We start from the raw sequence: 43,038 nt of genomic DNA on the forward strand, positions 1-43,038 counted from the left end.
AAAACCAAACATCATCCTCAATTACCATTAGAAAGATTGCCCGAGTTACAAGCTAAATTAGCTTCCGACACTGGTCATCCACTTACTCGGCTATGTGTTGAATTTGCCTTACATACTTTTGCTCGTTCAAGTGAAATCAGATTTGCAAGGTGGGAAGAGTTTGATTTTGAAAAAGCTATTTGGACCATTCCCCCAACTAGAGATTTTGTAGAAGGTTATAAATACTCTTATCGCGGTGCGAAAATGAAAACACCTCATTTAATTCCTCTATCAAACCAAGCACTAGCAATAATAAAAGAGGTCTACAAATACAGCGGACACACTCAAAATGTTTTTCCTAAAAACGGTGATCCGCATGGCTTTATGAGTGAATCAACTATCAATAAAACTCTACGCCGTCTCGGATATGATACAAATACAGAAATTTGTGGGCACGGCTTTAGAGGTATGGCCTGTGCAGCCCTAATTCAAAGTAAACTATTCCAGAAAGATGCTGTTGAAAAACAAATGAGTCATCAAGAGCGTAATAATGTACGACTTGCATATACCCATAAAGCAGAGTTCTTAGAAGAAAGAAAAACAATGCTCAATTGGTGGAGTAGTTATTTAGATGTGACTAAAGAAACAAGTATTAGTCCATATGATTATACAGCACAGATTTTAGGTGAAGAGATCATACAATTTAAGTATGCAAAATTGATGAAATAATCAATTTTAACAGTTTGCTAAGCCTAGCTCGACGGAGCGAAAGTCAGATACCCAATCTGATTGGCTTAGCTCCTATTTTGGGATGCCTTGGGAGGCAGAATGAAGAATTTCTATACTTTAGAAGAGGTGTTATCTGCCTCAGATGAGCCATTATCTCTCTTAGATATTATTGATTATTGCCGAAGAAGCATGCTGCATCCGTGTGTATATCTTGATGGTAATTTAGTCTGTATAGAAGAAACTCGCGAACACCATAGTGAGGATAAAAGAGATTATCCTGAACATGTAGTGGAGGCTAAATGGCACGTACCATTTCAAGGATATGTTTTTAGTCAGGATCTGATTGAGCAATTACGATCAAAAAACCAAACTTTTAATCTATTAAAAATTGATCAAATTATATCTCAATATTCTGAAATACCACTTAATGAACCAGAACTTAACCAATCTCTTCACGTATATGAGCGTAGGTATGATGATGACGTTAAGGATTTTTTTTGGATTAGGGATATGAAGGATGAGGAATACAAAGGAATTGAATATTCTAAAAAAGAGATAGTGTTTCATATTGAAGAGTTAAAAAGAATAAATTTTAATGATCCTGATAAAAGAAAGTTTGACGCCTTACGGCGTGAATACAATCATGAAGAATATAAACATCTACTATTCTCAAAACCATCATTCTCAATTCATGAAGCAGCTTCAATTGTTTCTATGAATAATCCACTATTCGTAGAAGTTTATCGAGATCAACCGAATTTCGTTAAATACTTTCAGCATTATTTACATTCTTATAATTTAATTAGCTCATGGTCTGAAGATGGCATTTTAGGTGAATCAGAAATGATCCCTGCTGAATTATTAAAAGAGACTCTTAAGAAAAATAAAATTCTTATCCAGAGTTTTAATGCGCATCTAATAATAATGGAAGAAGGTAATCTCACTGTCGAGCACAAAAGAATTAATGAGCAAAATGAAGAAATAGAAAGACTGAGAGAAACTATTAAAAACTTAAATACACAAATTGAGCAATTACAGTCGGAACAATCATTAGAGCCAGTAAAGTCATATAACCTACTAGATTTAATTCTAGACAGCACTGACAATGAAAGATACGCGCCTGATCTAGCTTATGCTATTCAATTATGGGAATCAGTTTATGTTACTAACCCCAAATCAGGCAAGCATAGTAATAAAGCAAATATTTGGATCAAAAATAATACACCCTATTCCGGCGATCGAGATGATACGTATACGCGCAGACTACGAGATATAACATCACCGTTAATTGGATGGCATGATGATAGAAAAAAATTATTAATCAATAATTAACTAAGCTATTGAATTTTAAAACCTTAAAACTACGTACGTAAAATTACGTCCGTAGTTTTTTGCATTTACGTGCTATGCGTCCGTACGATCAAAACTGTTTAGATACAACCAAGCGTTAGAAATATATGGTTGTAATTATGCTTCAAATAACTCCAATTCGAATTCAATTCAGTACTGTATGCCAATTACTTGATGTAACCCGTGAGTCTCTTCGACACACTATTCGTAAAGACCCCACGTTTCCAAAGCCAATGAAAATGGGGACCACAAAACAAGCTCCCGTTTTCTTTGACTATCAAGAGATTGTTGAGTGGCATAACAGCAAAAAAACTGTTGCTGCAGAAATGGAGGCTTAAACCATGAATGCTCCTATTGGTTTAATTTTACCTTCTCAACAAATGTTGAGTTCAGATATCGCTCTCATTACCAATATACGTTTAGACTCCGTCAAAAGAACAATTGAACGTTTAGCAGAACGCCGTGTTATTACTTTACCACCAACGGTGGAAAAGCCTACAGCTGGACGCACAAGCACCGAATATGTATTTTCTGGTGAACAAGGTAAGGTGGATTCGATAACAGTAGTAGCTCAACTCTGCCCAGAATTTACTGCTGCGATTGTGAAACGTTGGTATGAACTTGAACAGCAAACACCAGCATTTGATATCAACAATCCACAGCACCTTTTACAGGCTATTGAAGTTCAAGCCAAACAGAATCTACGGCTAACAGCAGAAAACAAAACCTTGTCACAAGCAATAGAAACTATCACTCATACTGAACACGGCGTAAAATTCCAGCAAGCATGTAAAATTCTGAATGTTAAGCAGCAAGTGTTAGCTGAATGGCTTAGAAAACACAACTGGGATCGCTATCTAAATAATGCTAGGGCTTCAACTTATTACAGTGAAAGTCGAGGGTACTGTGAAACCAAATATTCACTTAAAGAAGGTGTAAAATCCTCTGGCCAACCATATAGTTATACTCAAACCGAGTTTTTCATTCTGCCAAAAGGTATGCAAATTTTGGCTAAAAGGTTTGGAGAATCTTTATGACATATCCAACTATTTTTAGCCTTGCCCTTTTCAAATTAATTTTATTCATCTATATTAAGTCTGTCTGGTGCAAAATCACTAGATTAGCTTTGGTCGGCTATAATTACACAAGCGCATACAGTCCGCTTTGGGCTTTTTTTATGCGTAAAATCTCTATGCTTCTGCATTTCTATGGTGAAGCTGGAGAGGGACATCTTCGGATGTGCGGGTCTCTTGTGTACCTGTCGACCAACCCTTTTCAGCTTTGCCACCCTCATTTGGTCGTGACTGGTAAAGCTCCTAAACAAACACAAGGAGTGCATTCATCATGAACGCAAAAATTAATATTCAATTACCAGGACAATCAGTTCCTTTTTATAATGCTTCTAATTTATTAAATGCATATAAACTTGCATATGAAACGGCTAACCAACTTCGCACCCTACTCAATCAAATAAGTAAGTCTGCAATCTTCATTAAAACATATGCTGAAGAGAATAATTTAGATAATTCAATCTTCACAGAGATTGAAAATTTAATCGCAATTTCGCTTCAACTTTCCAACTCCCATACCGATATATATAACGCTGAGATTAAAAGACATCGTCAAGAACCATATGATCAGTACGATGCTGACGATTTAAATGGAGCTTATGCACTTGCTCATGAAAATACGACTTGGTTAGAAACGTTAATCTCTAAAATTAGAATAGAAGTTAATTTGGTTAAAGAAGCAGTAAAGGATGTTATTCACGGCGCTGTCTTTGCGACACTTGAGCATTTAATTAATATTGCTGAGTATTTAGCTGAAACCAATGTTAATGCTTTTTCTATTGAAAGTGAAAAGTATGAAGCTGAACGGGAGGCATCTAAAAATGGATAAATCCCAAGTTCCAGTTAATAAAGATTCAGTTCAGCCAACTACAGAGCCGAAACAAAATTCACAATCTTCTACATATGTAGAATCTGTCCGTATAACGCCAGATCGACTCATTAATGCCATGATCAATAATATTCGGCAAGGAGGATCTGATGAGCATTGATGCAACTCGGTGGTCATGGACAGCTTCTGTTAAAACTTCTGCTCAACGTCTGGTTCTGCTTTCACTAGCAGACCGGGCTGGTGAAGAACATACCGCATGGCCTAGCATCGATCGCCTAGCTGCTGACACAATGCTAGACAAAAAGACAGTACAAAAAGTTATATTAGAGCTCATAAAACTTGGGCTAGTTAGCGATACCGGCGAACGTGCGGGACCAACAAAAAGAGTCCGTATACTTAAATTAAACGGCGTAAAAGGCCGTGAAGAATATAACCAAAATCTGGATAATTCAGGTTCAAAAAATGATACTGAATCCAGAACAAATACACCCAAAAGTGGGAACATTAAACATTCCCAAAAACGGAATGATTCCGATAATGGAAATATCCCCGAAAACGGGATTTTGAATAATCCCCAAAACGGTACTTTGAATGTACCCAATTTTGGGATGCAGAACCAACCATTGAATCTACCAATAAATCTCTCTCAAGAGCATGACTGGATTCCTAATGTTGATCAGCTGATGACAAAGATAAAGATGGCAGGTCACGGCCAAAATATAGATTTGATCTTTGGCCTACCTAGTTTCGAATTTGAGCTGAGTGCATTCAACTCTTACTTTGAGAACAGTGGATTATCTGATAGCAAAAAGCTTCATAAGTTCACGGCTTGGATCGTAGATAAGTTTGAACGCTATAAAAAGCAAAATCCTGAATATGGCATTCATCCTTCTTTGGAAACTGGACAGCAAGCTATTACTGCTCGGCCATTTATCAATTTGCCGACTAAGCCTAAAAGCTTATTAGGAGATGCTCAATGAATACATCAATCCACAACTTACAAATTGAGCAAGCTGTTCTGGCAGCATTGATGACTGTAGCAAATTCATATAATCAGGTTGAAAGCTTGCTAACTGAAGAAGATTTTCATGCTACACGCCACAAAATAATTTTTAGCGCCATAGTTGATCTGGATTCAAAAAATTCGCCTTATGATGCCGTATTGGTAAACCAATGGCTAGAAATGCATGGATACTCAGAAGCTGCTGGTGGTGAGCAATACATCATGCAGCTTCTAGGTGATGCACCTTCAAGCTTTTATAACCTGATGTCGTATGCTGAGAAACTAAAAGATCTTACGACTTGCCGCAAAGTTGAAGCACAAGCCCATAAGGTCATTCAAAGTGCCCGTAGTTTGACCGTAAGTCGTGGTGATTTAGTTTTGAATGCACAGACAGCCTTTGCGGAAATAAGTACAGAACAAGGTAGTGAAAACCTTTTCCATATTCATGATGCCGCAAACAATACGTTTGTTGAGATGCACCGAAAAATGGAAGCTGCGATTGCTGGCAAAACACTAATTAATGGTATTCAGACTGGGATATATGACCTTGATAAAAAGCTTGGTGATGTTGAGCCCGGTTGCCTAATGGTAGTGGCTGCACGTCCAGCAATGGGTAAAACAACGATGCTTCAACTCATTGCAAATCATGTAGCAGTCATTCAGAAAAAGCCTACCCTTATCATGTCTGGTGAGATGCCAAAAGAACAAATTGCTATGCGTCTCTGCTGTGCCATTGCACCAGCAGATATTGGGATAGTACGCAACTCCCCTCACCTTTTGCCTAAAGACGAATTTACGGCGTATACCAATGCTGTTGTAATGCTTCAAAATGTACCGATGTATATCAATGATACGTCTCGCCCCTCGATAGCGAATATTAGGGAATCTATCCGTAAAGTAAAACATCAGTACGGCGCCGTTGGTGTGGTGCTGGTGGATTACCTTCAGATCATGAAGACTACAAAACAGTTTGCCCGAGAAGATTTAAAGATTGCATACTTCACTGGTGAACTTAAAGCCATGGCCAAAGAGTTTGATTGCGTCATAGTCCTATTATCTCAGCTCAACCGTGAACTAGAGAAGCGTCCAAACAAACGCCCAATGCTGTCGGATCTACGTGAATCCGGTGCAATTGAACAGGATGCAGACCAGATCGTTTTCTTATACCGAGATGAGATCTATAACAAGGAATCTCAATATCGAGGTATTGCTGAGGCCATAGTAGGGAAAAACCGCCACGGCGAACCGGGTACTGCGTACATGTATGCTCAATTGAAGTACTGCCAATTTACTAATTTAGATCATGACGCACTTAATCAAATCCAAGGAGCAACAATATGATGTTTGTAGATAACAGTTGTATAGACTCGACTGTATTTAAGAAATCACCTGCTGAAAGATTTAAAAATCTTAGAACCCAGAAAAAAGTAAAGGAGTTCTTCATCAAGCGCCGAGGCTATAAACGCCCAGATTTCAACCGCATGATTCTAGATTTAGGCCGCTTAGGATGGTCACATGAGAAAATAGCCTTTGTATTACCAATATCTGGTGCATCTACTGTAAGTGAATGGGCACGTGGTGGGGTTCCTAACTATGAAAATGGTGAAGCATTTATTGAACTTTGGAAGAGTGAAACCGGGATTGAAAGATTCCCACGTGAAGGCGAATGGCAGACTTATAAATACAAGCTTGGTCAGCAAAACTTTTTAGATGAGTTAGACGGCGTTATTGTTCCCTTAAGTGAGAAATAAAAAAATAAGAAATAGTGATTCAGTATTTTGGATTTGCTTAACAGCCATGCTTTTAGTTCTGTGGTTTAAAGTACCTATTGATAAGTTTATTGAGGATTGATTCATTGGTACATTCAAAGAAGCAAATGGTAATATATTGAATTCAATTATTTTGTTCATTAAATAGAATTATTATGTGGGATCATTTAGTAAGGTTTTCTACTTGGGCAGAAAATAACTCAGGGCAAATTCAGATTTTAATTGCTGTATTTGCCGTTTGGTTAGCGTACGCTGGTTATAAAAAAGTCTTAGAGCAAATTTCTATTTCTAGAGATCAAGAAAAAAATACTTTTAGTCAAAGAAATTTTGAATTGAAATTAGAATTTTTGAATTTATGCCTCGCTATTTCTGATAAAACCACTGTTAAATTAATGGCACAACATGAAATATTAAGGGCCTTGGAGAACTCTTTAAAAGTTTACACTTCAGAAGAAGACCAAGAGGAGTTGAAGGCAACAATAAAAATCTTGGAACAAAAGATTAATGAAACTGAAATGATATTAGAGCTTACTAATAAGTTATCGGAGCGAATTAACAAATCTCAGGAATTTGATTTTAATGAGCAAAGTAAACACATTCATTACATTTACGAGGCTTTAATAATTTCTGTTGATGATGCGAACCGTATGGAACTTTTGAAGTCTAAATTTTTAAAAGATGATTATGACTAATTGATCATATAGCAAACCTAAATACTACCAACTAACACTAGCCCTATTCACTACGAATAGAGCTTTTTAACGTGTAACATCTTCTAAATTTATCGTGTAACACCTCAAACAATTATCATGTAACACCCTTTAATTGTCCTTTTTTTATCGTGTAACAGTAGATTTTGTTATTTTTTGAACAATTTATTATGTATTACTTGGCAACAATTTTCATAGGTTGAAAATCATCAATCTGAACTTTTTTAGCCTTCAGTAAATCTTCTCTTTTACCATCTATAACTAAGATGGCGCGCTTAACTTGGATTGTCCAAGTACGATCTGCCTCACACATATCTTCAGACTCTATAAATACTTTACCAAATGCTTTACCAGAAAGGTTCTGAACATCATCATAAGTAATGATATTTACAGAGGTTCCTTTTATTTTCCCCGCTTTATCCTTTGCCACAAGATCCAGATAAAGCTTGTCATTGTTTCCAAGAAAATCATGAATCGTTATATCCACCACGGCGGAACAGATTCCTGAATTTACATAGCCGGTCTTGGCATGCTGCAAAGTAATTGGAGTCGCTAAAACTACTGAACTAATAAAAGATAATAGTGAACAGATTAATTTTTTTTTCATAATTGAAAAGTTACCTTGTATTAAAGCCATAAAGGAATCTAAGTTATATCAATCAATTTTGGATATAATTTTCTATTATTATCCAGCTTTTCTTCTTACCATCATAAATAGGCTGTAACTTTGCAACAGTTACGTAATGCCAAAAGCCATGACGTTCATTATGAATTGGTAGAACAATTACAAAGTCACCCTTTTTAAATTCAGCTTTTAAATTACCACATGGCGCACTTACTTCTTGGAATCCATCTTGAGTAATAATATTCACTTTTACATCCACTGCAGAACGCCCTAAATCTCCCATAACGGATTCTTGAAGTGTTCTTTGTATTGAAGCATTCTCAAGAACAAATCCGTGGATAGGTTGATTATGCTTGATTTGAGAGCTATATTTTCTACGAATAAATGCCGTTAAATCTTTTGGCGTATCAAAAATCAAAACTTGTTTGCTTTTGGCTTTGTGGAAAATAAATATAGTAACTATTAAAACTAAAAGCACTGCAGCTAATAAGATGTATAACATTTAAATCTCTTTTTTAATATCTATCTATAGTGACTCATATATCAACTATAGCTGAAAATAAAATATACAGAGACACCTTTTATTTTAATCAAATTACTGCACTACCCTCTCAAAGTCAGGTGCTCTAATATCATTTATGTCATCACCCCAGAAGCGCTCGCGGTCTTGTTGTCGTTCTGCTTTACGCAAAGCCTTCTCACGATAGCCCGGTGCAATTGTGTCTTGCATTTCATCAAATACCATACGGTTAATGGCTGCTTTTGTATACCATAAATTTTGTGCTGGTATTTTGCCTTTCACGAATTTGAAAGCTTCATTTCCGAAATTGGTGTCCTTGCCTTCATTGTATTGTGTTATGTTGCCAACAGTCAGGCTTAATAGTGACTCAAAATCACTTCCTAGTGGACCAGCTACAAATGAGTGTGCATCTCGTCCCGAAGTATCAGTACCAGCAACTAAAATATCGCCTAAGAATGATAACCCGCCACCCTGTACGGCAGACCTAATAAAGAAGTTACTTGCTTTTTTAGGGTTGTCACTATCCCACATGGTTTGGGGGTCATTACCGTTAAGCAACTCTTTTAATTGAACTACCAACCCGCCAAGTAATGTAGTCATCACAAATAATGGGATTGCATATGCTGCCTTACCTTTTAAGCCTTCTTGGGCCATTGTGCGGCTCCCATGACGCATTAAAAAGGCCACAGAGAAAGATTTAAACTGTACAATCCCTCTAAAGATCTCACCTGTAATCGTTCCTCTAGCACCTACATTTATTAGAGTCTTTTCACGAAGCCCTGCTTCAATTACTGCCATGCCCTGCTCATCTAGTAAATGTGCTTGAAGTTGTGAGGCAACTTGATCTTTCACCTGTTTTGGATCACCAAATGAAGTTAGTTTTTCATCTGGAATTTCATAGATAGAACGCGCTGACATGAGTTGATTGCCTTTGCGGTCCACGACTGGTTCAGCCAATTGGAAAACCTGCCATGCTCGCTCATCTAAGCCCGTATTTGAAAGTAATTCACGGTCTTGTACATCTAGGTCATTCCAAGCTTTAGAACGGCTTAAGCGGCCGTATTTCTCCATAAGGAGTTTAGTGAACCCAACTTTTGATGCTGCTGTAAGTGCATTTAGAAAAGATGCTCGCATAACCTGAGTCGCTATCCCACTAGAGATACGAGCCAGTTTTGCAGTCATGCCATGCGTGGAAGTCAATCCATCATCTGACCATCGAGCAATCGATCCCAACATTTCCTCAGTCGCTAATCCTAAACTATGCGCTAGTTCCCGATCTGCTTTATTGGCTGGGTTAAGTTGTCTAATCAACTCTCCAAAAGCCTTACGATATGAAAGACCATGCACATGAGCTGTTTTAGCAATGGTTGCCTGATCAGTAGTCGATGCGATGGTAGTTCCTCCAAGCATAGAGAAAATATTCATTGAGCGATATGAAGTACCTAAATTTGCAAGAACTTGCGACTGTGGCGAGTTACCACCACTGAACTCATCAAACATAGTTTCAATCCGCTTGCGACTACTTTTGGTTTTATTCTCATCAATTCCCTTTTCCCAATCTTTTTTTGCAGCAGCATCCATCAAAATTTTTAAAGCGGTTTTCGGGTTACTGCCAAGGTTTTCGACCAATGCAATATCTTTTGATAAGCCTTTGATATGAGCATTTACCAAGTCTACAAACTGCATGCTGCCATATTTATTCTGATATCTTAACCATGCATCAGCATCCTTAAAATGTAAGATTCGACTTTCAGAATGTCGGTTAGTTACTTTTGAAGTTCCAGCACCTGTTGCTTGTTTGCCAACCTCAATCTTGTTTGCACCATCACTAGATAACGTATCATATGCATATTCAAGCAATGAACGTATTTCTTGCTGTGAGTAGTAATCGCCGTTCTCATGCACAAACATTCTAGTATCTTGATCTGGAAGCACATCACTTACCCATTGCTCCTTCCCAGCCTTAGCAATTTTTTCTAGACCATGAGTCTGAGGCACAACCCAATTTTCTAGTCTTCCAATGTCACCACCGTTGCGGTTGAATCGCTCGCGCATGTCTTCAAAAACTTCACCCATCTTGTCACTGATCTTTTTTGCTAATGCATCACCAGTGTTTTCACCAAAACGCTCTCGGATGATATTTCTTACTAGCTTCGGATCTGTGTAAACCCCCAAGCCTCCTTTAATATTGGTATAGAATTCTGTTAAACGTCCTTCATAGATTGATGATATTGCACGAGCCAGAGAATCAACTGATGTGATACCTGACATATCACCATGCGCGGCAACCATACGATCAATTACTTCCATTGATGAGAGCTTAGGGTGATCAAGCTTAGTGAAATTTTGACTGTGTAAGAATGTTATTCGCAGCAATTTTATGTTTGCGTTTTAGTTGTTCTTGAATGTCAATTGCAACTTGCTTAGATGCTTCTGTGAGTTTTTCAGAGTCAGAAAGATTGCGCCATTTATCAATATCTTTGCGTGCCATGTTGCGCATGGCTTCATTGATGCGTGATTCAATTTTTATTGCTTCTTGAGCTGATAGTGATTGCTTGCCAAGCGCTTTAGCTACTGCCTGTTTGCATTGTTCTTTCATTTTCATATTCCTATTTTCTAAAACTTGGAACAACACCAACGTTATCCACCCAATATTATTAATTTAGAACGATATTCATATTCAAAAAATGGGTAAATTTTGAAACAAAAAAGGAGGTTTAAAGCCTCCTATTTACTCATTTATATAAAATCAAAAATTCATAGTGTTCAATGAATTCTCCTATTAACGGGATCTCCCTTACTTATACGTTCTAGAATTTGTTTGACAGAGTCCACTTTCTTTAAAATTAAATTTATTTCAAAACCAAACGAATGCTTGTTCAATAGACGCTTATATTTATTCTCAGGATCGAGATAATACCCCGTAATAATTAAAACATTCGATATATTGTTGATCCAAGCTAATGCTGTCCTTAAAGAGGAGTAATATATATCTTTTGGCTTCACCATAATTAATAGCAACTGATTTAATTCTTCAAGGTCATTTACTATAACTAATAACTGATGAATAAATTGCTTCTGAAAAAGCTGATTGGAATCTAGATAACGAATATCTTCCTGAAATTTTTTCAATTTTTCTGGAATACTTTTACATAGATCAATAGCTCGGTTAATACTGGTCCCTGTAATCGGTTCAAAAAACTTCTTTTTAGATCCCATATGTAATCCTCCTAAGCTATAAGGTAACGATTAATTCGAGGTATTTCTTTTTCTGTTTTATTAGTCAAATGCATCCAAAGTTCAACAAAGGCAGCGCCGTTGTCATATTTCATGACACTTCCACAGATCCATTCTCTGACTGAGGAAGCCCCTGATATTGGCAATACATATGCAATCTTTTCAAGTGTCCAACCCAGATTTTTCAAATCTATAATCATTCTGTTGAAGTCTGGAGCTAAATAGTTTGGCAATCTCTTATTAAAAAAAAGATTTTTAGGTGTTGAGAAGCAGCATAACTCAGCAAATATATTCATAGTTCAGCCCTATCAATTTATCTAATTAGGACTTGGATGAGGCTCATAAAAAATGGGTATATTTTCAATAAAACGCGCGCGTGCGCGAGGGAGACCGTAAAACACTATATTTTTAGTCTTTTACTCCACCTGGTAATCAATGCTTGCTTCAATCATCTTTACCAGTACGGCGTATCCAGACAGGTCAAATGATACTTTTTAAAAGCATTCCTAAAACGCTCTAATTTTTCGTATTAGTACCTTAAATCTTTTCATGTACCTTTGGTCATTTTTCTTATTAGAATTGCTCAGTGAGGAACTGGCTGCAAAATGGGGCTATAGATTTGGTCATTTTTAGAAATTCTTTAAAAAAATTATAAATCCATATCAAAATCTCAACTTAAAAATCAGTCTTATGGATCCTCAAAAAGTTAAATTTTGATTCTTAAAAGACTGATAGATTCCTTGATAGGTTCTTTGATAGGTTCTGCATCCCAAAATTGGGTTGATTCTACATCCCATTATTGGGAGCATTCAAAATACCAATAATGGGAATATTACCGTTTTTGGAATAATCCCATTATTGGGTTAGTTATGGGTTAGAAATTGGATTACTTAATAAAGTTAAAGATGCTCCTACTATCTGAAAACATATTAGAAAAGAACAAAACAGATTTGAAGAAATTTATTATATGAATCCTGAGCTTGACTATTAATATAGAAAGCTATTTTTTATAAATATACACGGTCAAAAGAAAAATTAAGAAGGAATATTAAAATAAGATTTTTTAGTAGTCATTAGTTAAATGATGTCTATAATAAAAAATTATATTTATATAATTCAGAGGGGACAACTATGGCCAATTTAACAGATATGGAAGAACTTCTACATAGAATCAAAAATGAGCAAATTAAAGACTACATGAGAGAAGCTCTGACATGCTATATGACAAAAGCATATCGAGGATGTATCGTTTTAAGTTTTATTGCTCTCTTTGATGACATCACATCCAAGTTAGAAAAATTAGCGGCTATCAATAAAGTTGCACGCAATATTTATGATGAAGTTAAAAGAAGAAAAGATGAGCAAGCTGTATATGAAAATTATCTAATTGATCAACTGACTGCAAAAAATCTTTTGCCTGAAATTGATTCAGTATTTGCAGGTATTTTAAGAGAGTTAAGAAATAAGTCAGCCCACCCATCTGGTCACCGACCAAGTGCAGAAGAAGCTAGGTATGTCTTTTTTGAAGTCATTGATAGATTTCTATCAAAACCAATTTTTTCCACAAGTCACTTAGTTGATGAAATTTTGGATAGATTAAAAAATAGTAACTTCTTCGTAGATATTAAAATAGATAAAATTGGAGAGGTTGTTCAAGAAGAAGTGTCCTCATTGCACATGGAAGCATTTCCTCAATTAATCAATAAGCTGATTAATATATTAGATAAACAAGATGATGAGATTATTCTTAAAAATGCCCAATGTTTTATAAATGGATTAGCCGCACTCAATCAAAATGAAGTTAATAATAATCTTAAAAATATCATCGTAAAAGCTAAAAGCGATAATCACTCATATAATGATTTAATATTGGAAACTATATACATACAACCAATTATTTTTTTAAATTCAGATAACATTACTCAAGCTAGAATCAAGAAAGTAATTGCAGAAAAAATTAAATCTTCAAATTTATCTTTATCTCAACAACAGCTCAGAAATCCAGCAAATGTTTTAGTAAGTATTTCTACCATATATTCGGATAAAGACTTTAAAGATAATTTCTCTGAGACCTTAGAAGAATTATTTAGAAGAGCTCCAAATTTTAAATTACTCTCAAATCTGTTTAAAGATAAACCGTTAGTTTTTGGAAAATATTTAGAGTTGATCAAATCAGGATTAGGCTCAAATTCTTTTGACATAGCAAATGGATTCTGTGAGAAAGTCAAGGGGATTGAAGAGGTATATCTTAAATACATCGATGATAAACAATCATTTGAAATTATTACTGCTATTTCTAATTCAGCAACTGTAGGTGCTTTTAAGGCTGAAAGTATTATGGGAACTGAGTTTAATTCCATTTCAGCTACTAAAAACAAAGCTATGAAATATATAGAAACTCATCTAGATGATGCTCAAGAATATTTTAAGTCACAAGTTGGAAAAGATTTGCCTGATTTTCTTAAACCTGAACAAGCTCTCAATTGAGAGCTCTTTTCAGAAGGATTACTTTTCTAAGGAATAAAATTAATATAAGTACATTTTAAAATAAGGATACAAGTGAGGATACAAAGCCATATTTAATAATAACCAATACTTAATTTTAAAGGCTTATACAAGATTGTTCTAGTCCCGCAGGGCGCACGCATTTAATTAATCCTTCACTTCAGCCAGCAACGTTTCAGCTGCAAGTTTTCCTAAATTATTAGAAGCAAGCGGACTATCGCCTGTTAATAATTTACGATCTCTATGACATTGTCCTGTAATGCCAGTGTTCAAAATCTTCACACCGAGTTTTTCAAGGTTCTCACCGACTAGCCATGGTAAAGCTCCTGGCATATAACCGATATCAATATTTGCCCCCTTATCTAATGAATCAGGGAATACACAAATTTGATAATCTTTAAAAATATAATTCTCAGGTTGTTCATCTACTGCCGCAGCAAGCAGCGAAGCTGGACCATGACATAAAGTAATGATAAATTTGTCTTGTTCAACTGCCCATTTCAGAACTTTTTTGACATCCAAGCTATGTGGAATCTTAGCTAAAACACCATGCCCACCCGGAATAAATATAGCCGCATATGGGGAGTTTTCCCCCACTGCATTTTCTAAAATATCGCCAAGTTTTAGCGGATTTTTTAATTTATCTGCATATTTCTGGAAAGTATCTAATACTACCTGCTCTTGCTTTGGCATTGCCCACATTTCAAGTTTGGCTGGATTACCGGAAAGTGTCGCAACGTCAATTTCAAAACCAGCATTATCTAAATGAAACATCGGCAAAAGCATTTCTACTGGATGGTTTCCGGTAGAAAAGAACTTACCGTTTTGCATCTGGATATAACGCTCATCAGTTGCAATCATTAAGACCTTTTTATTACCTGTATACGGCGTTGGGTAGGTCGTACCGTCGTAATCTGTTTTAGGAGAAGTATATTGGCTCAGTGAGTATGGTGATGGGAAGAATGCATTATCTTCTGCCAAATCTGGAGTCGGATTTTTATCATTTGATGCTGGGGTATTCATTGTTACCATCCTTTAGAATTGAAGAACGAAATAACAGCTTTAAGCCAGTTATTATTTCTTAGTACATGTATATTTAGATCAAGAAACTGGTGCAACACGCCAATAGAATTTGGCAATTTTTATATAGAAATAGGCACAATTAATAATTATAAATTTCAGTTTAGGCAAACATGACGTTCACCTAAACTATCACAGATTAAATTAAGTATTAATCTCTAAAACGATCTTTCCAATATGGTCACCTTGTTCCATACATGCATGGGCACTTTGTACATCTGAAAAATCATAAGTTTTATAGATTTGCGGTAAGCACTTGCCTTGCGCTAATAACGGCCACACATGTTCATGTAATGACTGAGCAATCTGGGCTTTTTCTTGGCTATTACGTGCTCGCATAGTTGAGCCAGTAATAGTTGCACGTTTTAAAATCAGTTTCTGCAAATCAAATTCTTTTGCAATTCGACCGCCCATAAAACCAATAATGACCAGTCGACCATCACGTTTTAATAGATTTAAGTTTTTCGAGAAATATGAACCACCCACAATATCCAAAATCACATCAACACCTTGGTCTTGGGTGTGTTTCAAAATTTCTTGCTCAAAATCTTGGGTTTTATAGTTAATTGCAGTCGTTAAGTTAGAGAGTGCTTCAACTTTATCTTCACTTCCAACTGTAGCAAAAGTTTTAATCCCTAAAGCATTGCAAATCGCTAAAGCTGTGGTCCCAATACCACTTGCACCACCATGAATCAGTGCTGTTTCATTTTCTTTTAAACGGCCGATATCAAACAGGTTTGCCCAAACTGTAAAGAATGTTTCCGGAATCGCAGCAGCTTGTGTAAATGTTAGATTTTCAGGTATTGGCAATACTTGCGTTGCAGTTACCGCACAGTATTCTGCATAACCACCACCGTTGGTTAAAGCACAAACCTTGTCTCCAACTTTGAACTGTTGCACCTGTTCACCTACAGCAACCACGACCCCAGCGACTTCAAGACCCGGAATTTGCGTAACACCTTTAGGCATTGGGTATAAACCCATACGCTGCAATACGTCTGGACGGTTAATTCCAGCAGCTTTTACCTCAATTAACACTTCATCTGCTTGAGGAACTGGAACATCTGAATCTTGAAGTTTTAAGACCTCAGGTCCGCCAGGAACCGTAATTTCAACAATTTTCATGGTTGTTGGAAGACTCATTGATATGCTCCATGTTTGGTTTATATTTTAAATGTATTGATTTACTTTAATTCATTGAAGATTTAGGTGGAACTCCAAACAGCCGTTTAAACTCTCGACTAAACTGTGAAGCACTTACATACCCAACCTGATAGGCGGCTTCAGCAACACCCATTTGATTATTTAAGATTAAATCACGTGCCTTATGTAATCGAGTAATCTTAATGTACTGTAATGGAGAATAGTTCGTGACTTTCTTAAACGCTTGATGAAAAAGAGAGACACTCATTCCTGCTTGTTTAGCAAGTTCCTGAACCGTTAAATTATGATAGTAATCTCTTTGAATAATTTCACAAATTGTATAAATCACACTATTTCGACTTATCATAGCCGAAAGATTTTCGATTAAATCGCGACTACCTGCCTGCAAAACCCGATAAATGAGTTCTCGTTTTATCTGTTCTCCCAATATCGCAGTATCTTGTTTAGAACGAAGTAAATTCAACAAGCGTAAAGCAACCTCAGATATTACCGTGTTCATGTCTATAATATTTAAACCACAACTGAGCTTTATATCTCTTTTTTCAAGCTCATCTATAGATGGCTGCTGGTCTTTATCCATTTTAGTGGCTAAATCAGCCATCATTTGCGTTTCAAACTTAATCGCAATTGCCAGCATCGGTTCATTTTCAACCAACGTATCGCAGTCAAAAGGTATAGCGATCGAGATGAGTAAACACTGGCCTTGTTGAAACTGAAAAGTATCTTTCCCGATATAACCACGCTTTACGCCTTGTATAACTAAAACAATTGAAGGCTCTTGTAATACAGCAACAGGTTGTGTGGAATGATCTACCCTCATAAGGGTGATGTTTGAAATATAGGTAGGATACAGCCCTTCTTGAGGAGCCAAATATAAAAAAGCCTCTACCAATCTTTTCATCAAATCATTCTGTTGCATTGCTTTATTTTTTACGGGCTATTTAAGATTTACTATATCAATCAAACTAAAAGGGAAAAGTATTTCTTGGTAGTACTTTGTATAAATAAGCAAGTTAAAGCTATTTTTAGGCATAAAAAAACCTAGAAGATTCTAGGTTTTTTTATTCAATCTGATGATTAAGCAGATAAGTTAAAGAACATTGCTGCAATCAAAATAATGACACCGAGCACAATACGGTACCAAGCAAATACGCGTAGCGTATGGCGTTCAACAAAAAGTACCAGTGCCTTTACTACAAATAAAGCTGCAATAAATGCTGCAACAAAACCAACACCAATATTAATCATATTGTCTGAGGTCAACACATCAGCATTTTTAATTAAGTCAAATGTCGCTGCACCTAACATGGTCGGCATTGCAAGGAAGAATGAAAATTCTGTTGCGGCTTTACGTGATAAACCTGCAAACATCCCGCCTACAATTGTCGCACCTGAACGAGATGTTCCCGGAATCATCGCAACACATTGAGCAAGACCAACTAACAGTGCCTGCTTAAACGTGATTTTTGTTGCATCTAATGTTTTATGCTCAAACTGTTTAGATTCAACCCAGAAAATAATGAGTGCACCGACAATGAGGGCAATCGCAACCACAATTGGGCTAAACAAAACACTTTTAATAAAATCGACAGCTAAAACGCCAATAATCACTGCTGGGAAAAAAGCAATTAATACACTAAAAGCAAAATGACGCGACTCTACATCGCCACTAAAGAAGCCTTTAATCAAGTTAATAATTTTTTGTCGATATAACCAGCACACTGCCAAAATAGCACCTAACTGGATCACTACTTCAAATACACGACCACCATCTGAATGGAAATCGATAATATGACCAAATAAAATCAAATGGCCAGTACTGGAAATTGGTAAAAATTCAGTTAAACCTTCAACAAATCCTAGAAATAGTGCTTTTATAACTTCAAAATTTTCCATCACTTGCTCAAAAAGTTAATCACTAGAAAGCTCTAAAAAGTTGTTTTATATCATGGATAAACCAATACTTTGGATTATTTCATGTTCAATATCAGATCATTTCTAGCATTTTGGTTATTGCCTTTAATTAAAGGCCGATTATTTAAAGTGCAATAATGTATCACATCATTATGACAAACTTAGGTTAACTATCGTAAAAAGATAAAATCTAATCAAAAACAAATCATCTTCTAGTTATACATAAAAGTTCTTACACTCAAGCAAGCCAAGAAACCATCTTAAAACATCAAACAAACATGATATTATTTCAAGCATATGTCATTTATATTTAAAATTTAAACAAAATGAAAAATACTAAAATCAACGCACGTCATCTGATTATCGATCTCTTTCTTTCCTCTGCTTACCCTCAACTTACGATTAAACAAATTTTGGTGGCCGCCAAACTGTTTAACTTAAGTGAAAACGGTATTCGAGTTGCGACCACCCGTTTATTAAATGAAGGTATGATCGAAAGTGTAGAACGCGGAATCTATCAACTTTCACCTTCTACGAAAGATTGGGCAAAAGTAATTCTCAATCGTAAAAATGGTATTAAACAAACTAAAGAATGGCAGCAACATTATCTTGCTGTTTTTACAGGCACTCTGGGCCGTATAGACCGAACTGCTCTTAAAAAACGTGAACGTGTACTGCGTCAATTTGGTTTTAAAGAATTAGAAACGGGTATTTACATCCGCCCAGACAATTTAGCTTATAGTTTTGAAAAAACCTGTGAGGAGCTTGTTTTAGCTGGGCTAGAGAAAGAAGCAAAAATTTGTATTATTCACCATTTCGAACCCTCAACGCTTAAGCAAATTTTTTCTTTATGGGATACCAAACAACTCGAAAAAAATTATGAAATGTACAGTCGAGATATCACACACTGGCTTGAAAACTATACTCACCTCTCCTTAAATGATGCAGCAGTTAAAGCCCTTCTTTTAGGTCGGGAAACGATTGCTTTACTCATGAATGACCCCCTATTACCAGCTCCATTTGTAAATGAGTCTGCGCGTAATCAATTTGCTCAAGATGTACAGCAGTTAGACGCGATCGGCCAAAAACTTTGGAAAAAAATATATGAACAAGAACTAAATCTATAATCATCTGATTTATTTTTTTACAAACAAATATTTCACTTTTTAATTTTTTATGACTATATTTGTAATATAAAAATATAGATACCGAACTCTAATTTGGGAGAATAACAATGAATACGCAGGTAAGTGTTACGGACCTATTTAGCAGAGAAGAAATACAAGAGCTTACAGAACCTTCAGATGCATATGGTGCTTGGGCGGTTGCCAGCACATGGGCTGTTATTGGCGGAACATTCGCCAGCTTAATAATGATGTGGGACTACTTACCGAGTTGGGGTAAATTATTAGCATGTATGCTTGCCTTAGCAATCTTGGCGGGTCGTCAGTTATGCCTCGCAATTTTAATGCACGACGCGTCTCACAAAAGTTTATTCAAAAATAAAAAAATAAATGATTTCGTAGGTGAATGGCTATGCGCCCGCCCCATCTGGAATGATCTTCAAAAATATCGTGTACACCATGTTCGTCACCATGCAAAAACCTCTACTCCAGATGACCCAGATCTTTCTTTAGTTGCTGGTTTTCCTGTCAGTAAAAAGTCTCTGACTCGTAAATTCTTACGCGACTTAACAGGTATGACTGGCTTAAAGTTTAGCTTAGGTCGAGTTTTAATGGATCTGGATGTCATGAAATGGACTGTTGCCAATGATCAAATTTGGTTAGACCGTAGTCATAAAAATTTTGTTGACTATGCAAAGAGTATTGCAAAAAACAGTACAGGTGCTATTGCAACGAATTTAGCACTTTATGGCGTTTTAAAAGCATTTGGTCAACAACGTTTTTATTGGTTATGGCCTCTGGCTTACTTAACCCCATTCCCACTTTTTTTACGTATTCGCTCTATGGCAGAACACGCTGGTATGCAAACCAGCAATACTGCTTTAACCAATACTCGAACAACACGAGCTGGATGGATTGCGAGAAGTTTTGTTGCACCAATCCACGTCAATTACCATATGGAACATCATTTAATGGCGTCTGTTCCATATTTTAAATTACCGCGTATGCACAAAATATTAAGAGAACGTGGGCATGTTCCCGCTCCACCGAGCTATTTTGAAGTGATTCATACACTTTCTTCAAAACAAGAGTTAACAAATTAAGATAGGGTTAGAAGACCACTTTCAAATTTGTGGTCTTCTGTATGATTCGCTTAAGTTCAAATTTTTTAGTTTTAACTGAGTTCGATAATACTTAGGTGTCACTCCCATCCAGCGTTTAAAAGCGCGAGTGAAATGAGATGTATCTGCATAACCTAAACTTAAAGCCACAGTTTCAATTGATGTAGAACTATTTTCTAAAAGATGATGTGCATATTGCTTTCGAGTTAAATCAACTAATGCTGAGAAACTTGTATTATCGGTTGCCAAGTACCGCTGTAAGCTACGTTCTGACATATTCATCATTTGAGCGACTTGCTTAACTTTTAATATTTCTCGCTGATTAGTGATCAATAATTTTTTTATGACTTGGCTAACTTCTGCTTTCCATCCGCTGCGTAACTTCAATTTATCGAGATCTTTTTTACACTGTGCTTTCAGTAAAGGCGCAAGCATCGGGTCGGCCGTTAGGATGGGCTGCGATAAATATTCTTTTGGAAAAATCCAGACATTCTGTTTTTCATTAAATAAACAATCTACACCCAATTCATCTTTTAATTTTGAAAAACCGACGGGTTCAGACATATTTAACTTAACTGTACCTAAAGAAGATAATCCTGTGAGATGCTTCGCGATTTGAACGAAACCTAATAACAAAAAAATAGTCGCATTTGGACTCAACTGAAAAGCTTTCAAAGGCTGGTGTATAGACCAGTAAATATAATCTTGTTCTTGCTTTAACTCAGGTTTAAAGGCATCACAACGGGCCCCTATAAATTGCTCAAGTATTTTTAAGGCCTCTCCCAAATTTGTACTGACCATGGCCGTCATACCCACTGAGCCATAACAAGACGCTTTCATTTCCAAAGCCAAATAACCCGCCAATGCTGGCTCATAAGTGAGTTGAATCGCTTGCTCAAGTAAGTTATTTAAGGAATTAAATTCAACATACCAATACGGTTTGTTTAATTGTTCTAATGTTATGCCACTTCCATCTAAAAGCTGCTCAGCAGAGATATTCAAGCGCTTAACCATATCGACTAATAAATTAATATAAGTTCCGGGTAATTCTGGGTTCAGGTTTGGTCCACTAGAAATCATAAATATGGCGTCAAATGGTAAAAACTGTCAGTTCATGAACTATGCCATGCTTTTAAATTAATGCATAGTTGTTCAAAACGAAACCCGCTAAATTGCACTAGACAACACAATTTCTGAAAAGAATACAGGTCACCTTATGAATATTCTGATCGTTCATGCTCATCCAGAGCCACTATCTTTTACAACATCATTAAAAACCACAGCCCAGCAAACTTTTAAAAAGTTGGGTCATCGTGTAGAAGTTTCTGACTTATATGCAATGCAATTCAACCCTGTAGCTTCCAAAGAGGATTTTTTAGAACTCAATCAACCCGACTATTTCAATTACGCATTAGAACAACGTAATGCCGCCAAGCAAAACCTTTTAGCACCTGATATCCAAGCGGAAATTGAAAAGGTAAAACGAGCAGATTTGATCATTTTAAACTTCCCTCTTTACTGGACTTCTGTCCCGGCAATTTTAAAAGGATGGATTGATCGCGTATTCGTTTCAGGACTTTTTTATGGCGGAAAGCGTTTTTATAACCACGGTGGTATGGCGGGGAAAAAAGCAAAGCTCTGTTTAACACTGGGCGGTAGAACGCATATGTTTGGCGAGAGCTCCATTCACGGACCAATTGAACATTATCTCTCACCCATTCAACGCGGCACCTTGGCTTATACTGGTTTTGAGGTCCTTCCACCATTCATTGCCTACCATGTACCTTATATTAGCCAAGAGGCACGAGAAACCATTCTTGAAGACTATATAACGTACCTTACTCACCTCGACCAGCTAGAACCTTTAAAATTTCCCAAACTTGAAGAATTTGATGAGAAGTTATATCCCCTTTAATGGTATGTTTTAGCTCTAAAAGCAGACTAACCAGACATACTTCTCATTTTTTGGTTATTCTTTGGAATATAAAAGATCTTAACTAGTCTTTAAACCCTCCCAAAAATTGATCAATTGGTAAAAAAAATTGCTTAATTTCCACCCATTAATTAAGAATATAAAACTTAATCAATAATATACACATGTAGAGAAACTAGACTTGTCCAGTAAAAATGATAACTAATACTCAATTCATAACCAATCAATTCATATTTTTACAAAAAAATCTTTGGCCATTTTTTTTGGATTTATGACAAAAATGTCATAAATCTAAAGCCTATTAATAATAGATAAAAAATATAAATATCAAATATTTAAAATAATTTAATAATGTAAATTTTTCTCCATATTTCATTCATTATTGACATTTTTTGTATAAAAAATGAGTACTCCCCAGTTCATATAACAGATTTACTCTTAGTGTAATTATGCTATTTTTGTTACATGGAGTTATCAAAGCTTTGAAACTTGTAATTAAAAGCTTTGAAGGCAACACAGTTTAAACGGTTTAACTCTGTTACTTTTAAAAAAATGTCTTGAAGTTCAAGGAAAGATTAAAATGAAATTAAAACATCTGAGCACTGCAATGATTTTAGCAACGCTGCCTGCAACTGGGGTTTTTGCAGCAGCTTTGGATCGCTCTGGACAGTCAATGTCTGCATTCTTTCAACCAGGTAATTATTTTGAAGCAGGTATCTCTGTTTTAGACCCAACTGTAGAGGGTAAAGAAGCAGGATCAAGCGCAACTCGTCGTAATATTGACGATATGGGTAATGATTACTACTTCCCAAGTGCTGCATTAAAACTACAACTTAACGATAAATTCTCTTTTGGTCTACTCTATGACCAACCATTTGGAGCAGATGCAGAATATTCAGGTAACAATGTATTCGTATCTCATCCAGGTACTGATACTGTTTTATCAGCAGCAGCTATCGATGGTCTTGTTACTAAAAAAGCAACTGAAGCTTTGCAAGCACAAGGTGCACCTATCAATGACCAAACTTTAGCTTTAGCAAAAGGCCAAGTTTTAGCAAGTAAACAATTCCAAACTTTAGCTGGTGCTCTTGCTGCAGCAAATAATTATTTAGGTAATGGTGGAACTAAAGTTAAAGTTGATACTCAAAACTTATCTTTTGTATTTGGTTATCAACCAACGAAAAACTTTAATTTCTACGCAGGTCCTGTATTACAAACAGTTAAAGGTAATGTAAGTTTACGAGGTCAAGCGTATAGCCTTTATAATGGTTATGATGCAAATATCAAAGAAACTACAGGTGCTGGTTGGTTAGCAGGTGCAGCTTATCAAATTCCTGAAATCGCACTTAGAGCATCTGTAACTTATCGTTCTGAAATTGACCATAAAGTAGATATTAATGAAAATTTATCTTTATTAAACTTCCCTGGTCTTACTTCAGTACTTGGTGGTTTAGATGTTCCAGCATCTAAACTTCAAGCAATTAATACATCTGGTAAAACGACAATTACTACTCCACAGTCTGTTAACCTTGATTTTCAAACAGGGATCATGGCTGATACCGTTGCATTTGCCAATGTTCGTTGGGTGAACTGGAAAGACTTCTCAATTCAACCATATAAATTTGGTAAAGTTTCAGAAGCTGTAGGTGGGCTAGTTGGCCGTCCAAATGGCTTTAACTTAGTTGAATATTCAGACGATCAATGGACAGTGAATGCTGGTGTAGGTCGTAAGCTTAATGAAAAATGGGCAGGTAATGTCTCTGTAGGTTGGGATTCTGGCGCAGGTAACCCGGTGACTACATTAGGCCCAACAGAAGGTTACTGGAACGTAGGTGTAGGCGTTCAATATAGCCCTACTCCACAAACATTTATTGCTGGTGGTGTGAAATACTTCTGGTTGGGTGATGCTAAAGCACAAACTGGTGCACAAGCTGGTAGTGATCAATATGTTGCAGAATTCTCTGATAACAATGCGATCGCCTATGGTTTAAAACTTGGCTATAAATTCTAAGTTTCAAACTCATTCATATAAAAAAGGCGCTTTAAGCGCCTTTTTTATTGTCCATTCTTAAGCAGGAATATTACGCTGCGAAACTGAACGGATTGCTTCTTTTAGGGCATCATATCCATTAATTGCTGGGAACTGTGGGAATTCCGCAATCACGTTGGCAGGTGCATCAAATAAGAAGCCATGATCAGCTTCACCAAGCATGGTTGTGTCATTATATGAATCTCCTGCCGCGATTACACGGAAATTTAAACCGTGAAGCGCTTTAACTGACTCGCGTTTTTGGTCTGGTTGACGAAGTTTATAAGCTGTAATCATCCCATTTTCATCAGTTTCTAATTTGTGACAGAAAATTGTTGGCCAGCCTAATTGCTTCATTAGAGGATGAGCAAACTCATAGAAAGTATCGGACAAAATGACCAGTTGGAAATGATTACTCACCCATTCAACAAACTCTTTGGCACCTGGTAATGGCCCCATCTCGGCAATAACTTCTTGAATATCATTTAGGCCTAGACCATGTTGTTTTAAAATATTCAGACGCTGCGTCATTAAAACATCATAATCGGGAATATCACGAGTTGTTGCTTCTAGTTCTTTAATCCCTGTTTTTTTTGCGAAATTGATCCAGATTTCAGGAACTAAAACTCCTTCAAGATCTAGGCATACGATTTCCATGAATGCTTCCAACGTTGGTTAAAAATTGCTGTATCATACCATTAAGATTTTCAGATTTGCGTTGTTATTGATCAAATCAATTTTATTCATAAGGATCGAAATTAAAGTGCTAAGCAATTTATTCACTATCCTTTAGAATATTTTTCATAACACAATGCGCCCAAGCCTTTTGCCAGGAACACCCATGACCGTTATTCCGACTATTGATATCGTTGATGCTCTCGCGGCTGAATATGCAGCTAAAAGCCCACGTGAGATTTTAGAGCTTGCATTAAGCCAACAAGGTGAAATCGCAATTTCTTTCTCTGGAGCAGAAGATGTAGTCTTAATTGATATGGCTTCACGTTTAGGTAAACCCTTCCGTGTTTTTAGTCTTGATACTGGGCGGCTGCATCCTGAAACTTATCAATTTATTGAAACTGTTCGTAAGCACTACAATATTAATATCGAGATTTGCTTCCCGGAATCTGAAGCTGTGCAAAGCATGGTAAATGAAAAAGGCTTATTTAGCTTCTTTAAAGATGGACACCAAGAGTGCTGTGGTATTCGAAAAGTTCAACCTTTACGTAAGAAACTTGCGACTTTAGATGGTTGGATTACAGGCCAGCGTAAAGATCAAAGTCCGGGTACACGTACTGAAATTCCAGTGGTACAAGCAGATGCTGGTTTCTCTGGTCCGGGTAAGCAACTCATTAAATATAACCCGCTTGCGAACTGGTCTAGTGCCGATGTGTGGAGTTACATCCGCATGATGGAAATTCCATACAACCCTCTACACGAGCGTGGTTTTGTTTCTATTGGCTGTGAGCCATGTACACGTCCAGTACTTCCAAACCAGCATGAACGTGAAGGCCGTTGGTGGTGGGAAGAAGCAACACAAAAAGAATGTGGCTTACATGCAGGCAACTTAAAAAAATAGTCTGGTATAAAAAAACCACTGATGAATCAGTGGTTTTTTTTACAGTTATATCTCGTACACAAAGTCATATTTAATCTGTAATAAACGCTATATACTAAATTTTACGGTTCTATAATTCTAATAAGAGCTCAGTTAAGGGCTTCTTAGAAAAAAGCATGAGGCACAACGAGTTATGCGTCCATTACACCCTATTGATTTTATTTTTCTATCGTTAGAAAAAAGACAACAACCGATGCATGTTGGCGGATTGTTTTTATTTGAAATTCCTGAAAATGCCCCTGAAACTTTCGTTCGTGATTTAGTAGAAGAAATTCGCCAATCGAAAAGTATTCCTGTCCCACCCTTTAATAACCGTTTAAATGGCTTATTTTGGGATGAAGATGAAGAATTCGATATCGATCATCATTTTCGTCATATTGCCTTGCCTCATCCTGGCCGAATTCGTGAATTACTCGTATATATTTCTCAGCAGCACAGTTCTTTAATTGACCGTGCAAAACCTCTGTGGACCTGCGACATTATTGAAGGGATCGAAGGTAATCGTTTCGCGATGTACTTTAAGATTCATCATGCCATGGTAGATGGCGTTGCGGGTATGCGCTTAATTGAAAAGTCTCTATCAAAAACACCACAAGAAAAACATGTGGTTCCACTTTGGTGTGTAGAAAGTAAAAGAACAAAACGCTTAAAAGTACCAAAACCAAGTACTAGTAAAATCAAAAATATTTTAGGAGGCATCAAGTCACAGCTTGAAGTTACTCCGAAGGTCATGCATGAGTTATCACAAACCATCTTTAAAGAAATGGGGAAAAATCCTGACTATGTATCGACTTTTCAGGCGCCAGTTTCAATTTTGAATCAACGCGTAAGCGCTTCACGTCGCTTTGCAGCTCAATCTTTTGAATTAAGTCGCCTTAGAAAGATTTCTAAAGCGCTTGGTGTGACCATTAATGACGTCGTACTTGCTGTATGTTCTGGGGCATTACGTGAATACCTGATTAGTCATAATAGCTTGCCTAAAAAGCCTCTTATTGCGATGGTGCCCGCTTCACTGCGTACAGATGACTCTGACGTAAGTAATCGCATTACGATGATTCTAGCGAATTTGGGGACCCATAAAGACCAGCCTCTAGAACGACTCGAAATTATTCGTCGTAGTATGCAAAATTCAAAGCAACGCTTTAGCCGAATGACTGCAAATGAGATTTTAAACTATAGCGCTGTAGTTTATGGCCCAGCAGGTCTAAACATCATGTCTGGAATGCTTCCTAAGCGTCAGGCATTCAATTTAGTGATTTCTAATGTACCTGGCCCACGTGAGCCACTTTATTGGAATGGTGCGAAATTAGATGCGCTCTACCCTGCTTCTATAGTCATGGATGGGCAAGCGCTTAATATTACGATGACAAGCTATCTGGATAAGCTTGAAGTAGGTTTAACAGCATGTCGAAATGCTTTACCTAAGATGCAAAACCTTTTAACCCATCTTGAAGATGAGATTCAACGGTTTGAAGAAATTATTGAGGAAAAACAGCTGAAACATCATTCAGCAAGTTAAGAAAAATTAAGGGGCTTTGAAATGGCCCCTTATTTTTTAATTGCGCGGCACTGGTTAAGCAACTGATGACATACTGAACGGATCATCGCAGTTGTAATCGGTACTTCTTTACCTTGGTCATTCAACATATAGCAGCTATTTACTGGCGTGCTTTCTAAAACATGTTTAAGACCGTTGCTAATTAGGTTTTCACTTACATTCATGGGTTATACCTCTTATTGTTTGCTAAGACGTTTTAAACAGGGAGAACGTCTACGGCTACTGTATGCAAGTAGTATTTAAAATTCATGAATGAAAGTAAAATTTCAGTTGTAACAAGGATTAAGCGATATCTTGTTACAACTTTAACTTAAAATGATATCGTATTGCTCTTGCGTATATAAATTTTCGACCTGAAATTTAATAACTCTGTTGATAAAGTGCTCTAAATCAGCCACTGCAGGGGCTTCTGCCGTTAATAATCGGTCAATTACAGAAGGATGAGCAACGACAGTAAAGCCACTCGTCGACTCAAATGCACGCGTATATCGTAATATCTCTCGAAATATTTCGTAACACACTGTCTCTGCCGTTTTGACAAAACCACGCCCCTGACACGTTGGACAAGACTCACATAACAAGTGTTCTAATGATTCACGTGTTCTTTTACGTGTCATTTCGACTAAGCCAAGTTCAGACACTTGTGTGATTTTTGTTTTGGCATGATCACGTTCAAGCATTTTTTCAAATTGACGCATCACCTCTTCACGATGAATGGCTTCTTGCATGTCAATAAAATCAATAATGATAATACCGCCCAGATTTCTTAGTCTGAGCTGACGTGCGATCACCTGAGTCGCTTCCATATTGGTCTTAAAGACTGTGTCTTCGAGACTACGACCACCGACATATGACCCTGTATTGACATCAATGGTAGTCATGGCTTCAGTCTGGTCAATCATTAGATAACCACCAGACTTTAGAGCAACACGCGTTTGTAGTGCTTTTTGAATATCTTCTTCGACGTTATAGAGATCGAATAATGGACGTTCGCCCGGATAATGAATCAAGCGACTTTGCATATTCGGCACAAATTCATCTACAAACTCACGCAGTTTGCCGTGAATTTCTCTCGAATCGACATAAATCTTTGCTGTTTCTTCGCTTGCCAAATCACGAATAATTCGTTGTGGTAGTGGTAGTTCTTCAAAAATTAAAGAAGGAACTGCAACATCCACTTGTTTACGCTGGATATATTCCCATAGCTTGCTGAGGTAACACATATCTTGTGCAATCTCAGCATCATCTACGCCTTCAGCAGCAGTACGGACAATCACACTACCGGGTAGATTATGCTCTGCCTGAATACCTTCGATGATATTACGTAAGCGTTCGCGCTCTTCTTCTGACTCAATACGCTGTGAAACACCAATATGGTTACCATACGGCATAAGAACTAAATAGCGAGAAGGAATAGAAAGATCTGTACTTAGACGTGCACCTTTGGTACCGAGCATGTCTTTCATCACCTGAACGGTCAGAATTTGCCCTGGATGAAGTAATTCAAAAACATTGGGAGTTGGCTGTGAACGAGGCCAAACCATATCATTAATATGCAAAAAGGCTGTTCTAGATAATCCGATATCAACAAAAGCCGCTTGCATGCCCGGAAGCACGCGGACAACTTTACCTTTGTAGATATTGCCGACAAGTCCTCGCTTCACTGTACGTTCAACATACAGCTCATTAACAGTTCCATTTTCGATTAATGCCACCCGACACTCCATAGGTGTGACATTAATAAGTAGTTCTTCTGACATACATAAACTCAAAGCATTATAAAATTTTTATTAAAGAGTCAGAGGGACTGTTAATGTCGCTTTGTCCACTATTCATCGACAATGCAATTCAATCAAGAATTATCAACAACCCCTTATGTCTTCACTCTTTTGAATAACTGTGAAAATTCGTACAAAGGAAGCCCTACCACATTACTATAACTTCCTTGAATTTTGGGAATATATTGCGAAGCAATTCCTTGAATTGCATATGCACCGGCCTTCCCTACAGGTTCACCTGTGGCCCAATAATCTTCCATATCTTGCGCAGTCATTGATGCAAACTCAACTTGAGTTTGCACTACTTGACTCAAGATTTGCTGCTGTGTAGCAATACAAATTCCGGAAAACACATCATGCCAACGGCCAGATAATTGTTTCCAGATTTCAAAGGCATGCTGTTTTGAGTCAGGTTTACCAATAATCTGATCATCAAGCCCAAGACTTGTATCGGCAGCAATAACCACGGCATCTGGAAAAATATTTAATACAGCTTGCGCTTTTTCTCTTGCTAAACGTTCAACATATTGATGAACCAGCTCACCATTATGAATAGATTCATCAATATCAGGGCTATAAATTTCAAAATTTAAGCCCAACTGTTGCAACAATTCTCTACGACGCGGAGAACTGGAAGCTAAAACTAAATGCGCCATTTTGCTAAACAATAATAAACAACAGGCCAAGTTAAGATGCTTGTTATTAATGGTTGCCAATGACGAGCAATCGAAAAATGAATGCCCCCCATCGTTTGGGTTACCCACATAAATGCCAAGTGAGCAATAATCACTAAAATGGCAATCGTCCATAAATTAACGAAAGTTAAAATCCGACGTTCACGTATTAAAAAGCGGGTAACAAAGGTAACAATAACAAAACTTAAGGCATTTAAGCCCAAAGGTGCATCAAGCAAAAGATCTGTAAAAATTCCCATGCCAAATGCAAACCACACCCCACACCATGTTGGTTGGCAAACGACCCAAAACAACATGATCATAAGCATGAACAATGGACGCCAGCCAGAAATATCGTAGGAAAGTGGGTAAACCATGAGCACAGAACCCACGATAACGGAGAGAATAATTCCCCATAGTGGATCTTTACGCTTCTCACGTTTCAGTTTAGCGATCGGCATAAGGTTGCTCCTTCGCTAATGAGTCAGAGAAAAGCACAACCACGTGATGTCCTGTTGCAAGCTGAGCAGCTGGAGTAATATCAATTTCAGCAAACTCACCTGAATTATGACGACGGATTTTAGCCACCGTACCCACTGCATAACCTGCCGGGAAATGCTCACCTAAGCCAGAACTCAATACTTTATCGCCGACTTGAATATTTGCACTAGTCGGAACATATTCCATTTTCAAACGACCTAAATCACCAGTTCCCGAAACAATCGCACGCATACCTGTACGCTCTAAACGAACAGAGAGTGAATGCTCTTTGTCTGAAAGTAGCATCACACGTGAACTATGAGGATATACATTGATGATTTGCCCCATAATCCCTTTATCATCTAGAACCGTTTGACCCACCTTAAGGTGATCCATTGAACCGCGGTTAATAATGATAATGTGACGTAGCGGATCGGCATCTGTTCCAATCACTTCGGCAATTTCCATACGGCCATCAATAATTAATGGCGTATCAAGTAAACCGCGTAATCGGGTATTTTCAGCAGATAATTCAGATAGTTTCTGCAAACGAACCTGAGCCTGTAACAACTCAGCCTGCATTGCAGTGTTTTCACGGCGCAGTTGTGTTTCAGATTTAGTTTGTTGATTCAGCCATTCTCTCGACAGTACCGGATAGCTTGCAAGCGCATAAATTGGATTATATGCAGCGTACAAGACATCCCTTGCTGGCTGAATTACATAAGGCATGCGCCAATCAAAGAACAGCACAACCAAGCATGTAATGACCGCAATAATGAACGAGCGGAAAGATGGCGGCTGTCTTGAAAAAATATTCGGTTGCACCGCCTAATCCTTAAACTTAACCGACGAAAAGCATGTCATGGTTCGGGTTGTCGAAGAATTCCAATACCTTACCACCACCACGGGTCACGCAAGTAAGAGGATCTTCAGCAACAACAACTGGTAAACCAGTTTCTTGCGCTAACAATTTGTCGAGGTTACGAAGTAACGCACCACCACCTGTCAACACAATACCGCGCTCAGCAATATCAGAAGAAAGTTCAGGAGGAGTTTGTTCAAGAGCAGATTTCACCGCACTTACAATGCTTTGTAATGGGTCAGAAATCGCTTGAGTAATTTCATCAGAAGTTACAGTAATCGCACGAGGTACACCTTCTGCAAGGTTGCGGCCACGTACTTCAATTTCTAATGTCGTACCATCAGAAACAGCCATACCTACTTCTTTCTTAATAATTTCAGCTGTGGTTTCACCAATTACGCAACCGTGAGCTTTACGAACATAATTAATGATTTGCTCATCAAATACATCGCCACCAATACGTAAAGAATCGGCATAGACACAACCTTGCAATGAAATAATTGCAATTTCAGTTGTACCACCACCAACATCCACAACCATAGAACCACATGCTTGTTCAACTGGCATGCCAGCACCAATTGCAGCAGCCATTGGCTCTTCAATTAAGCGTACATCACGGGCACCAGCATTAAATACGGCTTCACGAATTGCGCGACGCTCGACCAAAGTTGATTTACATGGTACACATACAACTACACGAGGTGCAGGTGGGAACAAACGTTTTTCGTGAACTTTACCAATGAACTGATTCAACATGGTTTCAGTCACTTCAAAATCTGCAATTACACCGTCTTTCATTGGACGAATTGCAGAAATATTCGCAGGTGTACGGCCTAACATTTGCTTAGCATCTAGCCCTACAGCAGCAACAATTTTTTGTGAACCACTGTGACGAATTGCCACAACTGTTGGTTCATTTAATATAATGCCGCGGCCTGGTGCATAAATAAGTGTATTTGCTGTACCTAAATCAATGGCTAGATCCGGCGAAAACAAGCCAATTAGTCGTTTTAGAATCACGGTTCGTTCTCAGTTAAACTTTCATGTGGATGCAAGGTGGCAACTTTAAACTAAATGTGATGATTTGAACAAGTCAATCGCTTATTATAACGCACGATATTTTGAAAATTTTTAATACTGATTAGGTGATGTTATGTCTACATCGGATGCACAGCATTCAGCAGATTTAAATGCACAAACAGTTTCAGCAATCGCCAATCTTGCTCGATTGTCGCTCAATGATACGCAATCTGCTGAATATGCTCAAAGTCTAAATAAAATTTTAGGCATGATGGAAACCTTAAAAGGCATTGATACGGAAGGCGTAGAACCTTTAAAGAGTCCTTTTGACAATCCTCAACCTTTACGTGCTGATGTGGTAACTGAAAGCAATCATCGAGATGAATACCAAGCAGTTGCGCCTGCAACTCAAGATGGTTTGTATCTTGTTCCTCGCGTGATTGAATAACTTTTACTCAATTAACCCATCTTCCCTATTTTGAATGTAAAGAAATTTTACTCATGACTGATTTACATCGCTTATCAATTCGCGAACTTGCTGAGGGCTTAAGCCAAGCGAAGTTTTCGTCTCGCGAACTGACTGAACACTATTTAAAACGTATTGCTAAAATTGACCCACTGGTAAAAAGCTATGTGACGGTTACACCTGAGCAAGCACTTGCTGAAGCCGACGCAGCCGATGCAGCTTTAAAAGCGGGTAATGCAACTGCTTTAACGGGTATTCCACTTGCTCACAAAGATATCTTTTGTACCAAAGGCATTAAAACCACTGCTGGTTCAAAAATATTAGATAATTTTATTTCTCCTTACGATGCAACAGTTGTTGAAAAAACTAAAGCAGCTGGTCTTGTCACTTTAGGTAAAGTGAACATGGATGAGTTTGCGATGGGTTCAACTTCTGAAAGCTCATATGTAGGCGCAACAAGCAACCCTTGGGCACTTGACCATGTACCTGGTGGTTCATCAGGTGGCTCGGCTGCAGCTGTAGCAGCTGATTTAGCACCATTTGCTACAGGTACCGATACAGGTGGTTCAATTCGCCAACCTGCGTCTTTCTGCGGATTAACAGGCTTAAAACCAACTTATGGTCGTGTATCTCGTTTCGGGATCATTGCTTATGCATCATCTTTAGACCAAGCGGGTCCAATGGCACGCTCTGCTGAAGACTGTGCTTACCTCATGAATGTAATTGCAGGTCATGATGCAAAAGACTCAACTTCGGTTAAAAAAGAAGTTGATGACTACGTTGCAAACTTAAATGGCACATCTGTAAAAGGTTTACGTATTGGTATTCCTAAACAGTACTTTAACGTTGCAGGTTTAGATGCCGACGTAAAAGCACGTGTTGAAGAGTCTTTGAAAAAGCTTGAAGAAATGGGTGCAACGCTTGTTGAGATTGACCTCAACATGACCGAAGCTTATGTACCAACGTATTACCTCATCGCGCCAGCGGAAGCATCTTCTAACTTGTCACGTTATGATGGTGTTCGCTACGGTTACCGCTGTGAAAATCCAGCAGACTTGATGGATCTTTATAAACGTTCTCGTTCAGAAGGCTTTGGTCCAGAAGTTCAACGTCGTATCCTTATTGGTACATACGCGCTTTCTGCAGGTTATTACGATGCTTATTATGTGAAAGCACAGAAAGTACGTCGTTTAATTCAACAAGACTTTTTAAAAGCCTTTGAAAATGTAGATGTGATTGCAGCTCCTTCTGCGCCAACAACTGCATATAAAATCGGTGCGAACTTAAGTCCAACTGAAATGTATTTAGGCGATATCTATACACTTGCAGTGAACTTAGCAGGCTTACCAGCCATTAATGCTCCTGTTGGTTTTGATAAAGACAGCTTACCTGTAGGTTTACAATTAATTGGTAACTACTGGTCAGAATCACAACTGTTGTCAATTATTCATCAATATCAACAAAATACCGATTTCCATACTCAACGTGCGGCAATTGCTGAGGAGAATGCATAATGGCTGAAGCTCAAAAGTTGAAATTGATTGACGGTTGGGAAGTCGTTATTGGTATTGAGATTCACACTCAGCTTGCAACCAATTCTAAAATTTTCTCTGGTTCATCGACTGAATTTGGTCAAGACCCAAATACACAAGCGAGCCTGGTAGACTTAGCAATGCCGGGTGTACTTCCAGTTTTGAATGAAAAAGTGGTTGATCTTGCAATTCGTTTTGGTTTAGGTATTGATGCTTACATCGACCAAGCATCTGTGTTTGCACGTAAGAACTACTTCTACCCTGACTCACCAAAAGGCTATCAAATTAGCCAAATGGATAACCCGATTGTGGGCTTGGGTCACATCGACATTCAACTTGAAGATGGTACGACTAAACGTATTGGCGTAACTCGTGCTCACCTTGAAGAAGATGCGGGTAAATCTGTACACGACCAATTTGAAGGTATGTCTGGCATTGACTTAAACCGTGCCGGAACACCTTTGCTTGAAATCGTTTCTGAGCCAGACATGCGTTCAGTTGAAGAAGCGGTTGCTTATATCAAAGCCATTCACACATTAGTACGTTGGTTAGGTATTTCTGACGGTAACATGGCTGAAGGCTCATTCCGTGCGGACTGTAACGTGTCTTTACGTCGTCCGGGACAACCGTTTGGCACACGCTGTGAGCTTAAAAACCTCAACTCATTCCGTTTCATTGAGCAAGCGATCAATGTGGAAATTGAACGCCAAATGGAAATTTTGGAATGGGGCGGCGAAATTGATCAAGAAACTCGTTTGTTCGATCCAAATAAAATGGAAACGCGTTCTATGCGTTCTAAAGAAGAAGCGAATGACTACCGCTACTTCCCTGATCCAGACTTGTTACCAGTAATTATTCCAGATGAGCAAATTGAGGCCATCAAAGCAACTATGCCTGAGTTGCCAGCAGCACGCCGTGCACGCTTTATTGCAGACTTTGGTGTAACTGAATACGATGCACACGTACTTACGCTCTCACGCGAAATGGCGGACTTCTATGAAGCTGTTGTTGCTGCGGCTGGTGGTGCAAAGCAAGGTAAAATTGCTGCAAACTGGGTAATGGGTGAATTCTCTGGTGCTTTAAACAAAGCGGGCTTAGAGTTAACAGACTCACCTGTTTCTGCTGAACAGCTTGGCGGCATGATTGCGCGTATTGTTGACAACACCATTAGCGGTAAAATTGCTAAACAAGTCTTTGGCTTTATGTGGGAATCGGAAGGTAAATCTGCCGATGACATTATTGCGGAAAAAGGCTTAAAGCAAGAAACCGACACTGGTGCAATTGAAGCAATCATTAAAGAAGTACTTGCAGCCAATGAAAAAATGGTTGAAGAGTACAAGTCTGGTAAAGAAAAAGCCTTTAACGGTCTTGTTGGTCAAGTCATGAAAGCTTCTAAGGGTAAAGCCAACCCTGCTCAAGTAAATGAATTAATGAAAAAATTGATTGGTTAATCTGATCAGTTCTAGAAAAGAAAACCCGCTTTAGAGCGGGTTTTATCTATTTCAAAAATGCAATCAATCCAAAATAATTTTTAAACTAAAACCATGCTGATAGGTTATCCATGATAAATAAATTACTTATTACGACCTCTTTATTGTTAATAAACTCGACACTTTTTGCTCAAACGATTCAAGTCCCAAAGAGTGAAGTAGCATCTATTTTTAAAGCTGCAAATTTCAAAAAAGCAAAACATGGCTGGAAAGGTAACTGTGATACTGGTGAAATTATTATTTATAAAGATTTAAATGGTGATGGTCATAAAGATGCAGTTATTCAAGATAGTAGCAGTATGTGTTATGGCAATACAGGGGTTGGCTACTATATTGTTTCACAGCAAAAAGACGGTCAATGGAAAAAACTCTTTAGCAACTCTGGCCTTCCCACCTTTTTGAAAACTAAAGGCAAAGATGGCTGGCCTGATATTGAAAATGGGGGACCAGGCTTCTGTTCTGCTATTTATCGATGGAATGGTCAAGAATACGTTGCAAACCGTCATGAATATGAAGGTAAAGCTTGTGAGTTATAAAAAGCAGACCCCATAAATTTAAAAGCCTCGATCAATCGAGGCTTTTTTTATATCACTTACGAAACACTCTTCGACTAAAGAATGAGCTTTTTCCTAAAAATCACACTACCGTTATGCTAATTTAAATTAAAAATAGAAATCACTTATATTTTAAAAAGAGGGATAAATCATGTCTAAAAAGATTTTAATGTTAGTCGGTGACTATGCTGAAGACTATGAAACTATGGTTCCATTTCAGTTCTTAACAGGTTTAGGTTATACCGTGCATGCTGTTTGCCCGAATAAAAAGAACGGCGACCATATTGCGACGGCTATTCATGATTTTGAAGGTGAACAAACTTATAGCGAAAAACGAGGCCACAACTTTGCAATTAACTATGATTTTGATGACGTTAATACCGAAGACTATGTAGGCCTAGTCATTCCGGGTGGTCGTGCACCAGAATATTTACGTATGAATGATCGTGTTGTCGAAATTGTACGTGAGTTCGATCGAGTGAAAAAACCAATTGCAGCCGTATGCCATGGCGCTCAGTTACTCGCAGCGGCTGACATTTTAAAAGGCCGCCTCTGTTCTGCTTATCCAGCATGTGCTGTCGAAGTAAAACTCGCAGGTGGTCAATATGCACATATTGCTGTGACTGATGCTGTTACAGATGGACATTTGGTGACAGCGCCAGCTTGGCCTGCACATCCAGCTTGGTTAGCTCAATTTGTGAAAGTTTTAGGCGCTAAGATTACGATCTAAATAAATCACTTTATCCCGTATACAATAAAGCCTGCACTTAAATAGCAGGCTTTATTATCAAAATAGAAAACTAGATTTTTATCTTGTAATTCCCAGCTTATTCCAAATCTCTGGTGTTAAAAACGTTGTCACCAATTTGTTTAGGTCAATATAGCGTAATGTGCCCTGCAACTGTTGTTTAACGGCTGGGTCTTTAACAATATCTTCACCAGCACTTTGGCCTAACTGCTGGAAACTTTCCCCTACAGCTTTTATGCCTTCTGCCTGAATTACAGCTTTGGTCTGAGTAGAACATTGTTCCACAATTACACGCTGTAAAACCTGAGCCAGTTTTTGGTCTAACTGGTCTTTTTGCTCAGGAGTTACATTACTAAATGCTTTTAAATCTGGATGAGCCGCTAAAGCCGTAAATGTCCACTGAAGCACTGTAGTTTTATCTGAAGCTGTTGTCGCTTTAACAAGACAATCACTGAGCTGATCGACCGTTGAACCCGCCATTGCAATTTGTGTTGTGCCTAGTACAGCCGCCGCCACACATATTGAACGACTCAGATGTGAAAACTTATGGCGAGCAATAGCGTAAAGATGACGTGACATAGGTCTAGCTCCAATAAACAATCTGTTCTTTTTATCACAGAGTCACCAAAGTTACCTGTTATGACTCTGTAACCGCAAAGTAGTTATTTCACCACAGACTCTATTCGATCAAGCTCCCACACCCCACCTGCTGCCAAGCCTTTACACATCCCTGTCCACGTATCCTTAGTATGTATAAAGTTCTTACCATCCCAAACCCATTCTTCACTTGCCCAGCAGTCTCCAATACCTCGTCCCTTTTGAGAACTGCTGATCATACCGCTATCGAAATCTGAAGCAGACTCGGTCACAAAAGTTGCTTTACCATTTAAAGACTCATCGAGCACCCATGCCCCATACCCTTCGTTATAAGCCCCTCTCCAACACAATGTAGTCGCCAGAACTTTCATATTGGTTAATTTATATAGATCAATTTCTTGTGGTTCAGCTCCATCACTATTACCGCCATAAACGCCTTCACAAAAGCCGTCTTCTTTCGGATTCGGTTTAGCAGCCATCAGGCTACGGTATATTGTTTGGTACTGTTTATTTTTTGGCTGTAAAGTTAAGTAAGGTTTGGTTGCCGTCTTAATACGTTTTACAACTAGTTTTGGCTCAGGCATCAGCACTTGATTTTCATTGGCACTGCCCTTTTTGACTAAAGCACCAACGGTTCCAATACGCTTCTGAAAATCATCCATTTTTAATAACACAGCAGTCATTCCTTCATCGGAAATTTTCCATTGATGCTGAGTATTTTTAAATACAATTTCAGTTTTCTGTTTAGACTGCTGTAGTAGAGCGTTAGCTTGTAAGCTACTTAGTTTACCCATAATTGGCAGCTCAGTACCATCTACAGCTACCGGTCCTAAGTCTTTGCCATTGACATAAAAATGGATATTTTTAAGCTGCTTTGCAGGCATGCTTTGTTCATAGTCAGACAAAGTAAACTCAACTTGCACAGGTTGTTTTGGCCCTGCTTTACGCGTTATTAAAATTGAAGCTGGATTATCACCATTGTCTTCATTTTGATAGCCAGCAGCCTTACAAGTACCCGTATTACTACAATAGATTTCCCACTCTTGATGAGAAAATGAAATGCCTTTAATGTCTTGAGCAAAACTATAAGAACTTATTGCCGCTAAGCAGCAAATTGAAAGTATATTTTTCATTTTCCATATCTCTATAAGTCTGTTTTTATTATGAAGTTAAAAACAGTATTCAATTTTGAATTACCTTATAGTTTAAAAGAATATGTTAGATTTATATAAGATTTTAAATTGATTACTTTCTAAAAATGAAAAAATTAAATTTTTTATTATGCACAGTATTGGTAAGTCTCACTTCAACTGCTTATGCAGAAGTAAAAAGCTTTACTCCTCATTTTCCAAAGTTTTATAGCTCTGCTGCAACACGCAAAGCAGATAATCAGTTCTATAAGCTTGGAGAAGCAAATTTTTTAAACGGCGTTACAGTCCCTTTTTATGGAGTAACGGCACAAAACCCTATAGAAGATGGTTTACTTAAAAGTTTTGAAACCTGTACGCCTAAAAGCTGCCATTTTAATTTTAAACTCGATGCTCAACATGCAAAACAACTCAAGCTTCTTGCATTACCTGAAACAGGATTGGTGCTGGTTCCACGTAACTGGCAAGATGTACAAGCAAATGCAGGTGCGAATGGAACTGGTTTTGCTTTAGTAATGAGTCCAGATCAAAAACAAGCGATAGAGCTTTATGATTCTTCTTTTTGCGTTGGGTGTGGATTACCAAATGCAACGCTTTATTTTCCTGAATTATTAAAAGAAAGTCTTGAAAATGAATTCGGTGGTTACAAAGACCCTAAAAAACTCATCAATATTGTTCATCCTTCTAAGAAAGTGGCTTTTTTTAGTTATCAAATTCCACAAGTGAACAATAAAACGCATGGTATTGCTAAATATGATGAAGAAGACACTTTTAACTATAAAGAGATTCAAGTCACCTTAGATAAATCTCAGTAGTCTTTGGTTGGCCCTATCCTTAATTTTTATAATGCAACTCACTAATCCAATACTTATGAAAAAACCCGCTTTTGCGGGTTTTCATTTATTTATGCAATGTTGATTCAAAAGCTTTTAAACGCTTGTAAATCGAAAGTAATTCAATAATTGTTGGCCAAGACGTAATAAGATATTGAAACGACTTACGAACCTGTTGGAAAACATTAAGAATTTGCATCATAACACCTAAAGTAACAACACCTGCAGCAATTGAAGGTGCTAATATAAAAATGCCATAAAGATTATCTAATTGAAGGTACCATATACGAACTAAATTAAAATAAGCATAATGAAAATACAATCTAAAGTAGTTTAGCCTAACCTTACTGAATAATTCCTTTAGTGTTATCGGATCAGCCCTATCTGAATAATCTTCCCCATATACTAACTCTTTACGATATGCCGCTTCGACTTTTTGATTATTAAACTCTAATCCTGGTAGTTTATATCCAACTAACATGAGTATGACTGTTCCTAAAACAGCCCAACCAATTGCAGCAATCATTAAAGCATGAGGAATTTCTCCTACAACAGGTAAAACTTTTATATGCGACGATAATTGCAAAAGAATTGGTAAGAAGGCAATTAAAGTCATAATTGCTTCGATAAAACTAACACCTAAACTTTCTGAAGTTTTAGCAAAACGCATTGTATCTTCTTGTACACGCTGAGAAGCCCCTTCAATAAGTCGCAATTTAGCCCAGTATTGAGTATAAAATTCATTCATTGCCGTTCGCCATCTAAAAATATAATGGCTTACAAAAAATAAATTTATGACCCCTATTGTTACATAAACCATTGCAATATATATGAACGTCAGCATTTCAGTATATAACTGAGCAACCTCTCCACCACCACTTGATACCATTTTTTGAATCAAATTATAAAATGGTTGATACCAAGCATTTATAACTACATCAACTTGAACACTGAACCAGATATTAAATAAAATAAATGCTGAACCCCAGATAGACCATCGCTGCCATGGATTATTGGAAATAATTTTCCAAAAACCAGCAAAAAGTGTTGTGGAGACTAAAAACCAAAGATAGAACCACAAAAAAGCAGGTGACCAGAAGCGACTTACCCCTATAGGCGACTCAGCATCTGCATAACCATGAGGAAAGCCTACATACTGCCCCCAGTGTTCTCCCCCTGTATACCAGAGCACCATATTTAGCGCGAGCCAAATAACTACAGATATAAAAAAATACCGTGGAGACGGAAAAAATGATTTGAACATTGAGTGTTGTTATCCCTATATTTCTTCAAATTTGCAATGAAGAGAATACTAAAACCTAAACCTTAAAATTGTGAAGGGCAAAGTTTAGAGAATTGTCAGTTTTTCCCATTTCATTGAAGGATTTGATCGTTTTTTTGTAAATTCATCCTTTTTGCAATTTAATCCATTTAAATTGCTTCGTATATGACTCCCTTAAGAGCCATATACGGCTTTTATATCATAGCGATATCTGTGTTTAAATCTCTTCTTTACGAACAATATAACCTTCAAGCTGCATGGCCTGAATTAAAGGCTCCAGATCTGGAGCACTTTTTAACTCGACATCAACACTGACCGCACTTTCTTTGGCACGACTTGTGGCAGCAAAGCGTTCATGGCGCAGTTCGTAAATGTTACCGCCTTGCTCAGCAATAATTGCTGTTAAACGCGCTAAAGCACCCGGATTATCTGGTAATTCGACACGAATACGAACCATACGTCCTGTACGCGTTAAATGACGCTGTAATACGGAAACCATCACTCGTGTATCAATATTACCCCCAGATAAAACAACCCCGACTTTATGACCTAAAAATAGATCTGGTCGAGACATAATTGCAGCGATACCTGTCGCCCCTGCTCCTTCACATACTGTTTTCTCAATGTTAAGTAACAGCGCAATTGCTTCTTCAATCATGTCTTCAGTGACAACAACAATGTCATCAACGTATTCTTTAGCGACTTGAGTCGTCAGCTCACCTGGAGTTTTAACCGCAATACCCTCAGCTACGGTTGAACCTAAGGAAACTGCGATTTGATAGTTACAAAGCAATTTCGCCATGCTTGGGTAAACCACCGACTGAACCCCGATGACCTTAATTTTAGGGTTTATCGATTTTGCTGCTATCGCAATACCAGAAATGAGACCACCACCGCCAATTGGCACAACTAAAATGTCTAGTTCAGGAACAGCTGCAAGCATTTCGAGCGCAATAGTTCCCTGACCTGCAATAATTTCTGCATCATCAAAAGGATGAATAATCGTTAATGATTCTTCTTGAGCGACACGGTGCATTTCAGTAGCAGCTTCAGAAAAGTCTTGTCCATGCAAAATAACGCGTGCGCCGTATTCACGTACTCGTTGTACCTTCACATTAGGCGTCGATTTAGGCATGACAATAGTTGCTGTCACACCTGTACGCTGAGCATGATAAGCAACCCCTTGTGCATGGTTACCTGCTGAAGCAGCGATTACACCATGTTGCTTTTCTTGTTCAGATAAACTTAAAAGCTTATTTAATGCGCCCCGTTCTTTAAAAGAAGCCGTAAATTGTAGATTTTCAAATTTCAGCCACATTTCTGCCCCTAGGGTTTTAGAAATGGTTTCTGAAAAAACAAAGGGTGTTTTAACCACTAAACCATCTAAACGCTCTGCAGCGGCATGTATATCTTCTAATGTTGGAAACTCTTGTTTTACCTGTTGCTGAATCATCTAATTAGTCGGCCTCAATATGTTACAAATCAATTATTTTTTTGAAAAATAGCATGAATTTCTCATATGTGTCATGAGGAGTTTTCAGCATAGCTCCACTATACAAAAATTTTTATCAGCACATACAAATCTTTTATTTTTCAACAAAAAAGCCCGAGAAGGGCTTTTATTTAATTTTCATATACTTGCTTTTGATTTATTTGGACTGGGCACTTAAACCGTCAGTGGAAAGATTCTGTTCAGCTATTTTTTCATCA

The 43,038-nt window shown here is 37.7% G+C and carries 43 protein-coding genes and 1 pseudogene (1 of these 44 cut by a window edge); 23 read left to right on the top strand and 21 right to left on the bottom strand.

Annotated elements, in window-relative coordinates; genetic code table 11:
- The 10 genes from J582_RS10610 to J582_RS10650 form a co-directional block, all read left to right on the top strand.
- On the top strand, positions 1-708 hold the 3' portion of the coding sequence (locus J582_RS10610) for a tyrosine-type recombinase/integrase (protein WP_171073042.1). Its footprint begins 636 nt before the window's first position; 708 of the gene's 1,344 nt are visible here — the last part of the coding sequence; its start codon lies off the left edge, out of view; it ends in the stop codon at positions 706-708.
- A gap of 99 nt (positions 709-807) precedes the next feature.
- Complete coding sequence (locus J582_RS10615; protein WP_000788310.1) at positions 808-2,040, top strand: hypothetical protein; 1,233 nt, start codon at positions 808-810, stop codon at positions 2,038-2,040.
- Between the two features lie 137 nt (positions 2,041-2,177).
- Positions 2,178-2,396, top strand: coding sequence for a hypothetical protein (locus J582_RS10620; RefSeq protein WP_002013272.1), 219 nt, complete (start codon positions 2,178-2,180; stop codon positions 2,394-2,396).
- Positions 2,397-2,399: 3 nt separating this feature from the next.
- Positions 2,400-3,095, top strand: coding sequence for a phage antirepressor KilAC domain-containing protein (locus J582_RS10625; RefSeq protein WP_000993471.1), 696 nt, complete (start codon positions 2,400-2,402; stop codon positions 3,093-3,095).
- 307 nt (positions 3,096-3,402) lie between these two features.
- A complete protein-coding gene (locus J582_RS10630; protein WP_032031682.1) occupies positions 3,403-3,957 on the top strand; it encodes a hypothetical protein in 555 nt (184 codons plus the stop codon).
- A complete protein-coding gene (locus J582_RS26960; protein ID WP_016653609.1) occupies positions 3,950-4,117 on the top strand; it encodes a hypothetical protein in 168 nt (55 codons plus the stop codon). Before J582_RS10630 ends, J582_RS26960 begins: the two co-directional genes overlap by 8 nt.
- Entirely contained in the window at positions 4,107-4,937 is an 831-nt protein-coding gene (locus J582_RS10635; RefSeq protein WP_032047835.1) for a helix-turn-helix domain-containing protein, read from the top strand. The genes J582_RS26960 and J582_RS10635 overlap by 11 nt, the downstream gene beginning before the upstream one ends.
- Positions 4,934-6,301, top strand: a complete 1,368-nt coding sequence (gene dnaB, locus J582_RS10640; protein ID WP_032047836.1) for a replicative DNA helicase — start codon at positions 4,934-4,936, stop codon at positions 6,299-6,301. Before J582_RS10635 ends, dnaB begins: the two co-directional genes overlap by 4 nt.
- A complete protein-coding gene (locus J582_RS10645) occupies positions 6,298-6,711 on the top strand; it encodes a hypothetical protein (protein WP_032047837.1) in 414 nt (137 codons plus the stop codon). Before dnaB ends, J582_RS10645 begins: the two co-directional genes overlap by 4 nt.
- Positions 6,712-6,884: 173 nt before the next feature.
- Positions 6,885-7,421, top strand: coding sequence for a hypothetical protein (locus tag J582_RS10650; RefSeq protein ID WP_000263480.1), 537 nt, complete (start codon positions 6,885-6,887; stop codon positions 7,419-7,421).
- Between the two features lie 193 nt (positions 7,422-7,614).
- Here J582_RS10650 and J582_RS10655 read toward each other — a convergent pair whose 3' ends face one another.
- The 5 genes and pseudogenes from J582_RS10655 to J582_RS0104565 all read right to left on the bottom strand — a co-directional run bounded on the left by J582_RS10655 (position 7,615) and on the right by J582_RS0104565 (position 12,117).
- Entirely contained in the window at positions 7,615-8,076 is a 462-nt protein-coding gene (locus tag J582_RS10655) for a hypothetical protein (RefSeq protein ID WP_227556604.1), read from the bottom strand.
- A 22-nt stretch (positions 8,077-8,098) separates the two neighbouring features.
- Positions 8,099-8,566 carry a hypothetical protein gene (locus tag J582_RS10660; protein WP_032047839.1) on the bottom strand — a complete coding sequence of 156 codons (468 nt, stop codon included), beginning with the start codon at positions 8,564-8,566 and terminating at the stop codon, positions 8,099-8,101.
- A gap of 93 nt (positions 8,567-8,659) precedes the next feature.
- A pseudogene (locus tag J582_RS10665) lies at positions 8,660-11,183 on the bottom strand (hypothetical protein).
- A 167-nt stretch (positions 11,184-11,350) separates the two neighbouring features.
- Complete coding sequence (locus J582_RS10670) at positions 11,351-11,803, bottom strand: hypothetical protein (protein ID WP_032018871.1); 453 nt, start codon at positions 11,801-11,803, stop codon at positions 11,351-11,353.
- 11 nt (positions 11,804-11,814) lie between these two features.
- Positions 11,815-12,117 (bottom strand): hypothetical protein, encoded by a 303-nt coding sequence (locus J582_RS0104565; RefSeq protein ID WP_032018870.1) that lies wholly within the window; start codon positions 12,115-12,117, stop codon positions 11,815-11,817.
- Between the two features lie 835 nt (positions 12,118-12,952).
- Here J582_RS0104565 and J582_RS10675 point away from each other — a divergent pair.
- Positions 12,953-14,308, top strand: a complete 1,356-nt coding sequence (locus J582_RS10675; RefSeq protein ID WP_032047840.1) for a hypothetical protein — start codon at positions 12,953-12,955, stop codon at positions 14,306-14,308.
- A gap of 165 nt (positions 14,309-14,473) precedes the next feature.
- Here the strand turns inward: J582_RS10675 and hchA are convergent, their stop codons facing one another.
- The 4 genes from hchA to J582_RS10695 all read right to left on the bottom strand — a co-directional run bounded on the left by hchA (position 14,474) and on the right by J582_RS10695 (position 18,466).
- Positions 14,474-15,349, bottom strand: coding sequence for a glyoxalase III HchA (gene hchA, locus J582_RS10680; RefSeq protein ID WP_004705826.1), 876 nt, complete (start codon positions 15,347-15,349; stop codon positions 14,474-14,476).
- Between the two features lie 201 nt (positions 15,350-15,550).
- Positions 15,551-16,549 carry an NAD(P)H-quinone oxidoreductase gene (locus J582_RS10685; protein WP_031981702.1) on the bottom strand — a complete coding sequence of 333 codons (999 nt, stop codon included), beginning with the start codon at positions 16,547-16,549 and terminating at the stop codon, positions 15,551-15,553.
- A gap of 46 nt (positions 16,550-16,595) precedes the next feature.
- Positions 16,596-17,489: an AraC family transcriptional regulator gene (locus J582_RS10690; protein WP_004705824.1), complete on the bottom strand. Its 894-nt coding sequence runs from the start codon at positions 17,487-17,489 to the stop codon at positions 16,596-16,598.
- A gap of 158 nt (positions 17,490-17,647) precedes the next feature.
- On the bottom strand, positions 17,648-18,466 hold the full coding sequence (locus J582_RS10695) for an undecaprenyl-diphosphate phosphatase (RefSeq protein WP_017393864.1): 819 nt from the start codon (positions 18,464-18,466) through the stop codon (positions 17,648-17,650).
- A gap of 344 nt (positions 18,467-18,810) precedes the next feature.
- On the opposite strand from J582_RS10695, the gene J582_RS10700 reads away from it, so the two are divergent.
- Together J582_RS10700 and J582_RS10705 are read left to right on the top strand one after the other, a co-directional pair.
- Entirely contained in the window at positions 18,811-19,611 is an 801-nt protein-coding gene (locus tag J582_RS10700) for a PaaX family transcriptional regulator C-terminal domain-containing protein (protein WP_031981700.1), read from the top strand.
- A gap of 107 nt (positions 19,612-19,718) precedes the next feature.
- Positions 19,719-20,711 (top strand): fatty acid desaturase family protein, encoded by a 993-nt coding sequence (locus J582_RS10705; protein WP_032047841.1) that lies wholly within the window; start codon positions 19,719-19,721, stop codon positions 20,709-20,711.
- Positions 20,712-20,732: 21 nt separating this feature from the next.
- On the opposite strand, the gene J582_RS0104570 is transcribed toward J582_RS10705, so the two are convergent.
- Positions 20,733-21,788: an AraC family transcriptional regulator gene (locus tag J582_RS0104570; protein ID WP_031981697.1), complete on the bottom strand. Its 1,056-nt coding sequence runs from the start codon at positions 21,786-21,788 to the stop codon at positions 20,733-20,735.
- Positions 21,789-21,945: 157 nt separating this feature from the next.
- Here J582_RS0104570 and J582_RS10710 point away from each other — a divergent pair, with 157 nt between their 5' ends.
- Together J582_RS10710 and J582_RS10715 are read left to right on the top strand one after the other, a co-directional pair.
- Positions 21,946-22,644, top strand: coding sequence for an NAD(P)H-dependent oxidoreductase (locus J582_RS10710; RefSeq protein WP_032047842.1), 699 nt, complete (start codon positions 21,946-21,948; stop codon positions 22,642-22,644).
- Positions 22,645-23,242: 598 nt separating this feature from the next.
- Positions 23,243-24,673 carry an OmpP1/FadL family transporter gene (locus tag J582_RS10715; protein ID WP_016803909.1) on the top strand — a complete coding sequence of 477 codons (1,431 nt, stop codon included), beginning with the start codon at positions 23,243-23,245 and terminating at the stop codon, positions 24,671-24,673.
- Positions 24,674-24,730: 57 nt separating this feature from the next.
- Here the strand turns inward: J582_RS10715 and thrH are convergent, their stop codons facing one another.
- Complete coding sequence (gene thrH, locus J582_RS10720; protein WP_002051289.1) at positions 24,731-25,348, bottom strand: bifunctional phosphoserine phosphatase/homoserine phosphotransferase ThrH; 618 nt, start codon at positions 25,346-25,348, stop codon at positions 24,731-24,733.
- A gap of 184 nt (positions 25,349-25,532) precedes the next feature.
- Here thrH and J582_RS10725 point away from each other — a divergent pair, with 184 nt between their 5' ends.
- A complete protein-coding gene (locus J582_RS10725) occupies positions 25,533-26,267 on the top strand; it encodes a phosphoadenylyl-sulfate reductase (protein WP_031981694.1) in 735 nt (244 codons plus the stop codon).
- A 172-nt stretch (positions 26,268-26,439) separates the two neighbouring features.
- On the top strand, positions 26,440-27,825 hold the full coding sequence (locus J582_RS10730) for a WS/DGAT/MGAT family O-acyltransferase (RefSeq protein WP_031981693.1): 1,386 nt from the start codon (positions 26,440-26,442) through the stop codon (positions 27,823-27,825).
- Positions 27,826-27,854: 29 nt separating this feature from the next.
- Here J582_RS10730 and J582_RS25895 read toward each other — a convergent pair whose 3' ends face one another.
- From J582_RS25895 to J582_RS10760, 6 genes are all read right to left on the bottom strand, one after another.
- Entirely contained in the window at positions 27,855-28,028 is a 174-nt protein-coding gene (locus tag J582_RS25895; RefSeq protein WP_001103036.1) for a PA1571 family protein, read from the bottom strand.
- A 141-nt stretch (positions 28,029-28,169) separates the two neighbouring features.
- On the bottom strand, positions 28,170-29,624 hold the full coding sequence (gene rng / locus J582_RS10740; protein WP_004712131.1) for a ribonuclease G: 1,455 nt from the start codon (positions 29,622-29,624) through the stop codon (positions 28,170-28,172).
- A 113-nt stretch (positions 29,625-29,737) separates the two neighbouring features.
- A complete protein-coding gene (locus tag J582_RS10745) occupies positions 29,738-30,298 on the bottom strand; it encodes a Maf-like protein (RefSeq protein WP_031981691.1) in 561 nt (186 codons plus the stop codon).
- A complete protein-coding gene (mreD, locus tag J582_RS10750; RefSeq protein ID WP_002051447.1) occupies positions 30,286-30,777 on the bottom strand; it encodes a rod shape-determining protein MreD in 492 nt (163 codons plus the stop codon). The genes J582_RS10745 and mreD overlap by 13 nt, the downstream gene beginning before the upstream one ends.
- Complete coding sequence (gene mreC, locus J582_RS10755) at positions 30,764-31,621, bottom strand: rod shape-determining protein MreC (protein ID WP_002051136.1); 858 nt, start codon at positions 31,619-31,621, stop codon at positions 30,764-30,766. Before mreC ends, mreD begins: the two co-directional genes overlap by 14 nt.
- Before the next feature lie 16 nt (positions 31,622-31,637).
- Positions 31,638-32,678, bottom strand: a complete 1,041-nt coding sequence (locus J582_RS10760; protein ID WP_000601379.1) for a rod shape-determining protein — start codon at positions 32,676-32,678, stop codon at positions 31,638-31,640.
- 133 nt (positions 32,679-32,811) lie between these two features.
- Between J582_RS10760 and gatC the strand changes: the two genes are divergently transcribed.
- From gatC to J582_RS10785, 5 genes are all read left to right on the top strand, one after another.
- Positions 32,812-33,126, top strand: coding sequence for an Asp-tRNA(Asn)/Glu-tRNA(Gln) amidotransferase subunit GatC (gatC, locus tag J582_RS10765; protein WP_000107699.1), 315 nt, complete (start codon positions 32,812-32,814; stop codon positions 33,124-33,126).
- Positions 33,127-33,179: 53 nt separating this feature from the next.
- The gene (gene gatA / locus J582_RS10770) at positions 33,180-34,658 is read left to right on the top strand and encodes an Asp-tRNA(Asn)/Glu-tRNA(Gln) amidotransferase subunit GatA (RefSeq protein ID WP_031981689.1); all 1,479 of its coding nucleotides are present in this window, start codon (positions 33,180-33,182) and stop codon (positions 34,656-34,658) included.
- Complete coding sequence (gene gatB, locus J582_RS10775; RefSeq protein WP_031981687.1) at positions 34,658-36,127, top strand: Asp-tRNA(Asn)/Glu-tRNA(Gln) amidotransferase subunit GatB; 1,470 nt, start codon at positions 34,658-34,660, stop codon at positions 36,125-36,127. Before gatA ends, gatB begins: the two co-directional genes overlap by 1 nt.
- A 110-nt stretch (positions 36,128-36,237) precedes the next feature.
- Positions 36,238-36,702 carry a hypothetical protein gene (locus J582_RS10780; protein WP_031981686.1) on the top strand — a complete coding sequence of 155 codons (465 nt, stop codon included), beginning with the start codon at positions 36,238-36,240 and terminating at the stop codon, positions 36,700-36,702.
- A 169-nt stretch (positions 36,703-36,871) separates the two neighbouring features.
- Complete coding sequence (locus tag J582_RS10785; protein ID WP_031981684.1) at positions 36,872-37,450, top strand: DJ-1/PfpI family protein; 579 nt, start codon at positions 36,872-36,874, stop codon at positions 37,448-37,450.
- 78 nt (positions 37,451-37,528) lie between these two features.
- On the opposite strand, the gene J582_RS10790 is transcribed toward J582_RS10785, so the two are convergent.
- Together J582_RS10790 and J582_RS10795 are read right to left on the bottom strand one after the other, a co-directional pair.
- Positions 37,529-38,047: a hypothetical protein gene (locus J582_RS10790; RefSeq protein ID WP_032047843.1), complete on the bottom strand. Its 519-nt coding sequence runs from the start codon at positions 38,045-38,047 to the stop codon at positions 37,529-37,531.
- 83 nt (positions 38,048-38,130) lie between these two features.
- On the bottom strand, positions 38,131-39,198 hold the full coding sequence (locus tag J582_RS10795; RefSeq protein ID WP_032047845.1) for a DUF1176 domain-containing protein: 1,068 nt from the start codon (positions 39,196-39,198) through the stop codon (positions 38,131-38,133).
- Positions 39,199-39,323: 125 nt separating this feature from the next.
- Here J582_RS10795 and J582_RS10800 point away from each other — a divergent pair, with 125 nt between their 5' ends.
- Positions 39,324-40,028, top strand: a complete 705-nt coding sequence (locus tag J582_RS10800) for a DUF4850 domain-containing protein (protein WP_050674831.1) — start codon at positions 39,324-39,326, stop codon at positions 40,026-40,028.
- Positions 40,029-40,113: 85 nt separating this feature from the next.
- On the opposite strand, the gene sbmA is transcribed toward J582_RS10800, so the two are convergent.
- A complete protein-coding gene (gene sbmA / locus J582_RS10805) occupies positions 40,114-41,310 on the bottom strand; it encodes a peptide antibiotic transporter SbmA (protein ID WP_031981680.1) in 1,197 nt (398 codons plus the stop codon).
- A gap of 235 nt (positions 41,311-41,545) precedes the next feature.
- Positions 41,546-42,781, bottom strand: coding sequence for a threonine ammonia-lyase (locus J582_RS10810; protein ID WP_031981679.1), 1,236 nt, complete (start codon positions 42,779-42,781; stop codon positions 41,546-41,548).
- Positions 42,782-43,038: the final 257 nt, after the last annotated feature.

Source organism: Acinetobacter sp. 1566109 (genome assembly GCF_000582255.1).
Taxonomy (GTDB): Bacteria; Pseudomonadota; Gammaproteobacteria; order Pseudomonadales; family Moraxellaceae; genus Acinetobacter; species Acinetobacter nosocomialis.

Coding starts and splice junctions, on each gene's coding strand:
- sbmA (WP_031981680.1), bottom strand. CDS start 41,310: ATGTTCAAATCATTTTTTCCGTCTCCACGGTATTTTTTTATATCTGTA.
- J582_RS10660 (WP_032047839.1), bottom strand. CDS start 8,566: ATGTTATACATCTTATTAGCTGCAGTGCTTTTAGTTTTAATAGTTACT.
- J582_RS10620 (WP_002013272.1), top strand. CDS start 2,178: ATGCTTCAAATAACTCCAATTCGAATTCAATTCAGTACTGTATGCCAA.
- J582_RS10800 (WP_050674831.1), top strand. CDS start 39,324: ATGAAAAAATTAAATTTTTTATTATGCACAGTATTGGTAAGTCTCACT.
- J582_RS10785 (WP_031981684.1), top strand. CDS start 36,872: ATGTCTAAAAAGATTTTAATGTTAGTCGGTGACTATGCTGAAGACTAT.
- J582_RS10630 (WP_032031682.1), top strand. CDS start 3,403: ATGAACGCAAAAATTAATATTCAATTACCAGGACAATCAGTTCCTTTT.
- J582_RS10745 (WP_031981691.1), bottom strand. CDS start 30,298: ATGGCGCATTTAGTTTTAGCTTCCAGTTCTCCGCGTCGTAGAGAATTG.
- J582_RS25895 (WP_001103036.1), bottom strand. CDS start 28,028: ATGAATGTAAGTGAAAACCTAATTAGCAACGGTCTTAAACATGTTTTA.
- gatA (WP_031981689.1), top strand. CDS start 33,180: ATGACTGATTTACATCGCTTATCAATTCGCGAACTTGCTGAGGGCTTA.
- J582_RS10695 (WP_017393864.1), bottom strand. CDS start 18,466: ATGGAAAATTTTGAAGTTATAAAAGCACTATTTCTAGGATTTGTTGAA.
- J582_RS10700 (WP_031981700.1), top strand. CDS start 18,811: ATGAAAAATACTAAAATCAACGCACGTCATCTGATTATCGATCTCTTT.
- J582_RS10810 (WP_031981679.1), bottom strand. CDS start 42,781: ATGATTCAGCAACAGGTAAAACAAGAGTTTCCAACATTAGAAGATATA.
- J582_RS0104565 (WP_032018870.1), bottom strand. CDS start 12,117: ATGAATATATTTGCTGAGTTATGCTGCTTCTCAACACCTAAAAATCTT.
- thrH (WP_002051289.1), bottom strand. CDS start 25,348: ATGGAAATCGTATGCCTAGATCTTGAAGGAGTTTTAGTTCCTGAAATC.
- J582_RS10730 (WP_031981693.1), top strand. CDS start 26,440: ATGCGTCCATTACACCCTATTGATTTTATTTTTCTATCGTTAGAAAAA.
- J582_RS10650 (WP_000263480.1), top strand. CDS start 6,885: ATGTGGGATCATTTAGTAAGGTTTTCTACTTGGGCAGAAAATAACTCA.
- J582_RS10715 (WP_016803909.1), top strand. CDS start 23,243: ATGAAATTAAAACATCTGAGCACTGCAATGATTTTAGCAACGCTGCCT.
- J582_RS10780 (WP_031981686.1), top strand. CDS start 36,238: ATGATAAATAAATTACTTATTACGACCTCTTTATTGTTAATAAACTCG.
- J582_RS26960 (WP_016653609.1), top strand. CDS start 3,950: ATGGATAAATCCCAAGTTCCAGTTAATAAAGATTCAGTTCAGCCAACT.
- J582_RS10790 (WP_032047843.1), bottom strand. CDS start 38,047: ATGTCACGTCATCTTTACGCTATTGCTCGCCATAAGTTTTCACATCTG.
- J582_RS10645 (WP_032047837.1), top strand. CDS start 6,298: ATGATGTTTGTAGATAACAGTTGTATAGACTCGACTGTATTTAAGAAA.
- J582_RS10675 (WP_032047840.1), top strand. CDS start 12,953: ATGGCCAATTTAACAGATATGGAAGAACTTCTACATAGAATCAAAAAT.
- J582_RS10795 (WP_032047845.1), bottom strand. CDS start 39,198: ATGAAAAATATACTTTCAATTTGCTGCTTAGCGGCAATAAGTTCTTAT.
- rng (WP_004712131.1), bottom strand. CDS start 29,624: ATGTCAGAAGAACTACTTATTAATGTCACACCTATGGAGTGTCGGGTG.
- J582_RS10690 (WP_004705824.1), bottom strand. CDS start 17,489: ATGCAACAGAATGATTTGATGAAAAGATTGGTAGAGGCTTTTTTATAT.
- gatB (WP_031981687.1), top strand. CDS start 34,658: ATGGCTGAAGCTCAAAAGTTGAAATTGATTGACGGTTGGGAAGTCGTT.
- J582_RS10625 (WP_000993471.1), top strand. CDS start 2,400: ATGAATGCTCCTATTGGTTTAATTTTACCTTCTCAACAAATGTTGAGT.
- J582_RS10670 (WP_032018871.1), bottom strand. CDS start 11,803: ATGGGATCTAAAAAGAAGTTTTTTGAACCGATTACAGGGACCAGTATT.
- J582_RS10635 (WP_032047835.1), top strand. CDS start 4,107: ATGAGCATTGATGCAACTCGGTGGTCATGGACAGCTTCTGTTAAAACT.
- J582_RS10655 (WP_227556604.1), bottom strand. CDS start 8,076: ATGGCTTTAATACAAGGTAACTTTTCAATTATGAAAAAAAAATTAATC.
- J582_RS10710 (WP_032047842.1), top strand. CDS start 21,946: ATGAATATTCTGATCGTTCATGCTCATCCAGAGCCACTATCTTTTACA.
- J582_RS10685 (WP_031981702.1), bottom strand. CDS start 16,549: ATGAGTCTTCCAACAACCATGAAAATTGTTGAAATTACGGTTCCTGGC.
- J582_RS10615 (WP_000788310.1), top strand. CDS start 808: ATGAAGAATTTCTATACTTTAGAAGAGGTGTTATCTGCCTCAGATGAG.
- J582_RS10705 (WP_032047841.1), top strand. CDS start 19,719: ATGAATACGCAGGTAAGTGTTACGGACCTATTTAGCAGAGAAGAAATA.
- gatC (WP_000107699.1), top strand. CDS start 32,812: ATGTCTACATCGGATGCACAGCATTCAGCAGATTTAAATGCACAAACA.
- mreD (WP_002051447.1), bottom strand. CDS start 30,777: ATGCCGATCGCTAAACTGAAACGTGAGAAGCGTAAAGATCCACTATGG.
- dnaB (WP_032047836.1), top strand. CDS start 4,934: ATGAATACATCAATCCACAACTTACAAATTGAGCAAGCTGTTCTGGCA.
- hchA (WP_004705826.1), bottom strand. CDS start 15,349: ATGAATACCCCAGCATCAAATGATAAAAATCCGACTCCAGATTTGGCA.
- J582_RS10725 (WP_031981694.1), top strand. CDS start 25,533: ATGACCGTTATTCCGACTATTGATATCGTTGATGCTCTCGCGGCTGAA.